Origin of the sequence: Pseudomonas sp. DY-1, assembly GCF_003626975.1 — a bacterium.
Classification (GTDB): domain Bacteria; phylum Pseudomonadota; class Gammaproteobacteria; order Pseudomonadales; family Pseudomonadaceae; genus Metapseudomonas.
Genome location: NZ_CP032616.1, coordinates 1,065,679 through 1,121,634 on the forward strand (window position 1 = coordinate 1,065,679; position 55,956 = coordinate 1,121,634).

Below are 55,956 nucleotides of genomic sequence, written 5' to 3' on the forward strand. Positions count from 1 at the left end.
CTTGGCCGGGGGTCTGGGAGGAGCGGCTGGAGATCCTGCAGCGCAGGATCGATCGCCTGGAGCCGCTGGAAGTCGCGATGGCACCAGGGCTTCCAGAGCAGGCGGATGTGCGTTCGCTGCTGGACGAGATGCGGGAAGAGCGTCTGATACGCCTTGAAACCAGTACGTCAATCGGTACGCCAAACGTGGAGTCAGCAGGTTTCCCCTTGCACCTGGAGCGTCTGGACGTCTGCTCTGGAGCGCACTCCATCAATCGATGGCAACTTCCGCCCGCCAATCCCTACCTGAGTCCGACAGCCCCCGCATCAGCGGCGGACCCGCTGCTGACTTTGCTGCCGGAACTACCGGACGCCCCAGGGCAAGGCGCACTGTTCCTGCACTGGAGCCCCGGTGGAGGAGGATTGCCTCATGGGCTAGCCCATGGCTTGCAGCGAGCGCTGCGGCCGCTCCTGAGTGCCGCAGCCCTGGCGGAAGTAGAAGGTGAGCTGCAGGTGGTCCGCGGCGGCTTGACGTTGGCTCTGCAGGGTGAGGCGCGAGCACTGCGCCAGGTTGCCGGCGACGCGCTGCCCATTTTGCAGGCTCCTCCGCTCTGGGCGCTGGCCCAGGGGCCGCGTTTGCAACTAAGCGAGCTGCGCCGCCAGGCTGGCGAGCTTCCCATCCGCCAGTTGCTGCAACGGCTGCCGGGCGTGCTCGACGATGCATCGACGGAAGCACCAGGCGTGCTCGATCCGGAATCACTGGCGCGCTTCTGGTGGCGATCGCGTTGGCAAGGGTTGGGCTTGGGAGATGTGGCCGTGGATGCCGACTTGCCGGGCTTGCCAGCGTTCCCCAGGAGGGCGGCGGGGGGGGGGAGACGCACCTGGCATCGACTGGATGTGGAAGGTGAAGCGGCGTTGCTGCTGTTCTATCCCCTTGAATCCCTCAGTGCGGAGTCCGAGGCCGCCGGACGCCTCCTTGCACGTATATTGGAACCCGCTTTTCACCAGCGCCTGCGCGGTGAACTGCAGCTGGGATATGCGCTGGCCTGTGGCTTCAGGCAGTTCGATGGCTATCGAGGCGTCTTGTTCGCCGTACAGTCGCCATGTGAGACCGTCGCCGGTCTCTACCAGCACATCCAGGAATTCCTTCTGCGACAGCACGAACGCCTGTCACGCCTGGATCAGGCGCAGCTGCACGAGCTGGTCCTGGCCCTTGACCAGCAGTTGGACCGACAAGGCGTGCACTTCGCTACCCATGCCCACCAGTGCTGGCTCGATTACCGGGCCGGCCTGCCGGCCGACCATTCCCAGCAGGTACGCCGCTCTCTGGCGGGACTGCAAACCGCGCGCCTGCTGCAACAGCAGGAGCACCTGATTAAAGGCTTGCGCTGCCAGGCCCTGGCCAACTCCGAAGTCCCTGCATCGAGCTGGTACTGACTCTTCTGATCCACTCCTTTTCCACTCCTGGAGGACGAGCCCGAATGGGCCTCGTCCTTTTGTGCTGTGCCTCGGTCCGTCGGTGTACGACCTTCGGGGCGCCGGGTCTTAAGTCTTGCCGGTGCGGCTCGCACTACCCGGCCAAAGCAGCGCAGAACCCGTGCCATTGCAGCGTATGGCAGCCCTGATGGGGTTTCGATAATCGCCTCCGACACGACTGGCCTGCCCAGTCGTCAATCCACAGCGGAGAGCGTCATGCACAACAAGAAGATCGCCCAAGCCCGTATGTCCCGCCTCGCCCTCGCGGCAGCGGTAGCCCTGGCCACCCAGCAGGCAGCCGCCGAAATCGTCCTTTATGACCAGGACCAGACCACGTTCTCCACTGACGGCTACGTCAACGCCTTCTATGTGAACAGCGATGTGGACCGTGACGGTGAGCAGTTCGACCGTCGCCAGGCGCGGGTCAAGATGGGGTTCCTGCCCAACTGGATCGGTTTCAACATGGGCAAGCAGGTGGATGACCTCAAGCTCGGCGCCCGTTCATCCTTCTGGGTCACCATCAACGACAGCGAAACCAATGGCACCGCCACTGCCATCGATGTCCGTCAGTTCTACGGCACCGCAGGTGGTGACTGGGGCGAGGTACTGGTGGGCAAGGACTTCGGCCTGTTCGCGCGTTCCAACATCCTGCTCGACGAACTGCTCGCCGGTTACGGCCAGGTCAGCGACACCCTGGGCCTGGTGGATGGCGGCGGCGTGTCCTTCGGCAACATCGGCAGCGGATACCCCTATCCGTTCCCGACTTCGCAGATCACCTATCGCAGCCCGAAAACCGACGGCCTGCGCGCCGCCGTGGGCATCATGGACCCGGTGGACACCAATGACGACAGTCCCACCGGCAAGGCCTACCAGGAGAATCCGCGTTTCGAGTCCGAGATCACCTACGAGTTCGACCTGGGTGGCGCGCAGATCTACTCCTGGGTCAACGGCGCCTACCAGACCTCGGAGAATACCGACCCCAACGTCGATAGCGTCACCTCCAAGGGCCTGGGCTATGGCGTACAGGCCAAGATGGGCGCCTTCACCCTGGTGGGTTCAGGCTTCCAGGCCAAGGGCATCAATCCATTCTTCACCAACAACGCCGGCGAACCGACCCTGCGCGAAGTGGACAGCGACGGCTACCTGATGCAGGGCTCCTACCGCTTTGGCAAGAACCGCCTGGCGCTGTCCTACGGTAAGACCAAGGACGATGGTAACGGCGTGGTCAATACCGGCGCCGACTACGAGACCCGTGGCATCGCGCTGTTCCATGACATCAATGACAACCTCAAGCTGGTGGCCGAGTACAACCAGTTCGAAATCGACGGTCATGAAGGTGATGCCCAGAACGAAGACACCGATACCGTCGCCGTGGGTGCCGTGCTGACCTGGTAAACCCTGCTCCAGATTGCTCCGGTTTTGGCGGGAGAGGCTGTGGTCCTCCCGCCTTTTTTATTGAGAGTGTCGGGCACTGACTGCTTTCTCTGGGAGAAGGCCCGGTGCGCACAGCTCTGGCCCCCCTACCTTCGAACTAGTCCGCCCGCTACCCAAGAAGGATGGGGCGCTTCGATATCTGTCCGTAGAATTTTCCTATCCCGAACAAGCCTATTGAGTGAGACCGAGGATGCTCGAAGTACCGGCAGAGGGCGTCGTCACCGCCATGTCGCTGGCCAGCGAGGCGGAGGCTGTGGCGCAAGACCTGGCACGCCAGCTCATCCACCCGCACCTGGGGGTCGTGCTGTTCTTCTGTTCGGCCGAGTACGACCTGGAAGCCCTGGGCCACGCACTGGAGCAGTATTTCGGCGGCGTACGCCTGGTGGGATGCACCAGCGCGGGGGAAATCACGCCGCAGGGATATGGCCGCAACTGCGTCAGCGCGGTCGGGTTTGATCATCGTACCTTCTCGATCGCCAGCGCTCTGGTGGACGAGATGGATCGATTCGGGCTGATCGACGCCCAGCAACTGGTCGAGCGACTGGTGCAGGACTGCCGGGCTAATTCCCTGGCACCGATCAAGGGCCACAGCTTCGCCCTGACCCTGCTGGACGGCCTGTCCAGCCGCGAAGAGGTGGTGCTGGCGGCGCTCGGTGCCGCGTTCGGCAGCATCCCGCACTTCGGCGGTTCGGCCGCCGATGATCATCACCTCAAGCACACCCACGTCTATTACGAAGGGCGCTTCCATGCGGGCGCAGCGGTGGTGGTGCTAGTCAATACCGCGCTGGATTTCGAGGTGTTCAGCACTCATCACATCCTGCCGGGCACCGAGAAACTCGTGGTCACTCGCGCCGACAACGCCAGCCGCAGGGTTTTCGAGCTCAACGCCGAACCTGCGGCGGAAGTCTATGCGCGGATGACCGGTGTGCCGCTCGAGGCCCTGGACCTGAGAGTGTTTGCTGCGCATCCCCTGGCGGTACGCCTGGGGGATTCGTACTACGTCCGTTCCATACAGCGGGTCAATGCGGATCTCAGTCTGACCTTCTACTGCGCGGTGGAGAACGGCATCGTCCTGACCGCCATGCGCAGGGGGCCAATGCTGCCCAATCTGGAGGCGCTGTTCGAGCGTCTTGGCGAGCGGCTTGGCCCGCCCTTGCTGACCATCGGCTGCGACTGCTTCCTGCGTCGACTGGAAATCGAGAACGACGCAGATGCCGTGGCTCGCACCTCAGAAATCCTGCGTCGGCAGCGGGTCATCGGCTTCAACTCCTATGGAGAGCAGTTCAATGGCATGCACATCAACCAGACCTTCACCGGAGTCGCCATCGGCCGCCGGGGTGGCAATGGATGCCGCTGAGCAGCAGGCGCGCCTGTCTGAGCTCGAGGATGAGAACCGCAAGTTGCGGTGCATCAATGCCGCGTTGATCGAACGGGTGGAGTCCAGCGCTTCGCGCCACGACGACAGCTATGCCGCTTTCCAGCATTCGGTGGTACTGGCCGAGCAGGTGCGCGAGCGAACCGATGCGCTCAATCAGGCCATGGCTGAACTCAAGGCCAGCAACCGGCTGCTGAGCGACGCCCGGTTGCGCGCGGAAACCGCCCACCAGCACCTGATCGACGCCATAGAGAGCATTTCCGACGCCTTCGTGCTATTCGACCGCGATCAGCGCATCGTCCTCTTCAACAGCCGCTTCAAATCCTTCTGGGCCAAGACGCGCGCGCGGATCAGCGCCGGCACCCGGCTTTCGGAAATCCGTCGCCTGGCCGAAAGCACCGGACTCATAGTCGAAGAGCATCGCGGCAGCGATGACAACATCCTCTATCGCTTGCATAACGGCCGCTGGGTGCAGGTCAGCGAACGGCCCACCCGTGAAGGTGGGCTGGTAATCCTCTACACCGATATCACCGAGGTGAAGCAGAGCGAGACCGATCGCCGCGAGCAGGCCCTGGCACAGAAGTCGCGACTGTTGCAGCGCGCCGTGGACAACCTGTCCCAGGGCGTGGCCATGGTCAGCTCCGAGGGCATCCTGGAGCTCTGGAATCATCGCTTCCTCGAACTCTGCGGCCTGGCGCCGGTAGAAGCGCATCGCGCCTTCGCAGGGGTCATGGCCGACAGTGAGCTGCCGTTACTCACACCCGATACCCGCGACGCGAGCGGCCGCCCCGTCCGCGAGATGGAACAACGCTTGTATAACGGCCGGGTGCTGGAGGTCCGCACCCATCCGCTACCCACAGGCGGCTTCGTCAATACCTTCACCGACATCACCGAGCGTTATCGCCATGCTGAGACGCTTGCCGAGAGCGAACGCTGGATTCGCCTGATCACCGACCATGTCCCGGCACTGATCGCCTACCTCAGCGCCGACCTGGTGTACGAGTTCACCAACAAGGTCTACGAGGAGTGGTACCGCTGGCCGCGCGGCGGGATGCTCGGCCAGACATTGCGCGATGTGCACAGCGATGAGCACTGGCGACGCCTGGAGCCTTATGTGGAGAGGGCGCTGAGTGGCGAAAGCCTGTCCTTCGAGGTCACCGAGACCAACCACAACGGCCAGGAACGTTGCATGCTGCGGTCCTACGTGCCCAATCGATTGGCCAATGGCGAAGTGGTCGGCATCTTTGTGCTGATCCGTGACATCACCGAGCGTCGCCGTACCGCCGAGGCCCTGCACCAGGCCTACCAGAACCTGGAACAGCGGGTCCGCGAGCGCACCACCGAGCTGACCGCGCTGAATAGCCAACTGCGCCGCGAGATCGACGAGCGCACACAGGTCGAGTTGCGCCTGCGGGAGGCGAAGTTCGAAGCCGAAAGGGCCAACCTGTCCAAGACCAAGTTCCTCGCAGCGGTCAGCCACGACCTGCTGCAGCCCCTGAACGCCGCACGGCTGTTCACCAGCGCACTGCTGGAACAGCGCAGCCAGACCTGCAATCTCGCTTTGGTACGCAACGTCAGCAACTCACTGGAGGATGTGGAGAACCTGCTGGGTACCCTGGTGGACATTTCCAAGCTGGATGCCGGGGTGATCAAGCCGGATATCGCGCCGTTCGCGGTGAGCGAGCTGCTCGACAACCTGGCCGTGGAGTATCGCCAGATCGCCGCCAGTGAAGGTTTGCGACTGGACTTCGTGGGCAGCTCAGCCCTGGTGCGAAGCGACCTGCAGCTGCTGGCGCGGATTCTGCGCAACCTGCTCAGCAACGCCATCCGCTACACCCCCTCGGGGCGCATCCTGCTGGGGTGTCGCCGCCGTCGGCAAAGCCTGTGGATCGAGGTGCGTGACACCGGGATCGGCATCGCCCAGGACAAGCTTGGCGAGATCTTCCAGGAGTTCAAGCGTGGTGAAGTGGTGCGCGAGAAGCAGGACCGCGGGCTCGGCCTGGGCCTGGCCATCGTCGAGAAGATCGCCCGCATGCTCGGCCACCGCATTCACGTGTCTTCGGAGCTGGGCAAGGGCTCGTTGTTCGCCGTGGAGGTGCCGCTGGCGCGTCGCGTGCCGCGTCAGAAGCTGCAGCACGACGAACCCCAGGCGGTGCTGGAGCGGCTGCAAGGGGCACGGGTCTGGGTGCTGGATAACGACGCAGCCATCTGCGCCGGCATGCGCACACTCCTGGAAGGCTGGGGCTGCCAGGTGACTACCGCGCTGTCAGAGGAAGACCTGGCACGCCAGGTGGAAAACTTCCACGCCGAAGCCGATCTGCTGATCGCCGACTACCACCTGGACAACGACTGCAACGGAGTGGACGCCGTGGCCACCATCAACGCCCGCCGCAGCACGCCGCTTCCGGCCCTGATGATCACCGCCAACTACAGCAACGAACTCAAGCAGCAGATGCGCGAACTCGGCCACACCCTGATGCACAAGCCGGTGCGGCCCATGAAACTGAAGACAGCCATGAGTCATTTGCTGGAGCGTTGAAGGGATGCGTGTCTATACAAATGCCTTGTATTGACGCGGTTTTGGGTTGTCGCGGGCGGAGTTCCGCTTGAGCGAAGCGAAACTCAAAGCCACCGGTCAGGTTCGCTGTTGGGCTTCGCTTCGCTCAGCGCCAACCTACGGCAGGTCTGCGACCTGCTCAGCGAATGAATTCGCCCCCACAGGAACGGTGCACCTCAAGCTCGCTGTGGAACTGGCTGGAATTTCGCCCGCAGCACCAGGGCGATGCCGCCAAGCACGGCGACTGAAACCAGCGCCAAACGCAGGCTGATGTGTTCGCCAAGCAGCACTGCGCCGCCCAGGGCGGCGAGGACGGGAACGCTGAGTTGCACGCTGGCGGCCTGAAGGGCGCCCAGGCCCGGGAGGGCGCTGTACCAGATGGCGTAGCCGATGCCGGACGTCAGCGCGCCGGAAAGCAGGGCGTAGCTGAAACCTGGCAGGTCCAGTTTCAGTTGGTCGATGAAGGGCAGCAGGAGTAATCCGGCAAAGGGCAGGGCGCGAATGAAATTGCCGGCCGTAGCGGCCAGGGGCAGGCCAGCCTGGCGGCCGAGCAGCGTGTAGGCGCCCCAGGCAAAGCCGGCGAGCAGCATCAGCAGGCCGCCCAAAAGCGGGGGCGCGCTGGCGCCGGGCAGCAGCAGGACCACCAACCCTCCCGTGGCCAGGGTGAAGCCCAGGGCCTGTTGCGGGTTCAGCCGCTCACCGCGCAGGAGGCCAAAGACCACCATGCACAGTTGCACGGCGCCGAACAACAACAGCGCGCCGGCACCGGCGTCCAGTTGCAAGTAGGCGTAAGAGAAGGCAGCGGCATAGACGAACAACGCCGCCGCTGCGCGCCAATTGCCGGTCGCCGCCAGGGGCTGGCGGCGCAGGCGCAGCAACAGCCAGAGCATCAGGGCACCAGCGGCGATACGGATGGCGGTGAAACTCACCGCATCGATGGCAGTGTGCTTGAGGGCGAGGCGGCAAAGCAGGGAATTGCCGGCAAAGGCCAGCATGGCCAGTGCCGTGAGCAAAAGCGTGCGGGGAGCGGGCATGGCTGTCCTTAGGGAAGTACCCGGTGTTCAACGGCGCAGATAGGCAGTGAAATCGATATCGCTGGCCGAGAGAATGGCCTGTACCCGGTTGTGCACGTTGAGCTTGCGCAGGATCGCCGAAACGTGGGCTTTCACGGTGGTCTCGGCGATGTCCAGGTTGTAGGCGATCTGCTTGTTCGACTCGCCCTTGGTCATCCGCTCCAGCACCAGCAATTGCTTGCGAGTCAGGGCTTGCAGCAGTTCGGGCGGGATACTGGCTTCATCGTGGTGGCGGCGGGGAGACGTCTTCTGCGTGCGGATGATGTCCGAAGGCAGGTAGACGTTACCGTTGAGGATCTGCTCGATGGCGTCGGTCATCTGTGTGCGGGGCGAAGACTTTGTGATGAAACCCACCGCGCCATAGGTGATGGCCTGCAGCACCACCTGCTTGTCCTGCTCGGCGGAGACGATCACCACCGGCACGGTCGGTGCCTCGTTACGCAGGTTGATCAGCCCGTTCAGGCCGTGCATGCCCGGCATGTTCAGGTCGAGGAGAATCAGGTCCAGGTCGTCGTGCTCCTGGGTCAGCGCCAGCGCGCTGTCCAGGTCGGCGGTCTCCATCACTTCGCTTTCCGGAAAGCCGTCGCTGATGACGTTATGGATGGCTTCGCGGAAGAGCGGGTGGTCATCGGCAATCAGAATTTTGTACACGGCCTTTCACCTCATTTTTCTCATTATGGTGCGGCATGCCCAACCCTGCCGGGTCAGGGAAATGGAACGGGACGGGCGGGCTGCAGGGGGAGCCCGGCCTGTTCCCAGGCATCGATGCCATCACGGTACCAGTAGAGGTTGGTGTAGCCCAGCGCGGCAGCGCGTTTCACGGCGTTCCAGCTCAGCCAGCAGTCGGAACGGCAGTAGAAAACCAGAGGGTGGTTGCTGCGGCCATGGCTGGCCTGTCGCAGATGGCGGCTGAAATAGCCCAGCCATTCGGCACTGAGTTCGCCATCACCAGTGTTGGCCAGCCAGAGGCTGCCAGGCAGGTTGGCATGGGGTTCGTCTTCGATGAAGCGCCCTTGCAGCCACTGGCGGCGGTAAACGTCCACCAGCAGGGTATCGGGCTGTGCCTTCAACTGAGCCTCAAGCTGGGCGGTATCCAGGGTACGGGCGGATTCAACGTTGGCTGGTGTCGGGCTGCGGTAGCGGGTCAGGCGGTAACCGTCCGCGGAGAACAGCGGAGTGTCGGCGGCTTCACTGGCAAGCGCGGGTAGCGCAAGGGCAACGCAGGCAAGGCAGGTGAGTAGGCGCTTCATGGCGGACGCTCTGTTCTTTTTGTGTAGCCATTACAGGCCAGTGCTGCTGCTTTGGGAATTCGACGTTGAGAGGGGACAACCGGTACCAAAGTAGTAGATCGCCCCGGCCGGCGCCCAATCCGGCAGTGGCAGCCTGCTCACTGGAAGGTCGGTGTGGAAAGGTTGGCCTTCGTCGACAGCAGCGCTACCGGCGCATCTTGCGCTTTCTCAGTTTCTTTATGACTAAGTGCGTGCATTTCAATCCGCCGGGACACAGCGAAAACTCCAGTGTTTCCCGAGCGTTACAGTGCTCCCTGGCAGCGCAGCTAGCCGGCCTTGCGCAGGGCTGCATGCTGGGGGTTGAAGCTCAGCAGCGCGGCCACGGCGAAGACCAGCGTCAGGGTCAGGCAGATGGCGACCGCCAATGTGTTGAAGCGCTCGTAGAGGGCGAAACGCACCATCTCGACGGCGTGGCTGAAGGGGTTGAGTGCGCAGAGCCAGTACAGCCATTCGCTGGCCTCGCGCATCTTCCAAAGCGGATAGAGCGCCGAAGACAGGAAGAACAGCGGGAAGATCACGAAGTTCATCACGCCGGCGAAGTTTTCCAGCTGGCGAATGCCGTTGGAGAGCAGCAGCCCCAGCGCGCTGAGCAGCAACGCCGCCAGCAGCAGCGCCGGCAGCGCCGCGAGCAGACCGAAGGCCGGCGGTTGTACACCGTAGAGCCAGGCGATGGCGAGGAACGCGTAGACCTGCAGCAGCGAGACCAGCGAAGTGGCCAGCAAGCGTGACGCCAGGAGGAAGGGACGGGGCAGGGGGCTGGTGAGCAGCAGACGCATGCTGCCCATCTCGCGGTCGTAGACCATCGACAGCGAGCCCTGCATGCCGTTGAACAGCAGGATCATGCAGGCCAGCCCCGGAACTATGTAGGTTTCATAGGTGATGTAGGTGTCGTAGGGCTCGATGATGGCGATGCCCAGGGCGGCGCGAAAACCGGCAGCGAAGACCAGGAGCCACAGCAGTGGGCGCACCAGGGCGCTAAGAAAACGGGTGCGCTGCAGCACGAAGCGCAGCCACTCGCGCAGCAGGATTCCGCGCAGGCAATTCCAGTAGGCGGTCAGCATGGGAAGGGCTCCGTAATGGTGGCGGGCTTCTGGCGTAGGGTGCGCTGCGCGCACCGAGGTTTCCGCGCGGGTTCTACGGCCAAGTGCTTCGCGTAGGGTACGCCGTGCGCACCGAGCAGGTCCGACAGGGGCCTCATGCCGTCAACCGCTCGTACGTCGCGGCCAGGCCGCCTTCGTGTCCGGCGCTCAGGCTGGCCGCGTTGTCATTGGCTACGATCCGCCCTTGATTGAGCAGGAGCAGACGATCATCGGGCTGGATTTCGTCCAGCAGATGGGTGGTCCAGAGCACGGCGACGCCTTGTTCCCGACAAAGCTGGCGAACATGCTTGTTGAGCCCGTCGCGGCTGGCCGGGTCGAGGCCGGCGCTGGCTTCGTCGAGAAGCAACAGGCGAGGCTCGTGGAGCAGCGCACGGGCGATCTCCACTCGCCGCCGGTGACCTCCATTGAGCAGGCGCACACTGTCGTGCCGACGCGGTCCCAACTGCTGGCGTTCCAGCTCCCGCTCGATACGCTCCGTGGCCAGCTTGCCGGGCAAGCCGTGCAGGGCGGCGTGGTAACGCAGGTTTTGTTCAACGCTGAGGTCCAAGTCCAGCGTGCTCTGCTGGAACACCACCCCGAGTCGTGCAAGGGCTTTGCGCGGCTCCTGCCGCAGCGAGTGGCCGCAGACGCGAATCTCACCCTGGCGCAGGTCGTAGAGTCGAGTGAGCAGTGCGATCAGGGTGGATTTGCCCGCGCCATTGGGACCGAGCAGGGCGGTGAAGCTGCCCGATTCCAGATGGAACCCGACACTGTCCAGGGCTCGGCGCGGGCCGTAGGCAAAGGACACGTCGACCAGATCAAGCGCGTTCACGGTGTCACCACCACGCCCCAGGGGTAACGGCCGACCTTGATCGACCTGGTCACCTTGAGGCTGTCGACATCGATCACCGAGACGTCGCCGCTGATGCCATTGGTGGCCAGCAGGCGCTTCTCGTCCGGAGTGAACGCCAGGTGCCAGACACGGCGCCCCACCAGCAGGTAGTCGAGGATTTCATAGGTGCTGGTATCGACCACTGCGATGTGGTTGGCCGGCCCCAGCGCAACGAAGGCGTACTTGCCGTCGCGGGTCAGCTTCACCCCTACCGGCTGCACCTTGTCCGGATGCACGCCCTTGATCTGGAACTTGAGCACCTTCTGCACCTTGCGGCTGGCGACGTCCACCACCGTGACCGTGCCGCCGATCTCGGCCGAGGCCCAGAGTTGCTTGCCGTCATGGCTGAATTCCACATGGCGCGGACGCTGGTCCACCAGGGTGTTGTCGATCAGCTTCTGGGTGGATGTGTCGATCCAGTGCAGCATATTGGTGGTTTCGCTGGTGTTGATCGCCCATTTGCCATCCGGGCTTACCGCCATGCCTTCGGGCTCTACGCCCACGTCGATCTGCGCCAGTACCTGGTCGCTCTGGGTGTCGACCACGGTGACCAGGGCGTCGTCTTCGTTGGAGATGTACAGCCAGCGGTCATTGGGGTGCAGGGCGAACTGCTCAGGGTCGGCACCGGAGGGAAGCTCCTTGATGATCTGGCGGGTGGCCAGGTCCATCACCTGCACCGTGTCGGAATCGCTGGCGCAGATGTACAGCAGCTTGTTGTCGCCGGACAGCAGCAGCCCTCGGGGACGCTTGCCGACCGCCAGGCTCCCGGTGACCTCGAGGCTGTCCAGGTCGATCACGCTGATGTTGTTGTCCTTTTCGTTGGAAACGTAGGCGGTGGCGGCCAGGGCCTGGCCGGCGAGCAGCAGTAGTGCTGAGCCTATGGCAGCGGCAAGGGGAGCGGGCATGGCGAGTTTCCTTCTTGTTGTGGTCAGTGCGCTGCGGCGAACTGGCGGCAGGTGCTTTCGGGACGGTCGAAGCCGAGGCTGTCCAGCTCGCTTACCGGGTGCAGGAAACCCTCCTGGGGCGAGGTGCTGACCAGGGAGCGGGGATGCACCAGGGGAATGGGCTGGCGCAACTGGCCGTCCCAGTCGCGGTAGCTCAGCTTGCGGCCCTTGAAGCCGTCCAGCGGCAGGTCGGCGGACAGTGCCAGGGTGCGGATGCCTTGAGCGTCGGCGCTCTTCAGGCGGGTCACGGCGCTGGCGATGCTTCGCACGGCGATCCAGGCAGCGAAATCGCGGTCGTTCATCCAGCGCCCGGCCAGCGCTTCAAAACGCTTCTGCAACTGTGCGGCGCCGTAGGTTTCCACTGTCTTGTGCCAACCGGTGGGCGTCAGCCCCTGAGTGCCGGCCACCGGGCGCGGATACCAGGTGTTGTAGGGCAGGTACTCGCCGAAATCGCCGCGCTCGTCTGCCACCAGTACCACGTCGTATTCGCTGGTCTGGGTGAAAAGCGGCATCTCCGCCTGGGCGCTGCGGCGCTGGTCGTTATCGAAGGTCCAGGGTTTCTCTTCGACTATTTTCGCGCCGAAACGCCCAGCGGCGCGGCGGATGGCGGCGGCGTAGGCGAGGTCGTCCGGTGCCTGGCCGGTCACCAGCAGCCAGCGCTGCCAGCGGCGGCTGGCGAGGAACTGGGCCAGGGCGTCGGCCAGCATCGCGCGGTTGGGCAGGCTGTGCAGCAGATTGGCGCGACACTGTTCGTCCCGCAGTTCGTCACTGGCGCTACCTGCGTTGAACAGCAGGCTATCGGGGAAGGCGTCAGCCAGTTGCAGCAGCTGCTCCGCCGGGGCGTTGACCACGAACAGCCGCAGACCCTGCTCGTGCAGTTCGTGAGCCTTGGCCAACAACTCATTGGGGGTAGCCGTGCGCACAGTGCTCAGTGAGTAGCGCTGTTCGAGGAAGCGACCGGTGCTGTTGCTGTCGGTTATCGCCAGTTCGGCTCCGCGCAGCCCGGTGTCTTCCGGTTCGGGTATCACGTTGGACAGCAAGGGGCCGCGATCCGGTGTCCAGGCCAGGTAGCCGATGCGAACCTCCAGACCTTCGTCGGCGCGGACTTCGGTGGCGAGAAGGGCGGCGCTGGACAGTGCCAGCAAGTAGGTCAGGCCGTGGAGCAGGTACTGACGCATTTCATGGCTCCTTTGAACGTGGAGCCAGCATAGGAACGAGACGGAGCCTGGGAAATATGAAGAAAGTACCGGTCGTGCGGTACCAAGGTAGTAGAAATCGGCCGGCGATTAGGCCCTAGGATGGCCACACAAAAACCTGAAGGAAGCCGTCCATGCGCATCCTCAAGCACCTGCTGTTGCCGTTGCTACTGATCCTCAGCCTGCTCGGTTTCGACCGCGAAGGGTCCTCCGATTTCCATTACCAGGGCGGCGCACCGGTGTTGCCGGTCATCTGGTTGGATGAGTGAGCCGCGATGTCCGCGCTCTGGCGCATCAACCTGCTGGTCACTCTGTTCTTCGTGCTGGTGGGGGGGGCCTGCCTGGCGCTGTTGCTGCGCCAGGCCGGGCAGGACGTACGCCGTGAACTGATGGCGGCCGAGGCCGTGGTGGAATACCTGCGTGACTCCGCCCGGCGCGATCCCGCTGCGCTCCAGCCGCACCTCACCGGCAATCTGCGCCACGTGCGCGTGCATCGCCTTGACCAGCCGTCCGCCGAACCCGCGCCCGGGCCACTGCAGCGCTGGCTGGCCCATTGGCTGTATCCGGCGGCTGAAGCCAGCGGCGATGTCCTGAGCCTGGTGGATGGCAGCCGCGTGCGGATCAGTGTCGACCCGCGTGACGAAGTGGACGAGATTCGCGACTCCCTGCAGCAACTGCTGGTGCTGTTCGCCATCGCGCTTTGCTTGAGCCTGTGGGCCATCCGCTGGGCGGTGCGACGTGGCCTGCGGGTGCTGGATGAGCTGCTTGGTGCACTGCAGCAAGTATCCCGTGGGGACCTGCAAGCACGCCTTCCCGCGCATTCTTCAGCCGAATCCCAGCGGTTGGCCGGCCACTTCAACCAGATGGCAGCCTGCCTGGAACGGGTCAAGGTGGAGAACGCTGAACTCACCCAGGCGCTGCTGGCACTGCAGGAGCGCGAACGCCGCCAGCTCGCCCAGGCATTGCACGACGACCTCGGTCAGTACCTCGCGGGTATCCGTGCGCAGCTCTTCCTGCTGCGTAGCGTCACGGGGCAGTTGCCGGTGGTTAATCGCACCGCGCAGGCCCTGGAGAACAACTGCCAGCATCTGCAGGATGGCTTCCGCGCCCTGGTGCGCGATCTTTATCCCGTGGTGCTGGAGCGCCTGGAACTGGCCGAGGCGATTCGATTGCTTGGCCAGCAATGGCAAGAGGCCCACGGCATTTCCTGCCGCATGCAGCTGGCCGACGACCTGCCGGCACTCTCGGGTGAAGCCAAGGCCCATCTCTATCGCCTGTTGCAGGAGGCCCTGACCAACGTCGTGCGACATGCCGGTGCCAGCGAAGTGCGAATCCGCCTGCGTACCGGACAGCGGCGCCTGCGTCTGGTCGTGCGGGATGACGGTCGTGGTGCCGAGAGCCTCGGCGGCGGCGGTATCGGCTTGCGCTCGATGCGCGAGCGGGCTCGTTGCCTGGGCGGTGAACTCAGGCTATTGACGCGCCCCGGCGCCGGCCTGGTGCTGTGCCTCAACATTCCTCTGGAGGAGCCAGGACCATGAAAATTCTGCTGGTGGACGACCACGCGGTGGTGCGCCAGGGCTATGCGGCGTTGCTCTGCGCGTTATTGCCGGAAGTGAGCGTCAGCGAAGCGGGCAGTGGTGAAGACGCGTTGCAGAAAGTGCAGGAGGAAATTCCCAACCTGGTCATCATCGATGTCGGCCTGCCTGGTATCAGCGGCCTGGAGACCACCCGCCGCCTGCGTCAGCGCCTGCCGCAGTTGCGCGTGCTGTTCTTCAGCATGCATGACGAGCTGCCCCTGGTGCGTCAGGCGCTGGACACTGGCGCGGCGGGTTACATCACCAAGAGCTCGCCGCCGGAAGTGTTGCTGGAAGCCGTGCGCCGCATCGTCGCGGGGTATCCCTACATCGAGCAACCGCTGGCGACTCAACTGGCCTGCCAGCAAACCGACGACCCACGCCTGCGTGGCATCACCCAACGCGAATTCGAGATTTTCGTCATGCTCGCCCGTGGCGTCCCGGCCCGCGAGATCGCCGAGCGCCTGTGCATCAGTGGCAAGACTGTTTCCAACTACCTGACCCTGTTGAAGAGCAAGTTGCAGGTGGAGTCCCAGGCAGAGCTGGTGCACCTGGCGATCGACACCGGGGTGTTGCGGGTGGCGACGGTTTAGCGCAACAGCGCGTCCCATTCGGTATGTCGGAGTAGGGTGCGCATGGCGCACCCGCGGCTCAACGCCGCCCTAGTAGGGTGGGCCATGCACACCGATGCTCAGTCCCAGCCGCTCGGGCAACCCTTGCAGCCTTCCATGTTGGTGGCCTGGAACGTCGCGTAGTGCCTGCGTGCACCGGTGAGATCTGCATTTTCCAGGTTGGCTTCGCCTATCTTGGCTTCCTGCAGGTTGGCGTCGCGCAGGTCGGCGCCCTTGAGATCGGCCTTGCTCAGCCAGGCCATTTCCAGGTCGGCGGCCTGGAGTCTCACCTGATGCATCTTCGCTCCGGAGAAACGGGCGAATTCCAGATAGGCGGCGGAAAGGTCGGCACCCCTGAATTCGGCGGCCTGGGCGAACATGCCCCAGCCCTGGACGGCCACCATGCGACTGCCCGAAAGGTCGGCCAGGCGCAGGTTGGTCTGTTGCAGGCTGGCGCGGGTCAGATTGGCGCCAGCCAGGTGGGCTTTTTCCAGGTTGGCCAGGTCCAGCCGGACGTGGCGCAGGTCGGCGCCCTCAAGGTTGGCACCTGACAGGTCCATCTTGCTCATGTCCTGGTTGGACAGGTTGGCGCCGCGCAGGTCGGCCCCCGGGCAGCGGCTTTCCGGGACGATGCGGCAGCCGTTGATGACCAGGTCGCCGTCGTCGGCCAACGCGACGCTGCCGGTGACCAGCAGGGCAAGAGGGAGGAACAGGTGCAGGTTGTTCATGGCAGTTTTCCGTTCAGGTCGGGAAAGGAAACCGGGGCCCATGGCCCCGGTCCGTCACTCAGCGTTGTGCGGTCTTGTCCCAGCTCGGCAGCTTGAACACCCAGAAGGAGCCGCCCTGGGCCACGGGCTTGGTCAGGTCGGCCATGTCGCCACCCCAAAGCGGAACCGCACCGCCGTAGCCCACGGTCACACCGATGTACTGCACGCCGTCCTGTTCCCAGGTGATGGGCGGGGAGACGATGCCGCTGCCGGTCTGGAACTTCCACAGCTCATTGCCGTTCTTGGCGTCGAAGGCCTTGAGGAAACCGTCGCCAGTGCCGGTGAACACCAGGCCACCCTTGGTGGCCAGCACGCCGGCCCAGAGCGGCAAGCGCTCCTTGTGCTCCCACACGATCTTGCCGGTGGAGGGGTTCATCGCACGCAGGATGCCGACATGGTCGTCATACATGCGCTTGATGCGGAAACCCTGGCCGAGATACGCCGAGCCTTTCTTGTAGGCGACCTCTTCGGTCCAGTAGTCCTCCTTCCAGTGGTTGGCCGGTACGTAGAACAGGCCGGTGTCCTGGCTGTAGGCCATGGGGTTCCAGTTCTTGCCACCCAGGAAAGGGGGCGAGACTTCCACCGCCTTGCCGTGCTTCTGGCCGGGCTCCGGCAATGGCGGGCGCTGGCCGGGGTTCTCCACCGGACGGCCGGTTTTCAGGTCGATGTGGCTGGCCCAGGTGATGTTGTCGACGAAGGGGAAGGCGTTCTGCAGCTTGCCGTTGCTGCGGTCGACCACATAGAAGAAGCCATTGCGGTCGGCGTGGGCGGTGGCCTTGACGGTTTTTCCGTCCTTGCCCTTGTAGTCGAACAGCACCAGTTCGTTGTTGCCGGAGAAGTCCCAGGCATCGTTGGGCGTGTGCTGGTAGAACCATTTCACTTCGCCGGTGCTCGGGTCCACGCCGACCTGGCCGGAGGTGTAGAGGCTGTCGAAGTCCTTCGGGGCGCCGCCGTCGGCGGTGCGTGCCCAGCCGTTCCAGGGCGCCGGGTTGCCGGCACCAACGATGATGGTGTTGGTCTGCGGATCGAAGCTCGCGCTCTGCCAGGGAGCGCCGCCGCCATGGCTCCAGGCTTCCTTCTTGCCGGAGGGATGATTCTTGTCGTCCGGCCAGGACGGTGCCTTGATGTCGCCGGTGGGGGTGCTGTCCTTGCCGTTCAAGCGCCCCATGTGGCCTTCGACGAAAGGACGCATCCACACCTCTTCGCCGCTGTCCGGGTCGCGTGCGTAGAGTTGACCGACCACGCCGAACTCGTCGCCTGAGCTGCCGTGGATCAGCAGCACGCGTCCGCTCTTCTGGTCTTTCACGATCGTCGGCGCACCGGTCATGGTATAGCCGGCCCCGTGCTCGCCGAACTTCTTGTTCCAGACCACCTTGCCGGTCTTCTTGTCGAGTGCGACCACGCGGGCATCCAGGGTGCCGAAGAAGATCTTGTCGCTGTAGATGGCGGCGCCACGGTTGACCACGTCGCAGCAGGGACGAATGTCGTCGGGCAGGCGGTGGTTGTAGGTCCACAGGCGGTGGCCGGTCTTGGCGTCGAGGGCGAAGACGCGGGAATAGGAGGCCGTGACGTAGATCACCCCGTCACTGACGATCGCCTGGGATTCCTGGCCGCGTTGCTTCTCGTCGCCGAAGGAGAAGGACCAGGCGGGCGCCAGCTTGAACACGTTGTCTGCGTTCACCTGGGCCAGAGGGCTCCAGCGTTGGGCGTTGGTGCCCAGGCCGTACTGCAGCACGTCGCTGGTGGTCTGATGGTCGTTGGCGATGTCGTCCCAGGTGACGGCCTTGGCGAGGGCGCCGCCGGCAGCGGCCAGGCCTCCCACCAGCAAGAGGCAGCGGATGGCGGTCGAAAGCCGGCTGGCAGGTAAGGGTAGCGATCTTGTTGTCATGGTTGCGATTCCCATAGTCGATGGATACGGGGCCATCTGCTGGCCCGGCGTCTCGAATGGTGGGATTCGCGTCGTCACCTTGATACGGAAAAGCTCCCGCGCTTGCCGGGAAAACTTCCCGCTGCGGCCATGATTTGGCACTGCTGCCAAAGCCGCTGCCGATACCTGCCAAGGCATTGCGACAAAGGGGCAGGGCGCCTGCGACCACACAAGGTAGTGGTCCGGCGCTACCAAGGTAGTAAGGCCGCGTGGGGCTCATGGCCCTAGTCTGACTCGCAGGGGAACCGGCAAGAGGATTCCGTCATGGCTGCTATCAAACATCTTCTTTTACCGCTCCTGGTCGTCTGCTGCCTGCTCGAATTCGAGCTGGCCAGGGCCGCAAGCGTCCCCTCCCGGCACACCCCTCATTCGCTGGACCTGACCCCCTCCATCTCGACCTCTTGCTCCCGGGCCAACTGAAAGGCCGACCTGCTTTCCAATCGCATAAGTACCAGCGAGCTGGCGAATCGCTTTTTGTGGTTCGCCAGCTCGCTGGCGCCTGCGTTATCGACCTTTGCGTGGAAATTTCTTCACCGGCCTCCGCTCGCACTACTACCAAGGGAGGAGTGCCAGGCCACCAAAGCAGGATGGGGAGCTTGCAAGGGGCTTCTTACCATTTCCTCACAGCGCTCCCACCGGGGCGCCGCCTTGCACAGCTAATGAGGATGTACGTGATGAACAAGAACAGCGCACTGCGCGGCCTCGCACTCCTGGCCGGCTTTACCCTCAGCGGAATCGTACTGGCCCATGGCGACGTGGTGCCCCAGGCAGTCAACACCCAAGGTCTGGAGGAACTGGGCAAGGAATGGCGCGAAGAAAACCCCTATCGCGCGCCTTATGCCAATCACGACCTGGCCGTTGAGATCGGTTCCTCTGCCTACAACCAGAACTGCGCCCGCTGCCACGGCCTGGAAGCCAAGTCCGGCGGCATCGCCCCCGACCTGCGCTACCTGGAAACCGACGCCAGCGGCGATGAGTGGTTCAAGGAGCGGGTGATCAACGGCGCCGTGCGCGACGGCGCGGTGTACATGCCGAAGATGGCCGACTTCCTCAGCCAGGAAGCCCTCTGGGCCATCCGCACCTACCTGGAAAGCGTGCACGTGGACGAGTAATCGCCATGCGCCTGCTGGTTCTGTTGTGCTGGCTGCTGTGCTTGCCCCTGGCGCAGGCACAGGTACGCCCCTATGACGACATCGTCGACTCGGGTGTGCTGCGGGTGGCCGTCTACGAGAACTTCGCGCCCTACAGCTTCAAGGATGGCGACCAGGCGCGCGGGGTTGATATCGACCTTGCCAATGCCCTTGCGGAGGGGCTTGGACTGAAGCTGGAACTGCTCTGGGTCACCCCGGGAGAAAGGCTCGACGATGACCTGCGCAATTTTGTCTGGAAGGGGCACTACATGCGTCCAGGTGTGCTCGCCGATGTGATGCTGCGAGTGCCCTACGACCGCGATTACTCGCAAAAGCGCAACGATGTGGGCGAGCTGGCCAACGAGCAGGTAGTAATGTTCGGCCCCTATCAGCGTGAGCGCTGGCAGGTTGCCTATGACAGTCGTCGACTGCCGGAAGTGCCAACTATCGGCGTGTTCCAGTTCCATCCCATCGGCGTCGAGTTGGAAAGCGTGCCGTCCTTCTATCTCACCTCGGTGTTCGCCGGGCGTCTGGCGCGCAACACCCATCACTTCCCGGGAACGGCTGCGGCCTTCGAAGGAATGCGCAAGGGCGAGGTGGATGCCGTGATGGCTCTGCGTGGGGAGCTGGACTGGCTGCAGCACGAGGCCCACGACCCGCAGATCCGCAATGCCGACAACACCTATCCCAACCTCGGCCAACCCGAATGGGACATCGGCATGGCGGTGCACGAAAGCAATCGCCAACTGGCCAATGCCCTGGAGGAAACCCTCGATGGCATGGTGCGCGACGGTCGCATGGACAAGCTCTATGCCTCATACGGCCTGCATTACGAGCTACCGGGGTTCTATCAGGACGTTCAATAGCCGGAGGTGCGGGATGCACAGGCGTTCGTTGCTGTTGTTGGGGTTGCTCGGGACCAGCGCGCCACTCTGGGGGGCTGGTCAGGATCCGGTGGAGTCGGTCATGTGGGACTACTTCCACCAGCGCCTCCTGGGTGGCCAACCATTCGTTCACGACCCGAAGGTGGTGCTTGAAGCGCCACCCTTCGCCGAGGACTCGCGCCAGGTACCGATCCAGGTCGACGCACGTGCCTTTGCCGGACAGGTGGTGAAAATCATGGCCTGGGCCGAACTCAATCCGATTCCGCAGATATTCGTATTCCAGCCCGGTGGGCAGGTGGAACCTGCGCTGGCCATTCGCATCCGCGTCCAGCAGGCCACGCCCATCCGCGCCGCCGTACTCACCCGTGACGGCCTCTGGCACATCGGCTCCACCCATGTCGACGCGGCGGGTGGCGGCTGCACGGCACCCAGCGTAGTGCGTGCCCAGGCCGGCTGGGAGGATCGGCTCGGCCAGGTCCACGCTGGCCGCTTCCTCCTTGGCGACAGCAGTCGCCTGCGCATGCGCATCGACCACCCGATGGACAACGGCCTGGTCGGCGGCATCCCCGAGTTCTTCATCAACCAGGTCGAATTGCGTGACGTCAGGGGCAAGGTGCTGGCCAACCTGGAACTGTTTCCGGCGGTCAGCGAGAACCCGACCATCAGCCTGGAAGTGCAGGAGGATGAGCAAGCACGGCTGTGGCTGCGGGACAACAATGGCAACGAGTTCGAGGCCAGCTTCTAGGGAGAGATCATGCGCTTGATCGTTTTTCTGCTGGCCTGCATCGTCTGCACCGCCCAGGCTGGCCAGGACTATGCCCTCAGTCCCAGGCAGATCGCCGAGGACACCTGGCTGCTGGAAGGCAGCACCGGCAACTTCGACAAGGCCAACGGCGGCAACATCGTCAACACCGGCTTCATCGTTACCGATGCGGGCGTCGTGGTGATCGACACCGGGCCATCGAGGGCCTATGGCGAGGCCATGCGCCGCGTGATCACACAGGTAACGGACCAGCCCGTGGCCCTGGTGCTCCTGACCCATCATCACCCGGATCATGTGCTGGGCAACCAGGCATTCACGGATGTCCCCATCGCCGCGCTGGCCGGTGCCCGCAAGCTGCTGGACGAGCAGGGCAACGCGATGGCGGAGAACATGTACCGCCTGGTCGGCGACTGGATGCGCGGCACTGAAGTTGTCCTGCCGACTGAAACGCTGGAACCCAGTGTGCGTGAAGTCGGCGGCCACAGGCTGAGATTGCTGGCCTTGCGTGGTCACACCGGCGCCGACCTCGCCGTGCTGGATGAACGCACCGGCGTGCTGTTCGCCGGCGACCTGGTGTTCTACCAGCGCGCCCTGACCACACCCAATAGTCCAGGGCTGGATGCCTGGCTTGCGGATATCGCCACACTGCAGTCGCTACCCTGGAAAACCTTGGTGCCCGGCCACGGGCCCGTCAGCCATGACAAGGCGCCATTCGAACAGATGCGTGACTATCTGGGCTGGCTGGATGGCTTGCTGAAGGAGGCGGCAGGGAAGGGGGAGGACATGAACGAAGTGATCCGCTCACCGATTCCCCAGCGTTTCGCCTCGGTGAACCTGAGCCGCTACGAGCTGATCCGCACGGTCAGCCATCTGTACCCGAAGTACGAACTGGCGCGGATGCCGAGGGTGGATAGCGCGACGGAATGAAGGAGGCCGGTGCGCATGGCGCACCAGAGGTCTTGCGCAAGGGGTTCCGTGCGCGCAGCGCAACTTGCGGAGGGTTAAACCAGCTCCGCGTGCTTCAGTTCGCTCTTCAGGTAGGCGTAGTAGATCGGCGCCGCCACCAGTCCCTGCAAGCCGAAGATCGCCTCGAACGCGAGCATCGCCAGCAGCAGTTCCCAAGCCTTGGCACTGATCTGCCCGCCGACGATGCGGGCGTTGAGGAAGTACTCAAGCTTGTGGATGGCGATCAGATAACCCAGCGCGCCGACTGCCACCCAGAGCGACACCGAGAACCCGGCGATGAAGATCAAGGTGTTGGACATCAGGTTGCCGATCACCGGCAGGAGTCCGAGCAGGAAGGTCAGCAGGATCAGGACCTTGGTCAGTGGCATATGGATGTCCATCAGCGGCAGCACCACCGCAAGGAAAATGCCAGTGAGGGTGGTGTTGACCAGGGAAATCTTGATCTGCGCGAAGACGATGTTGCGGAAGGCGGTGACCAGGAGGGCCATGCGCTCCAGCAGCACGCGGCTGAGCGGACGCAAGGTCTCGAAGTTGGGGATGGGCTGCAGCGCAATGATGGCGCCGAGGATCATGCCGATCAGCATGGTCACGAAGGTGTGCGCCGCCCCCTTGCCCAGCAACTGCAGCTGCCCGACGTGGGCGCGCAGCCAATCCATCAGTTCGCGGCGTAGGTCATCGGCGCTGGCCGGCAGGTAGTTCTCGACGGACGCCGGCAGCTGTGCGCGTGCCTGTTCGGTGAGAGTGATGAATTTCTCCAGCAGCTGGCCGGGGTTGTGCACCTCCTGCATCACCACGCCGGCGATCCACACGAAGAACAGCGATAACAGACTCACCACCAGCGTGCCGAGCAATGCCACCGCCAGCCAACGGGCGCGGCGACCGCCGGGAATCACCGGTTGCAGGCGGGGCGCGAGGCTGATTACCAGTTCATAGACCAGCAGCCCGGACAGGAGGGACGGCAGGAGCCGGAAAGGCAGTACCAGTAGCAGGCCGAGGAGAACGATGGCCCAGCTGGCCAGGAGCAGTTGACGATCACTGAAGACTTGCATAGGTCCCGGGACGTTGGAGTGCGAAGCAGGGGCGGCAGTCTGCCAGTGGTAGGCGCCGCAGCACAATCGGCAGCTGAAGTATGCGGGGGATTGGCGGTATTGCTACCAACGGAGTAGGAAAATCAGCACTGCGTCCAATTGTTGGTCTGGCGCGGCAAACCAAGAATTTGCGGCAGACCGGGAAATTTTCCCGGATCACAACAACAAGCCCGCAGAGGTAGCCGTCAATGAAGCTCGCCACACTCAAACCGCCTTTTGCCCTGACGCTGCTCGGTGTCGCGCTGGTGCTGTCCAGCAGCCTGGCGTTGGCCGGTGTCACCGACAAGGACATCCTCGATGACGCCAAATCCACCGATCAGGTGGTGACCAACGGTCTGGGCCTGCAAGGTCAGCGCTACAGCACTCTGGAAGCTCTCAACAGCGAAAACGTGCAGCAACTGCGCCCGGTATGGGCACTGTCCTTCGGCGGTGAGAAACAGCGTGGCCAACAGGCCCAGCCGCTGGTCAAGGATGGCGTGATGTACGTCACCGGTTCCTACTCGCGGGTCTTCGCCGTCGACGCCCGCACCGGCAAGAAACTCTGGCAATACGATGCCCGCCTGCCTGACGGCATCATGCCCTGCTGTGACGTCATCAACCGCGGCGTCGCCCTGTACGACGACCTGGTGATCTTCGGCACGCTCGACGCCAAGTTGGTGGCACTGAACAAGGACACTGGCAAGGTGGTCTGGCGCAAGACCGTGGCCGACTACAAGGCCGGCTACTCCATCTCTGCCGCACCGCTGGTGGTGAAAGGCAAGCTGATCACCGGCGTCGCCGGTGGCGAGTTCGGCGTGGTGGGCAAGATCGAGGCCTACAACCCGAAGAACGGTGAGCTGCTCTGGACCCGTCCGACCGTAGAAGGCCACATGGGTTATGTCTACAAGGATGGCAAGCAGGTGGAGAACGGTATCTCCGGTGGCCAGCCCGGCAAGACCTGGCCCGGCGACCTGTGGAAGACCGGCGGTGCCGCGCCCTGGTTGGGCGGCTACTACGACCCGGACACCGACACCCTGCTGATCGGTACCGGCAACCCCTCGCCCTGGAACTCCCACCTGCGTCCGGGGGACAACCTGTATTCCTCCTCGCGCCTCGCCCTGAATCCGGAAGACGGTTCCATCAAGTGGCACTTCCAGACCACGCCGCACGACGGCTGGGACTTCGACGGCGTCAACGAACTGGTGTCCTTCGACTACAAGGATGGCGGCACGACCGTGAAAGCGGCTGCCACCGCCGACCGCAACGGCTTCTTCTACGTCCTGGATCGCACCAACGGCAAGTTCATCCGTGGCTTCCCGTTCGTTGACACCGTCACCTGGGCCAAGGGCCTGGACAAGGAAGGCCGTCCGATCTACGACGACGCCAAACGCCCCGGCGCGCCGGGCGGTGACGGTAAGCACGGTAGTTCGGTGTTCGTCGCGCCGTCCTTCCTGGGGGGCAAGAACTGGATGCCCATGGCTTACAGCCAGGACACCGGCCTGTTCTACGTGCCGTCCAACGAGTGGGGCATGGACATGTGGAACGAGAACATCTCCTACAAGAAGGGCGCGGCCTACCTGGGCGCCGGTTTCACCATCAAGCCGCTGAACGAGGATTACATCGGCGTGCTGCGTGCCATCGATCCCAAATCCGGCAAGGAAGTCTGGCGCTACAAGAACTATGCGCCGCTCTGGGGCGGTGTGCTGGCGACCAAGGGCAACCTGGTGTTCACCGGCAACCCCGAGGGCTACCTGATGGCCTTCGACGCCAAGACCGGCAAGAAGCTCTATGAGTTCAACACCGGTTCCGGCGTGATCGGTTCGCCCATCACCTGGGAAATGGACGGTGAGCAGTACGTCTCCGTGCTGTCCGGCTGGGGTGGCGCGGTGCCGCTCTGGGGTGGCGAGGTGGCCAAACGCATCAAGGACCTGAACCAGGGCGGCATGCTCTGGACCTTCAAGCTGCCCAAGGCAGATGTCGTAGCCAAGCGCTGATGCGCAACAAGGCCCGCTCCGGCGGGCCTTTTCTTTCCGGGACGACATGAACGGTGCGCGCAGCGCACCCACCTGGACCTGGCCGTAGGGGGCACCATGGGCACCGCGATGCGGTGATGGCCGTTGTTCCCCTTGGTACTACGACCAAGGAACCATGTCGCCAGATAGCAATTCGCCGCTTAATACCCGGAAACAACAAAGGGACAAGCGATGCGCAACTGCCTGATCCACAGTTTCCTGATCCTCTCTATCGCTGGCGTCGTTACCCTGGCTGGCCTGCCGCCCTGGCTGGGCATTCTGGTTCTGGTGCCGCTTCCCTGGCTGTTCCGCCAAAAGCTCCAGGCGCCGACAAAGGTGGAGGAGGGGGCCGACCTTTCCCGGCTGACCCGCGACCTTTCCCGCAGCACCAGCCACAACGCGCTGTCCGCCGCCGGCGTGGCCTGGTCGGTGGATCGTCTGGCCGAACGCCTCAAGTCTCAATTGCAGGCTGCCGAACGTATCGTCGGCAGCGCCGAGGTGATGATCTCCACCGAGGCGGCTACGTCCGAACTCAGCCAGCAGGCGTTCGCTGCTGCCCACGATGTGCGCCAGAGCGGCGATGAGGGGCGCGAAGTGCTGCGGCAGGCGATCGAACTCATGCAGCAACTGAGTCTCAGGGCCGGCGCCAGCCGCGAGTTGATTGCCACGCTCAGCCAGCGCAGCGAGGAGATCCAGCAGGTGGCCCAGGTCATCCAGTCCATCGCCAGCCAGACCAACCTGCTGGCGCTGAACGCTGCCATCGAGGCGGCACGAGCTGGCGAGCATGGTCGTGGCTTCGCCGTGGTGGCAGACGAGGTACGTGGTCTGGCCGGGCGTACGGCCAGTGCTACCGGTGAAGTGGGGCAGATGGTGGCCGACATCCAGCGGCAGACCTCATTGGTGGTCGAGCAGATCCAGCAACTCTCCAGCGACCTGGAGGCCGGTGTCGGCCAGGTCGAGCTGACTGGCCGCCAGTTGGAGAAGATCGCCGGTCTGGCCGCAGCGGTGGAAGGGCAGGTGGACCAGATCGCCCATGGTGCCCGTACCAACCGTGACCAGCTCGCCGGGCTGTTCGAGGCAGTGGGGCAGATGCGCCGTGACCTCGGTGACAGTGATGAACAGACTCGCCGCCTGGCCGGGGCGGCCAGCCAGCTGGAGGGACAGGCCGAGACAATCAGTGAGCGACTGGCGGAAGTGGGACTGGATGACTATCACCAGCGCATCTACGACCTGGCCCGCGAAGGTGCCAGTGCCATCGCTGCGCGCTTCGAGCGGGACGTGCAGGAAGGGCGCATCAGCCTCGACGATCTCTTCGACCGCCGCTTCCAGGTGGTGCCCGGAACCTATCCGCAGAAGTACAGCTCGCGTTTCGACCGCTACACCGACCAGGTCCTGCCGGATATCCAGGAATCGCTGCTCACGCAACATGAGGGGCTGGTCTTCGCCATCGCCTGCACCCAGGAAGGCTACGTGCCGACCCACAACAAAGCCTTCAGCCAGGCACCTTGCGGCGATCCGGAGCAGGACATGGCGTGCAGTCGCAGTAAACGCATGTTCAACGACCGCACCGGCCTGCGCTGTGGGAGCCACCAACAGCCGCTGCTGCTGCAGACCTACACCCGCGATACCGGGGAACTGATGCACGATCTCTCGGTGCCGATCATCGTCCGGGAACGGCACTGGGGTGGGTTGCGCCTGGGGTATAGGCCGGAACAGGCGGCCGCAACTCCGACGGCGATAAGAGAGGCTCTGGCGCGGGCCTGAGCGCCCGCAATCTACTACCAAATGAGGAGGGTCTCTGTCCCATGTGCGCATACCGGGGGGTGGTGTCGGCTGACTAAGATCGGTCCACAACCTGCCCGGCCGGGCGGGTCCCGACCAGAGAGAGCATCGCCATGATCTATGCACAACCAGGCACTCCCGGCGCCGTCATCACCTTCAAGCCTCGCTATGGCAACTACATCGGCGGCGAGTTCGTCGCACCGGTGGGTGGTGAATACTTCACCAACACCTCGCCCGTGAACGGCGAGGTGATTGCCGAATTCCCCCGTTCCACTGCCGCCGACGTCGAGAAAGCACTGGACGCCGCCCATGCCGCCGCCGATGCCTGGGGCCGCACCTCGGTCCAGGATCGCGCCCTGATCCTGCTGAAAATCGCCGACCGTATCGAGCAGAACCTGGAAGTCCTGGCCGTCACCGAAACCTGGGACAATGGCAAGGCCGTGCGTGAAACCCTGAATGCCGACGTGCCGCTGGCCGCCGATCACTTCCGCTACTTCGCTGGCTGCATCCGCGCCCAGGAAGGATCCGCTGCCGAGATCAACGAACACACGGCCGCCTACCACTTCCACGAACCGCTGGGCGTGGTCGGCCAGATCATCCCGTGGAACTTCCCGCTGCTGATGGCCGCCTGGAAGCTGGCCCCGGCCCTGGCCGCCGGCAACTGCGTGGTACTGAAACCCGCCGAGCAGACCCCGCTGTCGATCATGGTGCTGATGGAACTCATCGGCGACCTGCTGCCGGCCGGTGTACTCAACGTGGTGCAAGGCTTCGGCAGGGAAGCGGGCGAAGCGCTGGCCACCAGCAAGCGCATCGCCAAGATCGCCTTCACCGGCTCCACCCCGGTGGGTTCGCACATCCTCAAGTGCGCCGCCGAGAACATCATCCCCTCCACCGTGGAGCTGGGTGGCAAGAGCCCGAACATCTACTTCGAAGACATCATGCAGGCCGAGCCGGCCTTCATCGAAAAGGCCGCCGAAGGCCTGGTCCTGGCCTTCTTCAACCAGGGTGAAGTCTGCACCTGCCCGTCCCGCGCCCTGGTGCAGGAATCCATCTACCCGACGTTCATGGCCGAGGTGATGAAGAAGGTCAAAGCCATCAAGCGTGGCAACCCGCTGGACACCGACACCATGGTCGGCGCCCAGGCTTCGCAACAGCAGTTCGAGAAGATCCTCTCCTACCTCGACATCGCCCAGCAGGAAGGTGCCGAGCTGTTGGCCGGTGGGGCTGCCGAGAAGCTCGAAGGCGGCCTCGCCAGCGGCTACTACATCCAGCCGACCTTGCTGAAAGGCCACAACAAGATGCGCGTGTTCCAGGAGGAAATCTTCGGCCCGGTGGTGGGCGTCACCACCTTCAAAGACGAAGCCGAAGCCCTGGCGATCGCCAACGACACCGAGTTCGGCCTGGGTGCCGGTCTCTGGACCCGCGACATCAACCGCGCCTATCGCATGGGCCGTGGCATCAAAGCGGGCCGCGTGTGGACCAACTGCTACCACCTGTACCCGGCACACGCCGCGTTCGGTGGCTACAAGAAGTCTGGCGTTGGCCGTGAAACCCACAAGATGATGCTCGACCACTACCAGCAGACCAAGAACCTGCTGGTGAGCTACGACATCAATCCGCTGGGCTTCTTCTGAGTCTGATGCGCCCTTGTCGAACCCGTGGCGCGCCGGTTTGGGCGCCACAATCCCCTTAGGCGACGCCGTCCTGTCTGCGGGAAAGAGCGCCCCCACATCCAATGCCCGACAGGGCTTTGTCGCAACGCGGTTTCGGCCGCGTTTTCTTTTTTTCAAGGCACATTGGTTGGCGTGATCTTTTGTGGATGCCCAACCGGCCCCTACCAAATCACGAGTAAATCTCCTCCGAAAGTACCATTCGGGCCCCTCTGGGCCGGTGGTTAACTGGCCTTGCCGGAATCCTCCGGCGGCATAACAAGAGGATTACTCCATGTGGACTAAACCCGCCTTCACCGATCTGCGCATTGGTTTCGAAGTGACCCTGTACTTCGCCAACCGCTGATCCGCATCGCCCCGGCCCAGCCGGGGCCCCCGCCAGGGCTAATCCCATGCACATCCAGATTCTCGGCTCGGCCGCCGGTGGCGGTTTCCCCCAGTGGAACTGCAATTGCCGCAACTGCGCCGGCGTACGCAGCGGCAAGGTCCGGGCGCAGCCGCGCAGCCAGTCCTCCATCGCCCTCAGCGCCAATGGCGTCGACTGGGTGCTGTGCAACGCCTCGCCGGATATCCGCGCCCAGCTCGACGCCTTCCCACCGCTGCAACCGGCCCGCCGCGTGCGCGACACGGGCATCGCCGCGATCATCCTGATGGACAGCCAGATCGATCACGTCACTGGCCTGCTCAGCTTGCGCGAAGGATGTCCGCACCCGGTCTGGTGCACCGACATGGTTCACCAGGACCTGACCAGCGGCTTCCCGCTGTTCAACATGCTCCAGCACTGGAACGGCGGGCTGGCGTGGCACCCCATCGACCTGGCCAGTCCGGTGTTCGAGATTCCCACCTGCGCCGGCCTGAAGTTCACCGCCATCCCCCTGCGCAGCAGTGCGCCGCCGTACTCGCCGCATCGCGGCAACCCGCATCCGGGCGACAACATCGGCCTGTTCATCGAGGACCTGGCGAGCGGCGGCAGCCTGTTCTACGCCCCGGGCCTGGGCCAGGTGGATGAGACACTGCTCGGCTGGATGCGCCGCGCCGACTGCCTGCTGGTCGACGGCACGCTGTGGCGCGATGACGAAATGCGCCATTGCGAGGTCGGCGACAAGCTCGGCAGCGAGATGGGCCACCTGCCACAGAGCGGCCCGGGCGGCATGATCGAAGTGCTCGACGGCATTTCGGGCCCGCGCAAGGTGCTCATTCACATCAACAACACCAACCCGATCCTCGACGTCGATTCCCGCGAGCGCGCTGAACTGGGCCGCCACGGCATCGAAGTGGCCTGGGACGGCATGGGCATCGAGCTGTAGGGTGCGCCGTGCGCACCACGAACCAATTACGGTGCGCACGGCGCACCCTACGAGGACATCGAGCATGAGCCAGACCGCCATGACTCCCGCCGAATTCGAGCAGGCCCTGCGCGCCAAGGGTGACTGCTACCACATCCACCACCCGTACCACCGCGCCATGTATGAAGGCCGTGCGAGCCGCGAGCAGATCCAGGGCTGGGTGGCCAACCGCTTCTACTACCAGGTGTGCATCCCGCTGAAGGACGCCGCCATCCTGGCCAACTGCCCGGACCGCGATACCCGCCGCGAATGGATCCAGCGCATCCAGGACCACGATGGCGCGCCCGGCGAGGAAGGTGGCATCGAGGCCTGGCTGCGCCTGGCCGAGGCGGTGGGCCTCGACCGCGAGCAGGTGCTGTCCCAGGAGCTGGTGTTGCCGGGGGTGCGTTTCGCGGTGGACGCCTATGTGAATTTCGCCCGTCGCGCGAGCTGGCAGGAAGCGGCCAGCAGTTCGCTGACCGAGCTGTTCGCCCCGCAGATCCACCAGTCGCGGCTGGACAGCTGGCCGCAGCACTATCCCTGGATCGATCCGACTGGCTACGACTACTTCCGCAAGCGCCTGAAGGAGGCGCGCCGCGACGTCGAGCACGGCCTGCGCATCACCCTCGAGCACTACCGCACCTGGGAGGCTCAGCAACGCATGCTGGAGATCCTGCAATTCAAGCTGGACGTGCTCTGGAGCATGCTCGATGCGATGAGCATGGCCTACGAACTGGACCGTCCGCCTTACCACACGGTGACCCGTGAGCGGGTCTGGCATCGGGGGATTGCCCTATGAGCGACTTCGACCTGAAGCAGGTGCCCAACCTGCGTCGTGGCTTCCGTCTGCAATGGGAGCCGACCCAGGGCTGCCATGTGTTGCTCTATCCCGAAGGGATGGTGCGGCTGAATGAGAGCGCGGGGGAAATCCTGCGCCTGGTGGATGGTCAGCGATCGGTGGCGCAGATCATCTTTGATCTGCGTCGCCGTTTCCCTGATGTTCCCGGCCTGAACGAAGATATTCTGGCGTTCATCGAGGTGGCTCATGCCCAGTTCTGGTTGCAACTCGAAGCCTGAAACCCAGCCGGGGCCGCCGTTCTGGCTGCTGGCCGAGCTGACCTACCGCTGCCCCTTGCAGTGCCCGTACTGCTCCAATCCGCTGGACTTCGCCCAGCAGGGCGAAGAGCTGACGACGGCCCAGTGGATCGAGGTGTTCCGCCAGGGCCGTGAGCTGGGCGCGGCGCAACTCGGCTTCTCCGGCGGCGAGCCGCTGGTGCGCCAGGACCTGGAAGAGTTGATCCACGCCGCGCGGGAGCTGGGCTACTACACCAACCTGATCACCTCCGGCATCGGCCTCACTGAGGCGCGCATTGCCGCCTTCAAGGACGCCGGGCTGGACCATATCCAGGTCAGCTTCCAGGCCGCCGACGAGGAGGTGAATAACCTGCTGGCCGGCTCGCGCAAGGCCTTTACGCAGAAGCTGGCGATGGCCCGCGCGGTGAAGGCGCAGGGCTACCCGATGGTGCTGAACTTCGTCACCCACCGGCACAACATCGACAGCATCGAGCGGATCATCGAACTGTGCCTGGAGCTGGAGGCGGACTTCGTCGAACTCGCCACCTGCCAGTTCTACGGCTGGGCCGAGCTGAACCGCGCCGGGTTGCTGCCGACCCGCGCCCAGCTGGAACGGGCCGAGCGCATCACCAATGAGTACCGGGACAAGCTCGCCGCCGAGAAGCACCCGTGCAAGCTGATCTTCGTCACCCCGGACTACTACGAGGAACGCCCCAAGGCCTGCATGAACGGCTGGGGCAGCCTGTTCCTCGACATCACCCCGGACGGCACCGCGCTGCCGTGCCACAGCGCCCGCCAGTTGCCGGTGCAGTTCCCCAACGTGAAGGAGCACGATCTCAGGCATATCTGGTACGAGTCCTTCGGTTTCAACCGTTTCCGTGGCTATGACTGGATGCCCGAGCCGTGCCGCTCCTGCGACGAGAAGGAAAAGGACTTCGGCGGTTGCCGCTGCCAGGCCTTCCTGCTCACCGGCGACGCCAGCAACGCCGACCCGGTCTGCGCCAAGTCGGCACACCACGGCCAGATACTGGCGGCCCGGGAAGAAGCGGAGCATGCTCCTCGCACCCTGGAGCAACTGACCTATCGCAATGAGCGCACCTCCAAGATCATCTGCCGCGGCTGAGATTCGCCCCTTTGGTTTTTGGGACAGCGACTGGAGCGCTGAGAACGCGGTAGCGGCAAGCCGCGATTTCGCCGAACTGCGCTGTGGCGTGGCCGGCCTGTTCTGGAGCCTGTTCGACCCCGCCGATGGCCGCACTACCCTGTGGCGCTGGCAGGGTGGGACAGCACGTTGCCTGACGCCAGACGGCTTCTCCCTGCGTAGCCGGGTTTATGAGTACGGCGGCGGTGCGTTTTGCCTGTTCGACGAGGGCGTTGCATTCGTCAACGAATCCGACCAGCAGCTCTATTTCCAGTCATTGTCTGCTCTGCCGCGCGGCTTGACTGTCGATCCCCGGCGCCGCTACGGCGACCTCCAGCCATCAGGCCATTCAGTGCTGGCGGTGGAGGAAGAGCAGGGGACGCATCGCCTGGTGGAGATCAGCCTGGCAGGCTCGCGTCAGGTATTGGCCGAGGGCGCTGATTTTTACGCTGCCCCGCGCATCAGCCCGGACGGCCAGTCCCTCGCGTGGATCGAGTGGAGTCGCCCAGCGCAACCCTGGACGGAAACGCGGCTTTGCCTGCGCCGCCGCCAGGACAATGGTTGGGGCATGGTTGAAACGCTCGCTGGGGGGGAAGGCGGTGAGTCCCTGCAGCAGCCACGCTTCGATGACGAAGGCCGTCTCTACTGCCTGAGTGACCGTAATGGCTGGTGGCAGCCGTGGCGGCTCGACGCCCACGGCTTCCGGGCAATGCCCGCGGTGTTGGCGGACCATGCGCCGGCACCATGGCAGCTGGGCGCCTGCAGCTATTTGCCAGATGTTGGGTTGCGGAGCTGGCTGGTCGATGGGCAGGGTTATCTGGCCGCCGGCGATGGCCTGCCATTGGTGCCCGACTACAGCCGTTTCCGTCAGTTGGCGGCGGATGACAGGCACTACTACTGCATCGCCGCCGGGTCTCAGAGCGCCAGTGCCGTGTTGGCTATCGACCGCGCAAGTGGTTCGCGGCAGGTCCTGGCTGGCGGAGGTTCGGGATTGCCGGCCGCGGGTATTTCCCGCCCGCAGCCGCTGCGGTTTGCCGCAGCGGCGGGGGAGTGGGCCCATGCATTCTTCTATCCGCCGTGCAACGAGCACTTCCAACCTCCAGGAAGTCAGCTCCCGCCGTTGCTGGTGTTCTGCCACGGCGGGCCCACTTCCGCCTGCCAGCCGGTGCTCGATCCGCGCATCCAGTTCTGGACCCAGCGTGGTTTTGCCGTGGCAGACCTGGATTACCGCGGCAGCAGCGGCTATGGCCGCGCCTACCGGCAGCGCCTGGCAAATGGCTGGGGCGAGCTGGATGTCGATGACGCGAAGGCGCTGCTGGCCCATCTTTCCAGCCAGGGGCTGGTGGATCGCGACAGGGCTTTCATTCGGGGCTCCAGCGCTGGTGGCTTTACCACGCTGCTGGCATTGGTCGGGGAAACACCTTTCCGAGGCGGCGCCAGCTACTACGGTGTGAGCGACCCACTGGTATTGCGCCAGAAGACTCACAAGTTCGAGGCCGATTACCTGGATTGGCTGATCGGCGATCCTGAACAGGACGCTGAGCGCTACCGGCAGCGTACGCCGGTGTTACGGGCGGGCGAGATCGGTGCGCCAGTAATCTTCTTCCAGGGCGGACAGGACGCGGTGGTGGTTCCGGAGCAGACCGCCAGCATGGTCGCGGCGCTGCAAGCGGCCGGACGGCAGGTGGAGTGCCATGTCTATCCCGAAGAGCGTCACGGCTTTCGAAAGGCCGCCAACCTGTCCCACGCGCTGGAGGCGGAGCTGGCGTTCTATCTGCGGCTACTGAATGCTTGAGAGACGGCAACCTTGTGGGCGGGATTTCAATCGCCAAGCAGACCGCAGGTCTGCCCAACGAGCCTCCTGGGGGCACTTCATTGCCCTTGGTGAATGAATTCGCCTACACAACGGTAAGATCCCACCTCCGGCAGTATGGGGAAGCCATCCAAGGTCGGATTGTAATGCGCCGCGATTCCAGTACGCTGAATCCTACTCACCCGATAACTACAAGAAAGAGCCGTTTGATGCGTCACGATATCAGCTCGCTTCGCAAGTTCGTTTCTCCCGAGATCATTTTCGGCGCCGGTTGCCGGCACAATGTCGGCAATTACGCCAGTACCTTCGGCGCGCGCAAGGTGCTGGTGGTGTCCGACCCCGGCGTACAAGCCGCTGGCTGGGTCGCCGATGTGGAGGCCAGCCTCCAGGCGCAGGGCATCGATCATTGCCTCTACACCCAGGTATCGCCCAACCCCCGCGTGGAGGAGGTGATGGAAGGGGCCGACTACTACCGCACCATGGGTTGCAACGTGATTGTCGCCGTGGGCGGGGGCAGCCCCATGGATTGCGCCAAGGGCATTGGCATCGTGGTCGCCCATGGGCGCAGCATCCTCGAGTTCGAAGGGGTGGACACCCTGACCGTGCCCAGTCCCCCGCTTATCCTGATCCCGACCACCGCCGGCACCTCGGCCGACGTTTCGCAGTTCGTGATCATTTCCAACCAGCAGGAACGGATGAAGTTCTCCATCGTCAGCAAGGCGGTAGTGCCCGACGTGTCGCTGATCGACCCGGAAACGACCCTGAGCATGGACCCGTTCCTCTCTGCCTGTACCGGCATCGACGCCCTGGTTCATGCCATCGAGGCCTTCGTTTCCACGGGGCACGGCCCGCTCACCGACCCCCACGCGCTGGAAGCCATGCGCCTGATCAACGGCAACCTGGTGGCGATGATCGCCAATCCCCAGGACATCGCCCTGCGCGAGAAGATCATGCTCGGTAGCATGCAGGCCGGGCTGGCCTTCTCCAACGCGATCCTCGGCGCCGTGCATGCCATGTCCCACAGCTTGGGTGGCTTCCTCGACCTGCCACACGGCTTGTGCAACGCGGTGCTGGTCGAGCACGTGGTGGCCTTCAACTACAGTGCTGCGCCGGAACGCTTCAAGGTGATCGCCGAGACTTTCGGCATCGATTGCCGTGGCCTGACCCACAATCAGGTGCGCCAGCGCCTGGTGGAGCACCTGGTGACCCTGAAGCGCGCGGTGGGCTTCCATGAGACCCTCGGCCTGCAAGGTGTTGGCACTTCGGACATTCCGTTCCTTTCGCGCCACGCCATGCACGACCCTTGCATCCTCACCAACCCGCGCGAATCCAGCCAGCGGGATGTCGAGGTGGTGTATGCCGAGGCCCTCTGACGACCCACGCGAGGCGTTGACCGGGCTGCTAGGCCTGGGCAGTCACTCCGCGCGCAAGAGTCATTACCCAGAACTGCTGGCACGCCTGGAGGAGCTGGAAGCCGAGCGCAACCGCTACCAGACCCTCAATGACGAACTGGAGCAACGCGTGCTGGACCGCACCCGCGAACTCCAGGCGCTGAACGAGCAGTTGCGCGAGGCACGGGACGCGGCCGAAGCGGCCAACCTGAGCAAGGACAAGTACCTGGCCGCTGCCAGCCACGATCTGCTGCAACCGCTGAACGCTGCGCGCTTGCTGGTTTCCACCCTGCGCGAGCGCGACCTGCCGGCGTCCGAGCATCAGCTGGTGGAGCGCACCCACCAGGCGCTGGAAGGGGCTGAGGACCTGCTGACCGACCTGCTGGATATTTCCAAGCTGGACCAGGCCGCGATCAAGCCGGATGTGGATGTCTATCGACTGGACGAGGTGCTGGGCCCGTTGGCCTCGGAGTTCGAGAGCGTTGCCGAAGCCGCCGGGCTGGGGTTGCGCGTGCGCATTCCGCGCCTGTGCATCAGCACGGACTTTCGCCTGCTGACGCGTATCCTGCGCAACTTCCTCAGTAATGCCTGCCGCTACACAGTGCGCGGACGCGTCCTGATGGGCGCCCGTCGCCGTGGTGACCATTTGCGCCTGGAGGTCTGGGACAGTGGTCGCGGCATTCCGGAGGACAAACTGCAGGCGATCTTCCTGGAGTTCAATCAGCTGGACGTCGGTCGTGCAGCGGAACGCAAGGGCGTGGGCCTGGGCCTGGCGATAGTCGATCGGATTGCCAGCATGTTGGCGTATCGGGTTGAGGTGAAGTCGCACTTGGGGCGAGGCTCGGTGTTCAGTATTGAAGTGCCACTGGCCAGGTCGCAACCCGAGGCGAGAGCCCTCGGGGAGCCACGTTCCGTAACCGGCGATCCACTGCCCGGCCAGCGCCTGTTGGTGGTGGATAACGAACCCGACATTCTCGAAAGCATGTCGGCGCTGCTGGGGCAGTGGGGGTGCGAAGTGATGACCGCCACTGACCTGGCCACCGCCCAGCAAGTGCTGGAAGATCAGGCGCCGGACCTGATCCTGGTCGACTATCACCTCGACCACGGCATGGTCGGTTGCGATGTGATCCTGGCCCTTCGCCAGCGTTTCGAGCGGCAGGTCCCGGCGGTGATCATCACCGCTGACCGTAGCGACCAGTGCCGCCGCAAACTGCAGAAGCTCGGTGTGCCGCTGCTGAACAAACCGGTCAAGCCGGGCAAGCTGAGGGCGGTGATCAGCCAACTGATCGGCAATGCGGGCTGACGTGGTGGTGTATCCACCGAGTCCGTTGATCCACCTTTTTCGGCCAGAGGTGCTCGACGGTCTGTAAAAAAGCGGTGGATCAGATTCCGTGTGCTTGAATCAACCTTACCGGCGTAGCCACGCAACGAGTCCGATGAGACGCGATCATGATGATCGATCTTCGTCCGCTCCTGCGTTGAAGCCGCGCCCCGCGACAGCCCCTCGCCGAATGCCAACGATCGGCAGGGCAGACAACGCGCTCCCCGGAGTTCGCTGAGCAACCTGAGGCTACGGCCTCGAGCAGCAGGGGGTCAGATGATGCTTCTTATGCTGGACTGGGCGGCAACACAGGCTCGCCCGCGCTGGGGAAACTGCTGCGACGCCTGTGCGCAGCACAAGGTGGGCCCTGACTCTTCCAGGTTTCCCGCTCGTCCTTTCTCTGAATCGAGCGGCAGCTAGATGACCCGGCCGGCGGCAAGGTCGCGCTGGCAGTTCCTGAGTCTGGTGATGCCGTACTGGAACTCCAACGGGAAATGGAAGGCGCGCGGCTACACCCTGGCGTTGCTTGTGCTCACCCTGGCCCAGGTCGCATTGGTGATCTGCCTGAACTACTGGAACCGGGCGCTGTTCGACGCGCTGGAGGCCAGGTCGCTGAATCGCCTGATGGTCCAGATCGGTACCTTCGTGGTGATCCTGCTGCTGACCGTGGGCGTCACTGCGCTGCACATGCGGGTCAAGCGCTGGCTTCAGCTGGACTGGCGCAAATGGCTGACGGCCAGGGTTCTCGACAAGTGGATGGCGCACGGACATCACTACCAACTGCAATTGACCGAAGGGGAGCATGACAATCCAGACGGTCGCATCGCCGAAGACATTCACGTCTTTACCGAGAGCTCGATTTCCCTGACTCACTCGCTGGTTTACTCGCTGCTGATCTTCGGCAGCTTCGCCGACATCCTGCTGACGGTCACCGGCAGTGCCAACTTTCCCGGAACCGCGTTGATGGTGCCCGGCTACATGGTGATTCTGGCCGTCGCCTACGCCGGCGCCGGTACGATCTTCGGCATGCTCCTCGGCCGCCCGCTGATCAGGGCGACCAACAGGTTGCAGTCCGCGGAGGCTGATTTCCGCTTTGGCTTGGCTCACGCCCGGGAAAGCTCCGAGTCCATCGCGCTGATGCAAGGGGAAGCGGCCGAGCGCCAGCAATCTTCAGTGCATTTCGCCGAACTGGGTCAACGCTGGTATCGCCAGACCCGCGCCTATCTTGGAATCGTGTCGTTTTCCTCGGGCTACGGCGTGCTCTTGCCGGTATTCCCGATCCTGATCATGGCGCCCCAGTACGTCGCCGGAAGCATGACGTTGGGGGTGCTGATGCAGGCGGCGCAGGCATTCCAGCAGCTGACTTCGGCGCTGTCCTGGCCAATCGACAATCTTGCGGAACTGGCTCGATGCCGGGCATCGGCGGATCGCGTGATGAGCCTCTACAGCGACCTGGTGAGCCTGGAAGAGCAGGGCAACGAAGCGCAGGCGCACCGGATCAATCTGGCGCAGTCGCCGAAGACGGAAATGGTGCTGCGTGACCTGTGCATTTCCAACCCTGACGGACAGGTGCTGATCGAGGGGCTCAACGTCGTGATCCAGCGGGGAGAACGGGTGCTGATATCCGGCGATCCGACGATCACCATCGGCCTGTTCAAGGTCATGGCCGGCTTGTGGCCATGGGGGCATGGCGAGGTCTGGCTGCCGGCGGGGCCGGCCATGTGCTTCTTGCCGCAGCGCCCCTTCCTGCCCGTTGGAAGTCTGCGTGCGGCGCTCTGCTATCCGCATCCGGCCGAAACCTACGCCGTCAGCGCAATGCGCGCTGCCCTTGAATGCGCGGGGATCGCCTGGCTGGCAAAGCGCCTCGAAGACGTCGAGAACTGGCAGAGCGTGCTACCACTGCGCGCCCAGCAGCGATTGGGTATCGCCCGGCTGATCCTGCATCAGCCCGCCTGGGTGTTCATCGAGGAGGCCACCAGTGCCTTCGAGCCCCAGGGCGAGGAATACCTGATGGACATGCTGCATCGCGAACTGCCGGATACGACGTTGCTGGCCATCAGCTTCCAGGCCGGCCTGGAGCGCAACTACCAGCGCAAGTTGCTGCTCAATCACCTGCCGAACGACGCGGTGGTCGGCTATGGCACACCGCTGCGTGCACTACGAAAAAACTGACGGTAACCAACCGCGCTGGACGCATTCACGGAAGCACCAGGCCGGTGTGGTTTCCGTCTTGTAGCTCCAGAAGAACCAGCCTAGGTATTTTTCGAAGGTCAGTAGCTGGGCGGCGGCGTAGCCCCGATAGGCTACGTCCTGCTGGAAGCGGTCCATGTGCTCCAGCGCGTGGTTGAACGGCCCTTCGGCCCAGAGCGAAACCACTTTCAAGTCGAGCCCCAGGCTCCACTCGCCGCAGTACGCCGGAATGCCCAGCTGCTGGATGATCGCATCGGCTTCGGATTTCCACTGGCCGCTGGCCTTGTGCACATGGGTGTAGATGTCGCTGTCGATGTCGCCGCGCTCGAAACACTGGTAGCGGTGGATGTCGAAGACCACGTTGGCGAATTCCGGTGCCTGCATGAATCCCAGGTACTGCTCGAAGGGGCGGAAACCGTCGTGGAAGACCACGCTGACCTTATCCGCGCTGCAATGCCGGCGAATACGCTGGTACGCGTCGACGTTGTAGCCCTTGAGGTAATCGGTCGGCACATCCCAGCGCGGTTCGTTGAGGACTTCGATGGCATGCAGGGCCGGATGGTCGTGATAACGCTCGGCCAGGCGCTCCAGCACGCTCAGCGAATGGGCGCGGTACTCGTCCTGGGTGTGCCATTCGCAGATGTCCTTGATACCGCCATTGTCGAAGCCGTTCTGGCAGCCAGGGGCGGCATGCAGGTCAAGCACGATTCGCAGGCCGAATTCATCAGCCCAGGCGAAGGCCCGGTCAAGCACCTCGATGCCGCCTACGACGAAGGGGTGGCGGATTTCACCGTACTTGGAGTGGTAGGGGTAATCGGGCCCGAATATCCAGTGGCCGAGGGGGATTCGTACAGCATTGATGCCGTGCTCGTGCAGCCAGGCGAAGTCATCGCGGGTAACGAATGTTTCCCAGTGCCGCTTCAGTCTCTCCGGAGCTCGTGCGCCCATTTCGGCGCACCAGGTCGTTTCGTCGGTAGCCTCCAGCCCTTCGAACAGGCTGGGGGTCATCCATTTCTCCAGAACCAGCCAACCGCCCAGATTCACTCCGCGCAGTTTCTGGTGGGGATTGGCCTGAACGGAATTCTGCTGCGCCATGACTGCACTCCTTTGAACGGCAGGAACCGAGCTTCTGGAATTCTTGCGAATCGCCCTTGCAAGCCTAGGTCATGAGCGGGAGGCCGCCAGGCCCATTGGTGACGACAGCAAGGCGCACCCTGTCGGGAAGGCGCCTTAGCTGATCGTCTCGTAGGGCAGGCCGACGTAGTTTTCCGCGATGGTCTTGCGGCCCGCTTCGGAACCGACGTAGTAGTCCAGTTCGGTCTGCTGCATGCGGCGGCCGAAGGCGTCGGTTTCCGGGAAACGATGCAGCAGGGAAGTCATCCACCAGGAGAAACGCTCAGCCTTCCAGATGCGCCGCAGGCAGATGGCCGAATACTGCTCCAGCAGGTCAGTGCGGCCCTCGCCATAGACCTTCACCAGGATGCGGAACAGGGTGTTCACGTCGCTGGCCGCCAGGTTCAGGCCCTTGGCACCGGTGGGAGGAACGATGTGGGCGGCATCGCCGAGCAGGAACAGGTGGCCGTACTGCATGGGTTCCACCACGAAGCTGCGCAGCGGGGCGATGCTCTTCTCGATGGAAGGCCCGGTGACCAGTTTCGCCGCGGTCTGCTCGGGTAGACGGCTCTTCAACTCGTCCCAGAAGCGCTCGTCGCTCCAGTCTTCGACCTTTTCCTCGGCAGACACCTGCACGTAGTAGCGGGTGCGGGTGGGCGAACGCATGCTGCACAGGGCGAAGCCGCGTTCATGGTTGGCGTAGATCAGCTCGTCATGCACCGGCGGGGTATCGGCCAGCACACCCAGCCAACCGAAGGGATAGACGCGTTCGAACTCCTTGAGCACGCCAGCGGGAATGGATTTGCGCGATACGCCGTGGAAACCGTCGCACCCGGCGATGTAGTCGCAGTCAAGGCGTACGGTTTGGCCGTCCTGCTCGAAGGTGACGCAGGGTGCGGCGGACTTCAGGTCATGGGGCAGGACGTTGGCAGCATTGTAGAAACTGCGCGCACCGCAGGCTTGGCGGGCTTCCATCAGGTCACGGGTGACCTCGGTCTGGCCGTAGATCATCACGCTCTTGCCGCCGGTGAGGCTCTTGAGATCGATGTGTTCGCGACGACCGTCGAAGGCCAGCTCGAAGCCGTCATGCACCAGGCCATCACGGTCCATACGCTCATTGACACCCGCTTCGCGCAGCAGATCGACCATGCCCTGTTCCAGCACACCGGCGCGGATGCGGCCGAGGACATAGTCCGGGCTCTGGCGTTCGATAATGACGTTGTCGATACCGGCGTTGTGCAGCAACTGGCCGAGGAGAAGGCCGGAGGGGCCGGCGCCGATGATGGCGACCTGAGTCTTCATTGTTGTTGTCCTCTCGAAGGGTTCCGGGGGGCCGGCGCAACGCAGTCGCGGCTCACCTCGTGTTGTGGTTGGCCTGTATTTTTTGTGGATGAGCATCCGCTTTGAAGGCAATATCCAACGGCATTCCTGGATTTTTCGTGGATTCATGTCGTTGGAGGTTCGATGATCGAACAGACCCATTCCCCCGTACCGGTCTTCAAGCTCTATGGCGAGACGTCCGCCTGGCCGACGCCGGACTTGATCCACTGGGAGTCGATCGAGTCGCGCAGCCGCCTGCACGAATGGGAGATCAAGCCGCACCAGCATGGCGACCTGGTGCAATTGCTCTATGTGCGTTCTGGCCGTGCGGAGTTGGAAGTGGAGGGGCAGGTGAACCGGGTCGACTGCGCTTCGCTGCAGGTGGTGCCGGCCCTCTGCGTACACGGTTTCCGCTTTTCCAATGACGTCGATGGCCACGTGCTGACCCTCGCGCTGCCACTGGTGGAGCAGGTGGCGGGGCTGCTCGACAGCAATGCGTTGCTGACTCCGGCCTGCTTCGCCGCCGGCGACAGCCAGCCCTACCTGGACACCTTGTTCGAAGCCATCAGCCGCGAATACGCCCAACACGCGCCGGGACGGGAGCTGATGCTGCAGTCGTTGATCAGTGTGCTGCTGGTGTGGATCGGCCGCTGCTCATTGGCCCGGTCCCAGTCAGAAGCTCAATATCAGGACCGGGGGCGGCTGCACTTGCAGGAGTTCACCCGGTTGTTGGAGAAACACTTCCGCGAGCATCTGCCCATTGAGCATTACGCGCAGCGCCTGGGGATCAGCGCTGCCCACCTGAATGCCCTGTGCCGGCGCCTGGCCGGACAGTCCGCGCTGCAGATGATCAACCAGCGGCTGTTGCTGGAGGCCAAGCGCTGCCTGGTGTACACGGCGATGACCATCATCCAGGTGTCGGACAGCCTGGGATTCTCCGAGCCGGCTTACTTCTCCCGATTCTTCAAGCGCGGAACGGGGCAGTCGCCGAAGGAATTCCGCATTTCCCGTTGAAGCTTTTTGTAGGAGCGAGCTTGCTCGCGAAAGGCTCTTCTCTGGGCTGTTCGCGAGCAAGCTCGCTCCTACGGATATGGGGCGCCGGGGCATTTCAACCCTGGTACCGCCGCGCTATCAGGTGATCGATGGACAACACCCCCGGCCCCTGGCTGACCAACAACAACAGGCTGGCGGCCCAGACGCCGTGGGTAGGGTAGGCGTCGGGATAGACGAAGGTCTGGATCACCAGGGTCATGCCCAGCAAGGCCAGGGCGGAAAAGCGCGTGGCCAGACCGAGCAAAATCAACAGAGGGAAAAAGTGCTCCGCGAATGCCGCCATGTGGGCAGCCAGTTCAGGTGAGAGAAAGGGCAGGTGGTACTCGTCGGTGAACAGTGGCACTGCGGATGCGGAGAGATGCGGGATGCCCAGCTCGAAGGTGCCGTCCACCAGGTCGATAACCAGGCCCTCTATCTTGGTCTGCCCGGATTTCCAGAAGATCGCGGCAATGGAGAAGCGCGCGACGAAGGCCACAAGGCTGTAGGGAATTCGCTTGCACAGTTCGATGGCCTGGACTACCAGCTTGGCCGGCAGGTGGCTGTAGTGGATCTGGATGGTGGCGTTCATGGCATCTGACTCCCGCAGTGGAGGGTGAACCGCGTAATGGCTCCGCCTGCCAGCAGGCAGGCGAGGGTGGAACCGAGGTCGAAATCGGTGTCGACGGTCAGCGCGGCGCCCACGGCCGAACCGAGTGGGCTGCCCGCGCGCAGGGCCTGGATGAAGACCGTTGCACCGGAGCTGATACGGCTGACTTCCACCTCCAGGCCATTGCGCAGTACCAGGGCGCATTCGGGCTGAGCGGGATCGACTGCAGTCAGTTCGAGCAAGCCCTGGTGGGCGGCCCAGAGCGAGGCGATGGCGAAGTCGGAGCCGATTACCGCCACCGACGGGTGCAGCCAGAGTTGCATGCCGGGCAGGAGCTGCGGATCGGCCAGGACGGCGGCAAGGCCGGCGCTGTCCAGCGGTGGCAGGTCAGCGGCGTGGTAGGCATGCACCTGGGCCAATTCCAGCCGTGCCACGTCAGCGAGGTAAGGCAGTCCGGCAGCCGGTGGGAAAGTTGCGATGAAGGCGGGAAAATCCTCGCCGTAGTAAGCCAGCAGGGGGGAGCGCGGTGGCGCAGCTTGTACATGCAGGCGCGCCATCCCGGTAAAGAACTCGTTCCCCACCAGTTGCTTCACCACCGGGAATGTGTCCGCCAGCGCGTTGATCAGCGAGGCCAGAACGTTGTTTCGATAAACCGCGAAACGCCGCATCGGATCGGAGCCGTTCCATGTTGCAAGGCCGGGCGGACAGTCTGGATCAGGAGCGAGCAGCGCAGTGGCGAAGGCATCGACGTTCATGCCGTCTGCTCCTGTCTCAGCCGCTGCTCGGCACGATCGGCCTCGCGGACCAGAACGTCCAGGGCGGGAATGTCGTTATCCCGCTCGATCAGCGTCGGCAACGGGCCGAGACGCTCCAGGGTTTCGTCATAGAGGGCCCAGACTGCGTCATCTACCGCCGATCCATGATGGTCGATCAGCAGGCGCGCACCGGCGGCATCGCAATCCTCGGCGAATCCCGCCAAGTGGATTTCGCCAACCGCATGCAAGGGCAGGGCATTCAGGTAGGTGCGCACATCGCGGTTGTGGTTGATGCACGACACGTAGGCATTGTTCAGGTCCAGCAGCAGGCCGCAGCCCGTGCGTTTCACGACCTCGCTGATGAACTCGGCTTCTTCCAGACTGGAGTCGCTGAACTCCAGGTAGGTAGCCGGGTTCTCCAGCAGCATCGGTCGTTGCAGATGGTCCTGGACCTGGTCGATGTGCGCGCAGACTCTTGCCAGGCTGTCCTGGTCGTAGGTCAGTGGCAGCAAGTCGTTGAGAAAGTAGTCGCCATGGGTCGACCAGGCGAGGTGCTCGGAGAATGACGCTGGTTCATAGCGCCGGAGCAGCGTGGCCAGGCGATCGAGATGGGCCGTGTCGAGGGGCTGGCTGGCGCCGATGGACAGGCCGACACCGTGGATGGAGAGGGGGTAATCCTCTCGGATCAACCCCAGGTAATGGTGGAAAGGGCCGCCTTCCACCATGTAGTTCTCTGCGTGGATTTCAACGAAGCCGAGGGCCGGGCGGGCATCGAGCAAGTCCCGGTGGTGCTGGGACTTCAGCCCGATTCCGGCCCGCGCCGGCAATCGACCGGCAAGAGCCAGGAGCAGTGAGCACGGAGTCATGGCGCGAGCTCCTGCCGGTTATGGTCAGCTCTTTTTCTCTTCCTTGAAGGCTTGCAGCTGGCCATGTCCGGTGGGCGAAGTGGGGGACGCGGTCTTCTCGCAGGTGCCTGCCGGGACGTACTTCCAGGCGTTGCCCTGGTAGTCCATCTTCGCGGTACCTGCGCAGGAAGTGCCGGCGCCGGCAGCGCAGTCGTTCTTGCCTTTCATGGAGACGCCGAAGCACTTCTCGTTGTCGGCGGCCTGGGCGCTCACAGGCGCCATGGCCAGGCCAAGAGCGGTGCTCAGGGCAAGGGCGAGGCCGGTTGCGGATACGACACTGGCAGTCGGGGTTTTCATGGTTGTTCTCTCCGTTTCTGATGGGTCGATCGGGGCGTAGTGCCCAAGGGGGGCGGGGCATTCCCGGTTGCCCGGGCGCTGGAAGCTCCGCCTTCGAAACAGGAGACAGGGAGCGAGAATCGGCGTTACATCCCAGGATAGGTTTTTTCGTCAGTCGTTTCCCAGGCGGCGTAACGCACCCGTCGTCAGGCGGGTGCGGTTGCGCGCTGATAGGCCGTCGCCACCATCGCTGTATCGACATGGTTGATGGTAGCGATGATGCGCTCGGCGTCACATAGGGCCGGTGCCATGGTCCAGCGGTTGGTGCGGTCGTTGCCGATACGGAGCATGCCGATATGGCTGGTGAGATCGTCGTCCACCTCAGGCACGGGATCGTAAAAACCCAGGCCGTAGCGTAGGCGACGGATATCCGCTTCCTTGCCGGTGAGGAACAGCCAGCCGGGGCGTGCACCCTGGCGTTCGGCGTAGTCCTTGAGGACCTCGGTGGTGTCCAGCGCAGGCTGCAGGCTGATGGAGTAGAGGAATACGTCGCGGCCCAGGCGTTCGCCGAGCAGGGACTGGAGCCTGCGCAGGTTGGCGATCATCGCCGGGCAGCTGCCTTCGCATTGGACGTACATCATGTTGATCGCCACCACTTTGCCGCGCACCAGGTCGCTGTAGAAACGAAACTGGCGGCCGTCATGGGCTTGCACGGGAACATCAGGGAAGCGGCTTTCGGCCTGGCGCGTCGTTGATGGTGACTTCGGCGCAAGGCCGTAACCCAGGGTGCCGCCAACGGCGGCCAGACCCAGCCCGCCGATTACCATGCGTCGAGTGTTCATGCGCGGCCTCCCGGAAGCGGCGCTTGATTGCGCGCCATGCCGCTGCCGCTGTTGGGCGACGGCCCGCTGGTGTCCAGTTCGATATCCCAGCGAGCCATCATGGCGTGGTCTTCGTGGATCAGGTTGTGGCAATGAATGGGGTACTTGCCGAGGAAGTCACGAAAGCGCAGGAATACCCGTACCGTCATATCCTCACCAATCACGAAGACATCCTTGCGTCCCTGTTCGTGGAGCGGTACCGGCACGGCACGGCCGAGCACCGTCTTGCTGATGATGCGACCTTCCTCGAAGTGAATGTGGATGGGGTGGTCCCAACCATCCTCGGGGTTGACCAGCTCCCACACTTCGGCGCTGCCCTGGCGTATACGTGCGTTGACCTGGTTGGGGTCGAAGAAGCGCTCGTTGATGGACCACAAGCCCTTGTCGCGGTCGAACACCCAGCGTCGAATCGGTGCCGCGGCGATCTCCTCGGCAGTGAGTGGGCGCAGGTCGCGGAGCCGATCGGGCACCTGGCTGATATCGGCTTCGGGGGGCATGCGGTCGACGATGAGCTTGAGCACCCGCACACCGGGTTCGCGAACGTCCTTGGGCTGTCGGGTGTCTTCAGGCTTGTGCGTGAGGCGGTTGACCAGGTAGAGCTCGGTTCCCAGCGGGTAGACGGAGAAGTCCACCACGATGTCGCCGCGCTCCGCCACACCCAGGCGGACCCGCGTCTGGTTGCGCAGCGGTGCCGGAAGCAGGTTGCCGTCGTTGGCGATGTAGGTGAAGCGCTGGTCGCGGCCACGGCGATCCACCAGATAGAACTCGTAGAAGCGGCTCGGGCCACTGTTGAGCAGACGCAGGCGGTATTTGCGCGCGGCGACCCGGAGGACGGGTTCGATGATGCCGTTGACGGTGATCTTGTCGCCCAGCACGCCTTCCGGGCTGACCTGGTCCCAGAACAGGGTGCCGTTGGGCGCGAAGCGCTTGTCGCCAAAGTCCAGTGGATAGTCATACGGATGACTGGGAAGGCGCAGCGCCGATGGGTTGGGATCGTGCTCGTCGCCGGAATCGACGTCATCGAACAACAGGTAGAAACCGAGCAGGCCCTTGTAGACGTTTGGCGCGGTGAAATCCATGGTGTGGTCGTGATAGAAGAGCGTGCCCAGGGCCTCGCGCGGGTCGCCGATACCATTCTGGAACTCATCGAAGCCGGCGTAGATGTTGCCGTACAGGTGGTCGAGGAACTCCCCCGGAGCGGACAGCGTCGGACCTGCCTTTGTCGCGCTGTAGAAGTCACCGGGGAAACCGTCGCTTTCCGATCCGGTGTGGGCGTTGTGCAGGTGGGTGGCAATTTCCGGTGAACCGAATCCCTGGTGGTCGGGCGGCAAGCCATTGCGGATACGCACGACTATGGGCTCGCCGTAGCGCGCGAAGATCACCGGCCCTGGTGTCATCGGTTCCGCTTCGTTGCCCTGGAAGCCCCATATCGGCTGACGTGGGTAGGCGTCATTGAACAGCCATTCCGGGTTCTCCCGTGCCGACAGTTCGTAGGTGACCCTGAAGGCCAGTTCGGCCCAGCGCTGATGCGCCGCCCGGCCGGCCTCTCCGGCTGCGGCGTTGGCCCGCTCGGTGGGTGCGGGAGTCAGGAGCACGGGGGCCAGCGGGGTGATCCGTTCCGCCAGTTCGAGGGTCCAGGGAATGGTGGGCGGACTGGGCGGGATGACTGGAAGGACCTCTTCCTCTTCGTCGTCCTTGCCGAGGCTTCCCAGCGGGTGCCCGATGAGGGGGGCGGCCACTGCCGCTGAGGCTAACTTGAGGAAGGTTCTGCGGGAATCGGCGGACGTGAGTTGGATGGGGTAGGGCCTGTTCATGAGACGCCTCCTCCCCCAGGGGATTCTTGTTGCTCAGGGGCTGGAAATACCGATGTGCTTCGTGCCGTAAGGGAGTGTTGGGGGTTCCGTCATGCTTCTGGAATTCCAATGACGATATCACTATGAAATTGCTGTCAGTCAAAATAATGACAACTGGCTGGGCAGCCTTCGTGAACTGCGTTTCACTGCGCTTCGTCGCGTCTCTGGCCCTCCTGTCAAAGCCAGTATGGCGGCGTCTTGACTCCTGCCCCCCGGTTACGAAACTCAGGCGGCAGGGGCCGAAAAATATCGATACGCCAACAACCGCCCCTGAACCAGCAATCCTGGCAACGATGACAATTGCTTCGGCTAGGGGAGGCAGTCATGTGTCATTCAGTGGAAGTCAGTGGGCTCTTCACCGTCGAAGGATGTCGGCAACTCATCAATTACCCGGATGCCGATGCCGCATTGCCCATCCATGACCCACAACGTGGCGTGGTGTGGATTCCGTGGGGGCGTCGAAGCCAGGAATACGGAGAACTCCCGGCCACTGGCTGGCTACAGGGGGAGGGCTCGCTGCCGGAAGGCTGGGACCGCTTCAGCCCTGCCACGGTATTGGCGCGGGTGGCGCGCTTCATGGAGATGACCCACGACGGCGAACCCCGATGGTTCGATGTGGAAGACGGCAAATCGCTGCAGTGCTTGCTGCTGCGCCATGGTCACGAGCAGCGGGTGTACGTGGTCACCACTCAATCGCCGGATGAACTACACCGCAGTTGGCCGCTGACGCGTGGCTACAGGGGAAAAGCGCGAGTGGCGCTGCAATCGGCGTGACACCTTGGCCTCTGCTTGAGCTATCGCGAATCACCCGATCGTCATTGGCGCGATTTCAATGACGAAGTGGTCCACCACCCATTCTCTTTTTGTGAATACTTTCTTCTTGATTATTCGTTTTACGTGAATCGGTCGCTGCCTTAACGTCGCCGCATGATTGATCGCGAGCCCTGACCGGCTCTCACGTAGAACGAGGACAACATGACTCAGCCCGTCGCCATCTCCCGCAACCCTGCCACCGGCGAAGAAATTGCCCGTTATCCCTACCAGGATGCCGCCGCCCTGGAAGCCAGCCTGGCGTCTGCCCAGCGCGGGTTCGAGGTCTGGAGCCAGTCCAGCGTGGCAGAGCGCAGCGCGGCGCTGCTGCGCATGGCCAAGGCGCTGCGTGCCAACGCCGAAACCATGGCGCGGATGACCACCACTGAAATGGGCATGCCGATCAGCCAGTCCCGTGGCGAGATCGAGAAGTGCGCCAAGCTTTGCGAGTGGTACGCCGAGCATGGTCCCGCAATGGTGGCCGACGAGCCGACCCTGGTGGAGGACGACAAGGCTGTGGTCGCTTATCTGCCGTTGGGGCCGGTGCTGGCCGTGATGCCCTGGAACTTCCCCGTGTGGCAAGTGATGCGCGGCGCAGTGCCGATCATTTTCGGCGGCAACACGTATGTGCTCAAGCACGCACCCAACGTAATGGGCTGCGCTCGCCTGCTGGGCAACGCCTGGGCCGAGGCTGGCCTGCCGGAAGGTGTGTTCGAGGTGATCAATGTCGAGCCGCCGCTGGTCTCCGTGGCCATCGCCGACCCGCGCATTGCCATGGTGGCGGTGACAGGTAGCGTGGGCGCCGGTGCCGCCATCGCCTCCCAGGCCGGTGCGGCGCTGAAGAAGTGCGTGCTGGAGTTGGGCGGTTCCGATCCCTTCATCGTCCTGGCCGACGCCGACCTGGACCAGGCCGTGAAAGCCGCGGTCTCCAGCCGTTTCAACAATGCCGGGCAGGTGTGCATCGCGGCCAAGCGCATCATCCTCGAAGCGCCTATCGCCGAAGCCTTCACCGAGCGTTTCGTGGCGGCGGTCAAGGCGCTGCAGATCGGTGATCCGCAAGCCGATTCCACCTTCGTCGGCCCCATGGCCCGCTTCGACCTACGCGATGAACTCGATGGCCAGGTGCAGGCGACCCTGGCCGAGGGCGCGACCCTGCTGCTCGGTGGCCACAAGTTGGAAGGCGAAGGCAACTTCTACGCACCGACCATCCTGGCTGACGTGACCCCGGACATGACTGCATTCCGCAAGGAAATCTTCGGCCCTGTGGCGTCCCTGATCGTCGCCCGCGATGCCGAGCATGCGGTCGAGCTGGCCAACGACAGCGAGTTCGGCCTGGGTGGTGCGCTCTGGACTACCGATGCCGCAAAGGCGCAGAAGCTGGCCCGTCGTATCGTCAGCGGCGCCGTATTCATCAACGGCTTCACCGCCTCCGACCCGCGCGTGCCGATCGGTGGCGTGAAGAAAAGCGGTTACGGTCGCGAACTGTCCCACTTCGGCCTGCGCGAGTTCCTCAATGTGCAGACCATCTGGCGCGATCGTCGCTGACAGTTGGCGTTCAATGAGAAAGGGGCTGCCAAGTGCAGCCCCTTTCTCAATTTGTACGTGGGAAACTACATCCTTGGGTCGTGGTTTTCTGTAGGAGCGAGCTTGCTCGCGAAGGATCGTGCTCAAGCTGTTCGCAAGCAAGCTCGCTCCTGCCAGTCCTTAGTCCACAAAGGAGGTTATCCAACCTCCCTATGCAATCTGCTCCAGGATGTCCCGCACCCGATCCAGTGCCGGGTCGATGTCCAGGGTCTCGATGCCTCCGTAGCCGAGCATCAGGCCACTGCGCGGCGGCAGTTGGTAGGAGAAGGCGGCCAGTTGATAGAGGCCGACGTCCACCTTGCGGGCCAGTTCCACCAGCAGCGGCATGTCCACCGGCACCTTCGCCAGCACTGCGAGGTGGAACCCTGCCACCGAAGGCACCAGCTCGAACCAGCGCGCCAGGTCGCCCTTGAAACGCTCGTGGATGCGCTCGCGCCGGCTGGTGTAGAGGATGTGGCTGCGGCGGATATGCTTGAGCAGGCAGCCTTCATCGATGAACTTGGCCAGGGTCCACTGGGTCAAGGTGGAGCAGTGGCAGTCAGCGAGCTGCTTGGCGGCGGTAACGGCAGCGATCAGTGCCGGCGGCAGGATGCAGTAGCCCAGGCGAAGCTCGGGCTGCAAGGATTTGGAGAAGGTGCCGACGTAGGCCACCACGCCTTGGCTGTCCAGGCTCTGCAGGGTTTCTGTGGGGCGGCCTTCGTAGCGGAACTCGCAGTCGTAGTCATCCTCGATGATCACCGCGCCGATACGCAGGGCTTTCTCCAGCAGCGCTTCGCGCCGGGCCTGGCTCATGGGCATGCCGAGGGGGAACTGGTGCGACGGGGTCACGTAGATCAACCGCACATGCTCGGGGATGGCGTCGACGCAGATGCCTTCCGCATCCACCGGAATGCCAATTACCTCGGCGCCCTGGGCAGCGAACAACTGGCGTGCCGGCGGGTAGCCGGGGTCCTCCACGGCCACGCTGCACCCCGGCTCGATCAGCACACGGGCGAGCAGGTCCAACGCTTGCTGCGCGCCATTGCACACCACGACATCTTCGGCGTTGCAGCGCACGCCGCGGGAAAAGGCCACATGGCGCGCAATGGCATCGCGCAGGGCGGGCAAGCCGGCTGTTTCGCTGTAGAGGCCCCGAGATTTCGCCGTCTGGCGCAGGGCATGCTGGGTGCAGCGGCGCCAATCGTCCTGGGGGAACTGGTTGCGGGTGGTCGCGCCACCGATGAAGTCGTAGCGCAACATCGCGTCGGGGGATGGATGGCGCAGGCTGGTAGAGATATTGCGCCACCGGGAAATGATCGCCGCGCTGGCCAGCGATTCGTGCCCCTGCTTGCGTCCCTGTCCGGCGGACTGGGCATTGACGAAGGTGCCCGAGCCAACCTTGCCGGTGAGCAGGTTGTCGTAGGTAAGCAGGGCATAAGTATCGGACACCGTCTTGCGCGAGATGCCGAGCTGCTCGGCCAGCAAGCGGCTGGGTGGCAGCCGGGTTCCCGCCTTCAGGCGGCCGGACTCGATGGCTTCGCGTAACTGGCGATACAGCTGACCGGACAGGTCCTTGCTGCCCTGGATGACGATGTGGAGTTCCATACATGGCTCCGGCGAGGGACTGTCAGAAAAAATACCGCATTGCCGGTCGTTGTGGATGGCTCGGAAATGCAATGGGCCGCACGCGGCGGCCCATTGGTAAGGTGCGGATATTGCCTCAGGGGACCAGCTCGAAGCCCACGCCGAAGCGGTTCCAGGCGTTGATGGTGGCGATGGCCAGCGTCAGGTTGACGATCTCGACTTCGCTGAAGTGTTCGCGCAGGGCATCGAACTGATGTTGCGGCGCGTGGCGTTCGGGCAGCAATGTCAGACTCTCGACCCAGTCCAGGGCAGCACGCTCTCTCTCGCTGAAAAAGCGGGTTTCCTTCCAGACGCTCAGGGTCTGCAGGCGAGCTTCGGTTTCACCCGCCTTGCGTGCGTCATTGGCATGCTGGTTGACGCAGTAGGCGCAACCGTTGATCTGCGACGCGCGCAGGCGGATCAGCTCAAGCAGGGAATTCTCCAGGCCGGATTTGGCGAGGGCCTGCTCCAGGCCCAGCATGGCCTTGAAGACTTCGGGCGCTTGCTGCTTCCACTCGATTCGCATCTTGCTCTCTCCAGTCGGGACCCGCAGGTTGCGGGGATGGACGTAAGTTATCGTGCGGTCCGGTGCCGTCGAATAGCCAATTTGCGGGAAACCCGGCAGGCCAATGGGATGACCCCCGGTCAGGTGAAACGTCCCGGATTGCTCCCTGTGCTATATCCGGAAGTGAGCAAGGCATGCGCCGACCTTCAGTTGAACTTCATTCACGCCCGCCGGGCTGGCCGACTCCATGGCTCCGGGCATTCAACAAAGAGGTAGACCCCATGAGCACCCTGCAATGCGTTCACCGCAACCACACCGTAGTCGCTGACGTCTTCGAGCATCCGGGCATTCCGACGCCCTGGGCAGCCGGCTGCCACATCATCGCGCCTGACGGCCAGACCACGCGCCGCATTGCGCTTCCGGTCCGCTATTCCTTCCTGGCGGAACTCGGCAAGGCCCAGCAGGCATCATTGGCCCACGGCAGGTGGCTGGTGGATCAGTACCTGGATCAGGGCCGCGAACTTTTCGACACCGCCGCCTGAATTCATGTGGGGCAGGGAGGCCCCAGCCTGCCCATCAGGTACTGGCGCGATCAGGCCGCGCTGTCGAGAGGTTCGTGCTCGCGGCAGATCAGCTCGATGGCGGGGCGGCTCAGGGGTTCCCGGGTCAGTCCGCAGAAGGGCTCGCCGTCCCGCTGCTGGTGGAAGCGGCAGGTCTTGCACAGGCCGAAACCGGGCACGTCGACCTGGCGCTGCACAGTGCGCAGCAACTCTCCCAGTAGCCGCTCCAGTTGTGCCGCGTCCGCCCCCATTTCCGCCGCGGCGTCAGCCAGGAATGCCGGCGGCGTCACCGCAGCCAGCAACTCCCGCGCCGCAGGCGTCAACACCAGGTGCACGCTGCGCTTGTCGTTGAGGTCCTGACGCTTCTCGATCAGCCCCTTCGCTTCCAGTGCTTTCAGCGATTGCGACACGGTGCCCTTGGTCAGCCCGAGGTAGTCGGTCACCGCCAGCGGCGTATCTGAGTAGTGGTTGCAGCGCGCCAGGTACTCGAGCGCGCTGAGCTGCACCGGCTGCAGGTCGGCGAGCAGCGGGTGCTCGCGGTGCCAGATGCGCATCAGGCTGGTCAGTCTTTCGAACAGGTCGAATAGGGTGCTCATGTTCACCTCCGTCGATAGATAGTATCGAGTAAAAACTATATTGACAAAGGGGTGCCTCCGGGTAATCTGAATAACGTATCGATTCGATACCAAATCAACCAGGAGACTGAAGATGACTACCGCTCGTTACTACCACGCCGGCTGCCCGGTATGCGTTTCCGCTGAACAGACCCTGCTCAACCTGCTCGCCCCTGAGGTGAAGGTGGAAGTGGTGCACCTGGGCGAGGCCCCGGCCCGCGTCGCCGAAGCTGAAGCCGCCGGCGTGAAATCGGTTCCTGCCCTGGTGGTGGACGACCAGGTACTGCACATTAACTTTGGCGCCGCGATTGCGGACCTGAAGTAAGGAGGGCATCGAAATGCAGGTGAAAGTCTTCGATACCCATGTCCGTACCCGCGATGGCCGTTACCTGCACTTCGACGTGCTCACCGACGGCGGCGACAAGATCCAGGCTGGACGCTTCGCCGCCGAGTGGCTGGCCAGCCGGGGTGTGCAGGACGCCGACATCGCCGCCAGCGAATGCCTGTTCTGCCACAGCGAGATCGCCAGCCCGCAGGTGGCCGAAGCCATCGGCCAGTACGGCTACTCGATCATTCCACTGCAAGGTTGCTGAGGAGCTCGCGATGTATCAGCCCCTGGATTGCGACCTGCACGATTTCCTTGAAATCGCCTGTCTCTATCGCTACCTGGTGAAGGTGGAACTGGTGGACGGCGGCGGGTTCGAGGCCAGGGCGCTGACCACCCACACCAGCGCGGAGAAGGAAGAATTCTTCGTGCTGGAAGTGGAGGACGGACCCTGTTCAGTGCGCATGGACCGACTGCTGGCGATTACGCCGCTAGAGCCCGGAGCACGCTTCGGACGAATGGAACTGGCCGGGAAGGTGTGCGCGGCCTGACCGTCTGACTATTCCTGTGGGAGCGATTTCAATCGCGAATGAATTCGCTCCCACAAATGCCGCCAACGAATGGCTCCACAGCCCGTCCTTGCGCTAGCCTTCGCAGGCCAGCCGCAACAGGACCGCGACGTTGAACATCGATACCCGCATCAAATTCCGCCATCTGCTGTGCTTCCTCGAAGTGGCACGCCAGGGCAGCCTGGCTCGTGCTGCGGACCAGTTGGCGGTGAGTCAGCCGGCCATCTCCAAGACCCTGAAGGAGCTGGAAGAGGTCCTCGACGCCAGCCTGTTCGATCGCAGCAAGAGCGGCGTCAGCCTGACCGAGGCGGGCCTGGCCTTCATGCGCTATGCCGGCCCTTGCGTGCAGGCGCTGCGTGACGGGGTCAACAGCCTGCGCGAAGGCGAATATGCCGCCGGCACCGTGCGTCTTGGCGTGCTCTCCACGGTGGAAGGCCTGCTAGTGCCGGAAGTCGTGCGGCGTCTGCATCACAGTCATCCCTCGCTGGTGGTCAGTGTGCTGACCGGGCCGGGCGCTTACCTGCTGTCGCAGTTGCGGGTAGGCGAGCTGGATCTGGTGGTCGGACGCATGACCGACAACCCGGAAATTCATGGCCTGACCTTCGAACACCTGTACAGCGAATCCATGACCCTGGTTGTGCGCGCCGGCCACCCGTTGCTGGAAGAGGGCGCCGATCGCCGCTCGCTGGACGGATTCCCCCTGGTACTGCCTCTTGCCGGAACCACCATCCGCAAGCATGCCGACGGCTTCTTCGTGCAAAGCGGCATCAGCCCGCCGCGACAACGCCTGGAAACGCTTTCCCTGGCCCTGAGTCGACGCTATGTGTTGAACGGCGATGCGGTATGGATTGCTCCGCTGGATGCCGTGCGCCTGGACCTGGCGAGCGGAGAACTGGTGGAGCTGGACCTGGGGTTCAAGGAGCCCGGAGGCTCGGTCGGCATCTGCAGCAATGCGTCCTTGCCGCTTTCGCTGGCGGCACACTGGGCGGTGGAGACCCTGCGCGAGGTGGCGCTGGACTATCGCGAGGGGCGTCTTCCATAACCAAATGGTTATGGAAGGCCGGCAGGATTTCAATTTTCTGCCAGCCTCTGTTGGATGAGACTGTGCGTCACGGCCCACTGCCCTGTGTATCGATGGGCCGCCCGACAAATCCAATAAGAGGAAACCGTGATGTCCGATGCGGAAAATAGCCGCTTCGTCATTCGTGACCGAAACTGGCACCCGAAAGCCCTCACGCCCGACTACAAGACCTCCATCGCCCGGTCGCCGCGCCAGGCGCTGGTGAGCATTCCGCAGTCCGTTTCCGAGACCAGCGGCCCTGACTTCTCCCACTTGAAGATGGGTCAGCACGACAACGACCTGCTGCTCAACTTCAATAACGGCGGACTGCCAATCGGCGAGCGAATCATCGTTTCCGGACGGGTCGTGGACCAATACGGCAAGCCGGTTCCGCACACCCTGGTAGAAATGTGGCAGGCCAACGCCGGCGGCCGCTATCGCCACAAGAATGACCGCTACCTGGCGCCGCTCGATCCGAACTTCGGTGGTGTCGGCCGTGCGCTGACCGATCGCGACGGCTACTACCAGTTCCGCACCATCAAGCCGGGCCCGTATCCCTGGCGTAATGGCCCGAACGATTGGCGCCCCGCGCACATCCACTTCTCCATCAGCGGGCCGTCCATCTCTACCCGCCTGATTACCCAGCTGTATTTCGAGGGTGATCCGATGATCCCGATGTGCCCCATCGTCAAGAGCATCGCCAACCCCGACGCGGTAGAAACGCTGATCGCCAAGCTCGACATGAGCAACGCCATCCCGATGGATTGCCTGGCGTACCGCTTCGACATCGTCCTGCGCGGCCAGCGCAAGACCCACTTCGAAAACCGCTGAGGAGGCACGCGCATGCCTATCGAACTGCTGCCGGAAACCCCCTCGCAAACCGC

Annotated in this window: 54 protein-coding genes (2 of these 54 cut by a window edge); 33 read left to right on the forward strand and 21 right to left on the reverse strand. The window is 63.7% G+C overall.

Annotated features, from left to right (window positions below; all coding sequences use genetic code 11):
- From pqqF to nahK, 4 genes are all read left to right on the forward strand, one after another.
- Positions 1-1,415, forward strand: partial view of a pyrroloquinoline quinone biosynthesis protein PqqF gene (gene pqqF / locus D6Z43_RS05300; RefSeq protein WP_162945809.1) — the 3' portion only. Its footprint begins 1,036 nt before the window's first position; the window shows 1,415 of its 2,451 coding nt (coding positions 1,037-2,451); the start codon falls outside the window, past its left edge; its stop codon occupies positions 1,413-1,415.
- A gap of 285 nt (positions 1,416-1,700) precedes the next feature.
- Complete coding sequence (locus D6Z43_RS05305) at positions 1,701-2,849, forward strand: porin (RefSeq protein ID WP_256661018.1); 1,149 nt, start codon at positions 1,701-1,703, stop codon at positions 2,847-2,849.
- A gap of 229 nt (positions 2,850-3,078) precedes the next feature.
- The gene (gene nosP, locus D6Z43_RS05310) at positions 3,079-4,245 is read left to right on the forward strand and encodes a nitric oxide-sensing protein NosP (protein WP_120650950.1); all 1,167 of its coding nucleotides are present in this window, start codon (positions 3,079-3,081) and stop codon (positions 4,243-4,245) included.
- Entirely contained in the window at positions 4,175-6,802 is a 2,628-nt protein-coding gene (gene nahK, locus D6Z43_RS05315; protein WP_162945810.1) for a hybrid sensor histidine kinase/response regulator NahK/ErcS', read from the forward strand. The genes nosP and nahK overlap by 71 nt, the downstream gene beginning before the upstream one ends.
- A gap of 194 nt (positions 6,803-6,996) precedes the next feature.
- Here the strand turns inward: nahK and D6Z43_RS05320 are convergent, their stop codons facing one another.
- The 7 genes from D6Z43_RS05320 to D6Z43_RS05350 form a co-directional block, all read right to left on the reverse strand.
- Positions 6,997-7,854, reverse strand: a complete 858-nt coding sequence (locus D6Z43_RS05320) for a DMT family transporter (protein ID WP_120650952.1) — start codon at positions 7,852-7,854, stop codon at positions 6,997-6,999.
- A gap of 27 nt (positions 7,855-7,881) precedes the next feature.
- Positions 7,882-8,544 (reverse strand): response regulator transcription factor, encoded by a 663-nt coding sequence (locus D6Z43_RS05325; protein WP_120650953.1) that lies wholly within the window; start codon positions 8,542-8,544, stop codon positions 7,882-7,884.
- Positions 8,545-8,597: 53 nt separating this feature from the next.
- Complete coding sequence (locus D6Z43_RS05330; protein WP_120650954.1) at positions 8,598-9,143, reverse strand: PQQ-dependent catabolism-associated CXXCW motif protein; 546 nt, start codon at positions 9,141-9,143, stop codon at positions 8,598-8,600.
- Between the two features lie 305 nt (positions 9,144-9,448).
- Positions 9,449-10,240 carry an ABC transporter permease gene (locus tag D6Z43_RS05335; protein WP_120655192.1) on the reverse strand — a complete coding sequence of 264 codons (792 nt, stop codon included), beginning with the start codon at positions 10,238-10,240 and terminating at the stop codon, positions 9,449-9,451.
- Positions 10,241-10,376: 136 nt separating this feature from the next.
- Positions 10,377-11,093, reverse strand: coding sequence for an ABC transporter ATP-binding protein (locus tag D6Z43_RS05340; RefSeq protein WP_120650955.1), 717 nt, complete (start codon positions 11,091-11,093; stop codon positions 10,377-10,379).
- Complete coding sequence (locus tag D6Z43_RS05345; protein ID WP_120650956.1) at positions 11,090-12,058, reverse strand: YVTN family beta-propeller repeat protein; 969 nt, start codon at positions 12,056-12,058, stop codon at positions 11,090-11,092. Before D6Z43_RS05345 ends, D6Z43_RS05340 begins: the two co-directional genes overlap by 4 nt.
- Positions 12,059-12,081: 23 nt before the next feature.
- The gene (locus D6Z43_RS05350) at positions 12,082-13,275 is read right to left on the reverse strand and encodes an ABC transporter substrate-binding protein (RefSeq protein WP_120650957.1); all 1,194 of its coding nucleotides are present in this window, start codon (positions 13,273-13,275) and stop codon (positions 12,082-12,084) included.
- Positions 13,276-13,427: 152 nt separating this feature from the next.
- On the opposite strand from D6Z43_RS05350, the gene D6Z43_RS28260 reads away from it, so the two are divergent.
- From D6Z43_RS28260 to D6Z43_RS05360, 3 genes are read left to right on the forward strand one after another with little or no spacing between them, the layout of a single operon-like run.
- Positions 13,428-13,562, forward strand: a complete 135-nt coding sequence (locus D6Z43_RS28260; RefSeq protein ID WP_256660951.1) for a hypothetical protein — start codon at positions 13,428-13,430, stop codon at positions 13,560-13,562.
- Positions 13,563-13,568: 6 nt separating this feature from the next.
- Positions 13,569-14,831, forward strand: coding sequence for an ATP-binding protein (locus D6Z43_RS05355; protein ID WP_120650958.1), 1,263 nt, complete (start codon positions 13,569-13,571; stop codon positions 14,829-14,831).
- The gene (locus D6Z43_RS05360; protein ID WP_120650959.1) at positions 14,828-15,460 is read left to right on the forward strand and encodes a response regulator transcription factor; all 633 of its coding nucleotides are present in this window, start codon (positions 14,828-14,830) and stop codon (positions 15,458-15,460) included. The genes D6Z43_RS05355 and D6Z43_RS05360 overlap by 4 nt, the downstream gene beginning before the upstream one ends.
- A gap of 98 nt (positions 15,461-15,558) precedes the next feature.
- Here the strand turns inward: D6Z43_RS05360 and D6Z43_RS05365 are convergent, their stop codons facing one another.
- Positions 15,559-16,206: a pentapeptide repeat-containing protein gene (locus tag D6Z43_RS05365; protein ID WP_120650960.1), complete on the reverse strand. Its 648-nt coding sequence runs from the start codon at positions 16,204-16,206 to the stop codon at positions 15,559-15,561.
- A 58-nt stretch (positions 16,207-16,264) separates the two neighbouring features.
- Positions 16,265-18,133 (reverse strand): quinoprotein ethanol dehydrogenase, encoded by a 1,869-nt coding sequence (exaA, locus tag D6Z43_RS05370; RefSeq protein WP_120650961.1) that lies wholly within the window; start codon positions 18,131-18,133, stop codon positions 16,265-16,267.
- 713 nt (positions 18,134-18,846) lie between these two features.
- Here exaA and pedF point away from each other — a divergent pair.
- The 4 genes from pedF to D6Z43_RS05390 are packed head-to-tail and all read left to right on the forward strand — an operon-like array spanning position 18,847 to position 21,876.
- The gene (gene pedF, locus D6Z43_RS05375; protein ID WP_120650962.1) at positions 18,847-19,284 is read left to right on the forward strand and encodes a cytochrome c-550 PedF; all 438 of its coding nucleotides are present in this window, start codon (positions 18,847-18,849) and stop codon (positions 19,282-19,284) included.
- A 5-nt stretch (positions 19,285-19,289) separates the two neighbouring features.
- A complete protein-coding gene (locus D6Z43_RS05380) occupies positions 19,290-20,168 on the forward strand; it encodes an ABC transporter substrate-binding protein (protein WP_120650963.1) in 879 nt (292 codons plus the stop codon).
- Between the two features lie 13 nt (positions 20,169-20,181).
- Positions 20,182-20,931 (forward strand): quinoprotein dehydrogenase-associated SoxYZ-like carrier, encoded by a 750-nt coding sequence (locus D6Z43_RS05385; protein ID WP_120650964.1) that lies wholly within the window; start codon positions 20,182-20,184, stop codon positions 20,929-20,931.
- Between the two features lie 9 nt (positions 20,932-20,940).
- On the forward strand, positions 20,941-21,876 hold the full coding sequence (locus D6Z43_RS05390) for a quinoprotein relay system zinc metallohydrolase 1 (RefSeq protein WP_120650965.1): 936 nt from the start codon (positions 20,941-20,943) through the stop codon (positions 21,874-21,876).
- Between the two features lie 74 nt (positions 21,877-21,950).
- Here D6Z43_RS05390 and D6Z43_RS05395 read toward each other — a convergent pair whose 3' ends face one another.
- Complete coding sequence (locus D6Z43_RS05395; RefSeq protein WP_120650966.1) at positions 21,951-22,964, reverse strand: AI-2E family transporter; 1,014 nt, start codon at positions 22,962-22,964, stop codon at positions 21,951-21,953.
- 227 nt (positions 22,965-23,191) lie between these two features.
- Between D6Z43_RS05395 and D6Z43_RS05400 the strand changes: the two genes are divergently transcribed.
- From D6Z43_RS05400 to D6Z43_RS05455, 12 genes are all read left to right on the forward strand, one after another.
- A complete protein-coding gene (locus D6Z43_RS05400; protein ID WP_120650967.1) occupies positions 23,192-24,976 on the forward strand; it encodes a methanol/ethanol family PQQ-dependent dehydrogenase in 1,785 nt (594 codons plus the stop codon).
- Between the two features lie 519 nt (positions 24,977-25,495).
- Complete coding sequence (locus tag D6Z43_RS05405) at positions 25,496-26,758, forward strand: methyl-accepting chemotaxis protein (RefSeq protein WP_371924404.1); 1,263 nt, start codon at positions 25,496-25,498, stop codon at positions 26,756-26,758.
- A gap of 131 nt (positions 26,759-26,889) precedes the next feature.
- Complete coding sequence (locus tag D6Z43_RS05410) at positions 26,890-28,410, forward strand: aldehyde dehydrogenase family protein (protein WP_120650969.1); 1,521 nt, start codon at positions 26,890-26,892, stop codon at positions 28,408-28,410.
- 310 nt (positions 28,411-28,720) lie between these two features.
- A complete protein-coding gene (gene pqqA / locus D6Z43_RS05415) occupies positions 28,721-28,792 on the forward strand; it encodes a pyrroloquinoline quinone precursor peptide PqqA (protein ID WP_072432761.1) in 72 nt (23 codons plus the stop codon).
- A gap of 46 nt (positions 28,793-28,838) precedes the next feature.
- A complete protein-coding gene (gene pqqB / locus D6Z43_RS05420; protein WP_120650970.1) occupies positions 28,839-29,753 on the forward strand; it encodes a pyrroloquinoline quinone biosynthesis protein PqqB in 915 nt (304 codons plus the stop codon).
- 64 nt (positions 29,754-29,817) lie between these two features.
- Positions 29,818-30,570 carry a pyrroloquinoline-quinone synthase PqqC gene (gene pqqC, locus D6Z43_RS05425; RefSeq protein WP_120650971.1) on the forward strand — a complete coding sequence of 251 codons (753 nt, stop codon included), beginning with the start codon at positions 29,818-29,820 and terminating at the stop codon, positions 30,568-30,570.
- Positions 30,567-30,848 carry a pyrroloquinoline quinone biosynthesis peptide chaperone PqqD gene (pqqD, locus tag D6Z43_RS05430; RefSeq protein WP_120650972.1) on the forward strand — a complete coding sequence of 94 codons (282 nt, stop codon included), beginning with the start codon at positions 30,567-30,569 and terminating at the stop codon, positions 30,846-30,848. Before pqqC ends, pqqD begins: the two co-directional genes overlap by 4 nt.
- On the forward strand, positions 30,817-31,968 hold the full coding sequence (gene pqqE / locus D6Z43_RS05435) for a pyrroloquinoline quinone biosynthesis protein PqqE (protein ID WP_120650973.1): 1,152 nt from the start codon (positions 30,817-30,819) through the stop codon (positions 31,966-31,968). The genes pqqD and pqqE overlap by 32 nt, the downstream gene beginning before the upstream one ends.
- Entirely contained in the window at positions 31,934-33,781 is a 1,848-nt protein-coding gene (locus tag D6Z43_RS05440) for a S9 family peptidase (RefSeq protein WP_120650974.1), read from the forward strand. Before pqqE ends, D6Z43_RS05440 begins: the two co-directional genes overlap by 35 nt.
- A 227-nt stretch (positions 33,782-34,008) precedes the next feature.
- Positions 34,009-35,172 (forward strand): alcohol dehydrogenase-like regulatory protein ErcA, encoded by a 1,164-nt coding sequence (gene ercA, locus D6Z43_RS05445; RefSeq protein WP_120650975.1) that lies wholly within the window; start codon positions 34,009-34,011, stop codon positions 35,170-35,172.
- Positions 35,156-36,493, forward strand: coding sequence for a hybrid sensor histidine kinase/response regulator (locus tag D6Z43_RS05450; protein WP_120650976.1), 1,338 nt, complete (start codon positions 35,156-35,158; stop codon positions 36,491-36,493). The genes ercA and D6Z43_RS05450 overlap by 17 nt, the downstream gene beginning before the upstream one ends.
- 438 nt (positions 36,494-36,931) lie before the next feature.
- Positions 36,932-38,683, forward strand: a complete 1,752-nt coding sequence (locus D6Z43_RS05455; RefSeq protein ID WP_120650977.1) for an ABC transporter ATP-binding protein/permease — start codon at positions 36,932-36,934, stop codon at positions 38,681-38,683.
- Here the strand turns inward: D6Z43_RS05455 and D6Z43_RS05460 are convergent.
- Both D6Z43_RS05460 and pobA read right to left on the reverse strand, forming a co-directional pair.
- On the reverse strand, positions 38,669-39,796 hold the full coding sequence (locus D6Z43_RS05460) for a glycoside hydrolase family 5 protein (RefSeq protein WP_120650978.1): 1,128 nt from the start codon (positions 39,794-39,796) through the stop codon (positions 38,669-38,671). The genes D6Z43_RS05455 and D6Z43_RS05460 overlap by 15 nt on opposite strands.
- Before the next feature lie 135 nt (positions 39,797-39,931).
- The gene (gene pobA, locus D6Z43_RS05465) at positions 39,932-41,116 is read right to left on the reverse strand and encodes a 4-hydroxybenzoate 3-monooxygenase (protein ID WP_120650979.1); all 1,185 of its coding nucleotides are present in this window, start codon (positions 41,114-41,116) and stop codon (positions 39,932-39,934) included.
- A 162-nt stretch (positions 41,117-41,278) separates the two neighbouring features.
- Between pobA and D6Z43_RS05470 the strand changes: the two genes are divergently transcribed.
- Positions 41,279-42,148: a helix-turn-helix domain-containing protein gene (locus tag D6Z43_RS05470; RefSeq protein ID WP_120650980.1), complete on the forward strand. Its 870-nt coding sequence runs from the start codon at positions 41,279-41,281 to the stop codon at positions 42,146-42,148.
- A 94-nt stretch (positions 42,149-42,242) separates the two neighbouring features.
- Here the strand turns inward: D6Z43_RS05470 and D6Z43_RS05475 are convergent, their stop codons facing one another.
- The 6 genes from D6Z43_RS05475 to D6Z43_RS05500 all read right to left on the reverse strand — a co-directional run bounded on the left by D6Z43_RS05475 (position 42,243) and on the right by D6Z43_RS05500 (position 47,404).
- Positions 42,243-42,755, reverse strand: coding sequence for a DoxX family protein (locus D6Z43_RS05475; RefSeq protein WP_120650981.1), 513 nt, complete (start codon positions 42,753-42,755; stop codon positions 42,243-42,245).
- Entirely contained in the window at positions 42,752-43,528 is a 777-nt protein-coding gene (locus D6Z43_RS05480; protein ID WP_120650982.1) for a DUF2063 domain-containing protein, read from the reverse strand. Before D6Z43_RS05480 ends, D6Z43_RS05475 begins: the two co-directional genes overlap by 4 nt.
- A complete protein-coding gene (locus D6Z43_RS05485) occupies positions 43,525-44,394 on the reverse strand; it encodes a DUF692 domain-containing protein (protein ID WP_120650983.1) in 870 nt (289 codons plus the stop codon). The genes D6Z43_RS05480 and D6Z43_RS05485 overlap by 4 nt, the downstream gene beginning before the upstream one ends.
- A 24-nt stretch (positions 44,395-44,418) precedes the next feature.
- Positions 44,419-44,730, reverse strand: coding sequence for a DUF2282 domain-containing protein (locus tag D6Z43_RS05490; protein WP_120650984.1), 312 nt, complete (start codon positions 44,728-44,730; stop codon positions 44,419-44,421).
- A 185-nt stretch (positions 44,731-44,915) separates the two neighbouring features.
- Entirely contained in the window at positions 44,916-45,551 is a 636-nt protein-coding gene (locus D6Z43_RS05495; protein ID WP_120650985.1) for an SCO family protein, read from the reverse strand.
- Positions 45,548-47,404 carry a multicopper oxidase family protein gene (locus D6Z43_RS05500; protein ID WP_120650986.1) on the reverse strand — a complete coding sequence of 619 codons (1,857 nt, stop codon included), beginning with the start codon at positions 47,402-47,404 and terminating at the stop codon, positions 45,548-45,550. Before D6Z43_RS05500 ends, D6Z43_RS05495 begins: the two co-directional genes overlap by 4 nt.
- A 363-nt stretch (positions 47,405-47,767) precedes the next feature.
- Here D6Z43_RS05500 and D6Z43_RS05505 point away from each other — a divergent pair, with 363 nt between their 5' ends.
- Positions 47,768-48,217, forward strand: coding sequence for a hypothetical protein (locus D6Z43_RS05505; protein ID WP_120650987.1), 450 nt, complete (start codon positions 47,768-47,770; stop codon positions 48,215-48,217).
- Positions 48,218-48,418: 201 nt separating this feature from the next.
- Entirely contained in the window at positions 48,419-49,798 is a 1,380-nt protein-coding gene (locus D6Z43_RS05510; protein ID WP_120650988.1) for an aldehyde dehydrogenase family protein, read from the forward strand.
- Positions 49,799-49,987: 189 nt separating this feature from the next.
- On the opposite strand, the gene D6Z43_RS05515 is transcribed toward D6Z43_RS05510, so the two are convergent.
- Both D6Z43_RS05515 and D6Z43_RS05520 read right to left on the reverse strand, forming a co-directional pair.
- Positions 49,988-51,421, reverse strand: coding sequence for a PLP-dependent aminotransferase family protein (locus D6Z43_RS05515; protein ID WP_120650989.1), 1,434 nt, complete (start codon positions 51,419-51,421; stop codon positions 49,988-49,990).
- A gap of 115 nt (positions 51,422-51,536) precedes the next feature.
- The gene (locus D6Z43_RS05520; protein ID WP_120650990.1) at positions 51,537-51,965 is read right to left on the reverse strand and encodes a carboxymuconolactone decarboxylase family protein; all 429 of its coding nucleotides are present in this window, start codon (positions 51,963-51,965) and stop codon (positions 51,537-51,539) included.
- A 260-nt stretch (positions 51,966-52,225) separates the two neighbouring features.
- Here D6Z43_RS05520 and D6Z43_RS05525 point away from each other — a divergent pair, with 260 nt between their 5' ends.
- Entirely contained in the window at positions 52,226-52,486 is a 261-nt protein-coding gene (locus D6Z43_RS05525; protein WP_120650991.1) for a hypothetical protein, read from the forward strand.
- A gap of 50 nt (positions 52,487-52,536) precedes the next feature.
- Here the strand turns inward: D6Z43_RS05525 and D6Z43_RS05530 are convergent, their stop codons facing one another.
- Positions 52,537-53,100 carry a MarR family winged helix-turn-helix transcriptional regulator gene (locus D6Z43_RS05530; RefSeq protein ID WP_120650992.1) on the reverse strand — a complete coding sequence of 188 codons (564 nt, stop codon included), beginning with the start codon at positions 53,098-53,100 and terminating at the stop codon, positions 52,537-52,539.
- A gap of 112 nt (positions 53,101-53,212) precedes the next feature.
- On the opposite strand from D6Z43_RS05530, the gene D6Z43_RS05535 reads away from it, so the two are divergent.
- The 6 genes from D6Z43_RS05535 to pcaG form a co-directional block, all read left to right on the forward strand.
- Positions 53,213-53,443: a glutaredoxin domain-containing protein gene (locus D6Z43_RS05535; protein WP_120650993.1), complete on the forward strand. Its 231-nt coding sequence runs from the start codon at positions 53,213-53,215 to the stop codon at positions 53,441-53,443.
- Positions 53,444-53,456: 13 nt separating this feature from the next.
- Positions 53,457-53,711 carry a DUF2024 family protein gene (locus D6Z43_RS05540; RefSeq protein ID WP_120650994.1) on the forward strand — a complete coding sequence of 85 codons (255 nt, stop codon included), beginning with the start codon at positions 53,457-53,459 and terminating at the stop codon, positions 53,709-53,711.
- 10 nt (positions 53,712-53,721) lie between these two features.
- Positions 53,722-53,994 (forward strand): Rho-binding antiterminator, encoded by a 273-nt coding sequence (locus D6Z43_RS05545; RefSeq protein ID WP_120650995.1) that lies wholly within the window; start codon positions 53,722-53,724, stop codon positions 53,992-53,994.
- 130 nt (positions 53,995-54,124) lie between these two features.
- Positions 54,125-55,054, forward strand: a complete 930-nt coding sequence (gene pcaQ / locus D6Z43_RS05550) for a pca operon transcription factor PcaQ (RefSeq protein WP_120650996.1) — start codon at positions 54,125-54,127, stop codon at positions 55,052-55,054.
- Positions 55,055-55,183: 129 nt separating this feature from the next.
- Positions 55,184-55,903, forward strand: coding sequence for a protocatechuate 3,4-dioxygenase subunit beta (gene pcaH, locus D6Z43_RS05555; protein ID WP_120650997.1), 720 nt, complete (start codon positions 55,184-55,186; stop codon positions 55,901-55,903).
- A gap of 12 nt (positions 55,904-55,915) precedes the next feature.
- Positions 55,916-55,956, forward strand: the start of a protein-coding gene (gene pcaG / locus D6Z43_RS05560; RefSeq protein ID WP_120650998.1) for a protocatechuate 3,4-dioxygenase subunit alpha. The gene runs 565 nt beyond the window's last position; 41 of the gene's 606 nt are visible here — the first part of the coding sequence; the start codon lies at positions 55,916-55,918; its stop codon lies beyond the right edge, outside the window.

Bases quoted from the DNA above. Each gene is read 5' to 3' on its own strand.
- D6Z43_RS05305 (WP_256661018.1), top strand. From the start codon at position 1,701: ATGTCCCGCCTCGCCCTCGCGGCAGCGGTAGCCCTGGCCACCCAGCAG.
- nosP (WP_120650950.1), top strand. From the start codon at position 3,079: ATGCTCGAAGTACCGGCAGAGGGCGTCGTCACCGCCATGTCGCTGGCC.
- nahK (WP_162945810.1), top strand. From the start codon at position 4,175: ATGGCATGCACATCAACCAGACCTTCACCGGAGTCGCCATCGGCCGCC.
- D6Z43_RS05320 (WP_120650952.1), bottom strand. From the start codon at position 7,854: ATGCCCGCTCCCCGCACGCTTTTGCTCACGGCACTGGCCATGCTGGCC.
- D6Z43_RS05330 (WP_120650954.1), bottom strand. From the start codon at position 9,143: ATGAAGCGCCTACTCACCTGCCTTGCCTGCGTTGCCCTTGCGCTACCC.
- D6Z43_RS05345 (WP_120650956.1), bottom strand. From the start codon at position 12,058: ATGCCCGCTCCCCTTGCCGCTGCCATAGGCTCAGCACTACTGCTGCTC.
- D6Z43_RS05350 (WP_120650957.1), bottom strand. From the start codon at position 13,275: ATGCGTCAGTACCTGCTCCACGGCCTGACCTACTTGCTGGCACTGTCC.
- D6Z43_RS28260 (WP_256660951.1), top strand. From the start codon at position 13,428: ATGCGCATCCTCAAGCACCTGCTGTTGCCGTTGCTACTGATCCTCAGC.
- D6Z43_RS05355 (WP_120650958.1), top strand. From the start codon at position 13,569: ATGTCCGCGCTCTGGCGCATCAACCTGCTGGTCACTCTGTTCTTCGTG.
- D6Z43_RS05360 (WP_120650959.1), top strand. From the start codon at position 14,828: ATGAAAATTCTGCTGGTGGACGACCACGCGGTGGTGCGCCAGGGCTAT.
- D6Z43_RS05365 (WP_120650960.1), bottom strand. From the start codon at position 16,206: ATGAACAACCTGCACCTGTTCCTCCCTCTTGCCCTGCTGGTCACCGGC.
- exaA (WP_120650961.1), bottom strand. From the start codon at position 18,133: ATGACAACAAGATCGCTACCCTTACCTGCCAGCCGGCTTTCGACCGCC.
- pedF (WP_120650962.1), top strand. From the start codon at position 18,847: ATGAACAAGAACAGCGCACTGCGCGGCCTCGCACTCCTGGCCGGCTTT.
- D6Z43_RS05380 (WP_120650963.1), top strand. From the start codon at position 19,290: ATGCGCCTGCTGGTTCTGTTGTGCTGGCTGCTGTGCTTGCCCCTGGCG.
- D6Z43_RS05385 (WP_120650964.1), top strand. From the start codon at position 20,182: ATGCACAGGCGTTCGTTGCTGTTGTTGGGGTTGCTCGGGACCAGCGCG.
- D6Z43_RS05390 (WP_120650965.1), top strand. From the start codon at position 20,941: ATGCGCTTGATCGTTTTTCTGCTGGCCTGCATCGTCTGCACCGCCCAG.
- D6Z43_RS05395 (WP_120650966.1), bottom strand. From the start codon at position 22,964: ATGCAAGTCTTCAGTGATCGTCAACTGCTCCTGGCCAGCTGGGCCATC.
- D6Z43_RS05400 (WP_120650967.1), top strand. From the start codon at position 23,192: ATGAAGCTCGCCACACTCAAACCGCCTTTTGCCCTGACGCTGCTCGGT.
- D6Z43_RS05405 (WP_371924404.1), top strand. From the start codon at position 25,496: ATGATCTCCACCGAGGCGGCTACGTCCGAACTCAGCCAGCAGGCGTTC.
- D6Z43_RS05410 (WP_120650969.1), top strand. From the start codon at position 26,890: ATGATCTATGCACAACCAGGCACTCCCGGCGCCGTCATCACCTTCAAG.
- pqqB (WP_120650970.1), top strand. From the start codon at position 28,839: ATGCACATCCAGATTCTCGGCTCGGCCGCCGGTGGCGGTTTCCCCCAG.
- pqqC (WP_120650971.1), top strand. From the start codon at position 29,818: ATGAGCCAGACCGCCATGACTCCCGCCGAATTCGAGCAGGCCCTGCGC.
- pqqD (WP_120650972.1), top strand. From the start codon at position 30,567: ATGAGCGACTTCGACCTGAAGCAGGTGCCCAACCTGCGTCGTGGCTTC.
- pqqE (WP_120650973.1), top strand. From the start codon at position 30,817: ATGCCCAGTTCTGGTTGCAACTCGAAGCCTGAAACCCAGCCGGGGCCG.
- D6Z43_RS05440 (WP_120650974.1), top strand. From the start codon at position 31,934: ATGAGCGCACCTCCAAGATCATCTGCCGCGGCTGAGATTCGCCCCTTT.
- ercA (WP_120650975.1), top strand. From the start codon at position 34,009: ATGCGTCACGATATCAGCTCGCTTCGCAAGTTCGTTTCTCCCGAGATC.
- D6Z43_RS05450 (WP_120650976.1), top strand. From the start codon at position 35,156: ATGCCGAGGCCCTCTGACGACCCACGCGAGGCGTTGACCGGGCTGCTA.
- D6Z43_RS05455 (WP_120650977.1), top strand. From the start codon at position 36,932: ATGACCCGGCCGGCGGCAAGGTCGCGCTGGCAGTTCCTGAGTCTGGTG.
- D6Z43_RS05460 (WP_120650978.1), bottom strand. From the start codon at position 39,796: ATGGCGCAGCAGAATTCCGTTCAGGCCAATCCCCACCAGAAACTGCGC.
- pobA (WP_120650979.1), bottom strand. From the start codon at position 41,116: ATGAAGACTCAGGTCGCCATCATCGGCGCCGGCCCCTCCGGCCTTCTC.
- D6Z43_RS05470 (WP_120650980.1), top strand. From the start codon at position 41,279: ATGATCGAACAGACCCATTCCCCCGTACCGGTCTTCAAGCTCTATGGC.
- D6Z43_RS05475 (WP_120650981.1), bottom strand. From the start codon at position 42,755: ATGAACGCCACCATCCAGATCCACTACAGCCACCTGCCGGCCAAGCTG.
- D6Z43_RS05480 (WP_120650982.1), bottom strand. From the start codon at position 43,528: ATGAACGTCGATGCCTTCGCCACTGCGCTGCTCGCTCCTGATCCAGAC.
- D6Z43_RS05485 (WP_120650983.1), bottom strand. From the start codon at position 44,394: ATGACTCCGTGCTCACTGCTCCTGGCTCTTGCCGGTCGATTGCCGGCG.
- D6Z43_RS05490 (WP_120650984.1), bottom strand. From the start codon at position 44,730: ATGAAAACCCCGACTGCCAGTGTCGTATCCGCAACCGGCCTCGCCCTT.
- D6Z43_RS05495 (WP_120650985.1), bottom strand. From the start codon at position 45,551: ATGAACACTCGACGCATGGTAATCGGCGGGCTGGGTCTGGCCGCCGTT.
- D6Z43_RS05500 (WP_120650986.1), bottom strand. From the start codon at position 47,404: ATGAACAGGCCCTACCCCATCCAACTCACGTCCGCCGATTCCCGCAGA.
- D6Z43_RS05505 (WP_120650987.1), top strand. From the start codon at position 47,768: ATGTGTCATTCAGTGGAAGTCAGTGGGCTCTTCACCGTCGAAGGATGT.
- D6Z43_RS05510 (WP_120650988.1), top strand. From the start codon at position 48,419: ATGACTCAGCCCGTCGCCATCTCCCGCAACCCTGCCACCGGCGAAGAA.
- D6Z43_RS05515 (WP_120650989.1), bottom strand. From the start codon at position 51,421: ATGGAACTCCACATCGTCATCCAGGGCAGCAAGGACCTGTCCGGTCAG.
- D6Z43_RS05520 (WP_120650990.1), bottom strand. From the start codon at position 51,965: ATGCGAATCGAGTGGAAGCAGCAAGCGCCCGAAGTCTTCAAGGCCATG.
- D6Z43_RS05525 (WP_120650991.1), top strand. From the start codon at position 52,226: ATGAGCACCCTGCAATGCGTTCACCGCAACCACACCGTAGTCGCTGAC.
- D6Z43_RS05530 (WP_120650992.1), bottom strand. From the start codon at position 53,100: ATGAGCACCCTATTCGACCTGTTCGAAAGACTGACCAGCCTGATGCGC.
- D6Z43_RS05535 (WP_120650993.1), top strand. From the start codon at position 53,213: ATGACTACCGCTCGTTACTACCACGCCGGCTGCCCGGTATGCGTTTCC.
- D6Z43_RS05540 (WP_120650994.1), top strand. From the start codon at position 53,457: ATGCAGGTGAAAGTCTTCGATACCCATGTCCGTACCCGCGATGGCCGT.
- D6Z43_RS05545 (WP_120650995.1), top strand. From the start codon at position 53,722: ATGTATCAGCCCCTGGATTGCGACCTGCACGATTTCCTTGAAATCGCC.
- pcaH (WP_120650997.1), top strand. From the start codon at position 55,184: ATGTCCGATGCGGAAAATAGCCGCTTCGTCATTCGTGACCGAAACTGG.